Source organism: Stenotrophomonas sp. GW821-FHT02D01 (genome assembly GCF_059421765.1).
Window position 1 is genome coordinate 169938 of record NZ_JBWKVP010000006.1, and the last position, 55720, is coordinate 225657.

A 55720-nucleotide genomic window follows, 5' to 3' on the forward strand; every position below is an offset into this window, starting at 1 on the left:
AGCGGGTCCTGCGCCTCGGCCGCACACAGCTCGGCCAATGCGCGCCATTCCACTTCGAAGTCGGTACCGGCGTGGCCCATCAACCGCGTGGTGCGCAGGTGCAGGAAGGTGGGCCGCCGCATGCGCCGGCAATGCTCGACCGCCGCCTGCACCTGCGCGTGTCCGGCCGCCAGATCCAGGCCATCGGCAAAGAAATAGTCCAGGCCCGGTTGCCGGCTGAAGCGCTCTGCGATCCAACCCTCGGGCGTCCTCACCGAAATGCCGAGGCCATTGTCCTCGCAGACGAACAGGATCGGCACCGGCAGCTTCTGGTAGGCCGACCACATCGCGGTATTGAACGCGGTCTGCGCGGTGGCGTGGTTGGCCGAGGCGTCGCCGAAGGAGCACATCACGATGCTGTCGGCGGGAATCGGCAGCGGCTGGCTCAGTCGCCTGCCACTCTCGATCGCCAGCGCGGTACCCACCGCCTTGGGCAGGTGCGAGGCGATGGTCGAGGTCTGCGGCAGCACCCACAGCGGCTTGCTGCCCCACACTTTGTGACGGCCGCCGCTGGCCGGATCATCGGCACTGGCGGCGAAGGACAGCGCGGCGTCGCGCACCGGATCCATGCCGGGCACCAGCCGCGCACGCTCGGCCATGAACGCGCCGGAACGATAGTGCAGGAAGGCGGGGTCGGTGTGGCGGCAGGCGCGCGCAAGCAGCGCGTTGCCTTCATGGCCGGACGAGCCGATGGTGTAAAAGACCTTGTTCTGCACGCGCAGCACACGCGCCATCAGGTCCAGCTGGCGACTGACCAGCTGCGATTCGAACAGCTCGCCGAAGGCGGCGGCGGTGAGGGTGCTGCCCGGCAGGATCGGCGAATCCGGCGCCGGGCGCGGACGCGGGATGCCGCGCCAGGCGAGTACGGCCTCGAGGAAATTGACGTCACAGACCTCGGCGCGATTGAGACCGCGCATGCGTGCGGGAATGGGATCAGGAACCACAGCGAACATCGAACACCCTCCGTGTCGTTGTTGCAGACCGTAACGCCAAGGCTGCCCGACCCTTCCGCTGGTCGAGCACGCCCGACGCTGCAGGGGAATCAATCCGGTGCGTTGAACCGCGCGCGCACCTCGGCGGTCACCGCAGGCATGGGCACGAAGCGAGGCTGCGCTCGCACCCGCTGCAACCAGGCCCGCACCTGCGGGAATGGATCCAGTGCGATGCCACCGTCGGCGGCGACATCGGAATAGGCAAACAAGGCGATATCGGCGATACCGTAGTCATCGCCGGTGAACCACTGCGCCTGGCGCAGATGTTGCTCCATCACCGCCAGCGCGCTGGCAGCGCGCTCATGCAGGCGCGGCAGTTCAGCACGGCGTGGTGAGTCAGCGGGCGTCCAACCACGGATGAAGCGTGCCACCGCCACGCAGGGCTCATGCGTGTACTGCTCGAAGAACATCCAGCTCAATGCCTGCGCACGCTGCCAACCGTCGGCCGGAAGGTAAGGCGTACCCTCGGCCAGCCAGAACAGGATCGCATTGGACTCGGTCAGCACGCGGCCGTCGTCGCGCACGATCAACGGCACCTTGGCATTGGGATTGAGTGCGAGAAATTCCGCGGTATGGGTCTGGCCGTGGGCACTGTCCACCTCCACCCAGCGGTAGCGGCTGCCGAGCTGTTCGAGCAACAGGCGCACCTTGTGGCAATTGCCCGAGACCGACATGCCATGCACCGTCAACGCAATGCGTTCTTCCACCATTGCCTGCTCCAGGGAGGTCCCGGCCTGCAGCCGGCTGTCCGCAGTCTGGCAAGCAGCTTGGCGATTGCCAAGCGCGGGTGCAGCATGGCGATTCGGTCGTGCCGGCCGCTGGCCGGCAACCTCGATGCAGCTGGATTTGTGCGAATGTCGGCCAGCGGCCGACACTGCCGGGCAGCGCTCAGCGTGCGCGCTGTTGCCACTGCCCGCGCGATTGCCCCCAGATTTCAAGCGGCTTGCCTTCATAGGGCGGTGGCAACTGCCCCATGCGCAGCAGCGTACTGCCGAGCTTGCGTGCAACCACCTTCGAATTTTCGTTGTCTTCGGCGATGGTGTGGATCACCTCGTCCCAACCCAACGTATCGAACGCCCAGTCGATGGCTGCGATCGCCGCCTCCGGTGCGTAGCCCTTGCCCCAGCTGGCCCGTCGGATGCTCCAGCCGACCTCGGTGCCGGGCCAGTCCTGCGGCTGCCACGGCCCCATGCGACCGATCCATTCACCGCTGGATTTCTCGATCACGCTGAACATCGAGAAGCCGAACAGCTGCCATGCGCCGGCCAGGCTGCAGAAGCTGCGCCATGCCACCGAGGGTGCCTGCACACCGCCCAGCGTGCGCATCACCTCCTCATCGGCGCAGAACGCCAGATAGGGGGCGTAGTCCTGCCGCTGCGGCGGGCGCAGGATCAGGCGTTCGGTTTCGATGCGCAGGTCGAAGATGCTCATGGCGTCATGGTAGAGCCACGCCACGCGTGGATGAACCCCACCCATAAAAAAACAGGCCAGCAGAGGCTGGCCTGTTCGTTACCGATGTTGCCGGAGAATTACTGACGGTTCGCGGTCGCGTCGCCGGCTGCAGCCGTCTGGGTGACCAGCTGCCCATCCACCACCGGCAGGCGATCGCTGGCCGGCTTGTTGTCCATACGCACGGTCTTCTCTGCGCCGTCGTAGCGGTAGGTCACGTTGTAGCCCTTGACCACGTCACTGGTGCCCATGGCAATGCGGTTGCCCGGCTTGCTGCCCATGCGCATGGTGCCGGTGGTGCCGTCTTCATTGCGGTAGGTCACGTTGTAGCCGGTGACACGGCTCGACTCGGAGGTCGCCGTTTCGGTGTGGCACTGGCGCTCGGTGCGGTTGACCACGCGGCCACCCACATGGCGCTTGTCGACCTGGTTGCCGATGAAGCCACCGGCCACGGCACCGGCAGCGGTCGCGGCCTTCTTGCCATTGCCGCCGCCCACCTGGTTGCCCAGCAGGCCACCGACCACGGCACCGACCACGGTGCCACCGACGTTGCCGTCACGCTCGGGCAGGCGTTCCTGCACCACCACGTCCTGGCAGACCTCATGCGGGGTCTGGGTGGTGGACGTCTCGCGTACCGGATCGGTGCCGATCACGGTGGCATAGGCCTTCTGCTTCTCGGTGATCGGATCGACCTTCAGCACATCGGCGTATTCCAGGCCACGCGGCGCACTGGCGTCCACTGCGTCGCCACGTGCGCCATCGTCGGTGGCATTGCCATCGACCAGGCGCGATTCACTCGGATTTCCGGCGCTCAGCTGCTCCGGCGACTTGTCGCCGCTCTTCATGAAGGCGGCGGTGGCGATACCACCGACCAGCAGCGCGCCCGCTGCGACCAGGACAGTTGTAGTTGTGCTTTTCATGACCTGCTCCTTGCGGACCGTCCGCAACGTTCTCAGGCCAGATTGCAGCATGCGGTGCCTGAACGGAATCTCCACATTTCCTGCTCACTGCCGTAACCCATTCAGCATCTGGAAATGCTGGGCCCGTGGTAGCGTTTGCACATTCCCCAGGAGGACCTCCGCCATGGCCAACCCGATGCTGCTGCCGGTCCTGCAATGGGCGCGCCGGCTGCGCTACCCCACCCTGTTCAAGCTGACCGCGGGCCTGTTCGCGCTGACCCTGTTCATCCCCGACCCGATTCCGTTCGTCGACGAACTGGTGCTGGGCTTGGGCACCCTGCTGCTGGCCAACTGGAAGAACCGCAGCGCGACCACGCCACCGCCGCTGGAGCAGCGTTGAACCTGCTGGTCGACAGCCACTGCCACCTGGATGCCAGCGAATTTGATGGTGACCGCGCGGCGGTCATCGACCGCGCGCGCGCTGCCGGCGTGCAGTGGCAGGTGGTTCCGGCAGTCACTGCGGCCAGCTGGCCAAAGCTGCGCGAGGTCTGCCAGCAGGCGACGGGGCTCTACCCCGCCTATGGCCTGCACCCGATGTTCCTGGACCAGCACCGGCCCGAACACCTGCCACAGCTGCGTGAATGGATCGAACAGGAGCGGCCCTGCGCGATCGGCGAATGCGGGCTGGACTTCTTCGTCGAGAGCCTGGATGCCGAGGTCCAGCATCAGTATTTCCTCGGCCAGTTGACGCTGGCGCGCGAGTTTGACCTGCCGGTGATCGTGCATGCCCGCCGTGCAGTGGATGCGGTGATCAGCGCGATCCGTCGCATCGGTGGCCTACGCGGGGTGGTGCACAGTTTTTCCGGCAGCCCGGAACAGGCCGCACAATTGCACAAGCTGGGATTCCTGCTTGGCCTGGGCGGACCGTTGACCTACGAGCGTGCACAGCGTCTGCAGCGGCTTGTCCGCACGATGCCGCTGGAGCAGTTGCTGCTGGAGACCGATGCGCCGGACCAGCCCGACGCGGGTATCCGTGGCCAGCGCAACGAGCCGGCGCGGCTGGGGGTCATCGCCCGCCACATCGCCGCACTACGCGGGATGGAACTGGACACCGTGGCGCAGGCCACCACGGACAACGCCCGGCGGTTGTTAAACCTGCCTGCACCGTGAAGGTAGTGCCGGCCGCTGGCCGGCAACCCCGGAACGTTTGAATCAGCGCAGATGCCGGCCAGCGGCCGGCACCACCGGATCACACCCCGGTCTCTGCCTCAACCACTTCGGCCTTCACCTTCTTCGGCTCCAGCAGCATCTCCAGCGCCTTGCCCACGGCCGCGAACGCGAACGCGCCGGTGATGTGGGTGGCCGCACCCAGGCCAGCGCCGCAATCGAGCTTCAGGGCCGCATCCGCGCCCAGGTTCGGCCGCAGGCCACAGACGCTGCCATCGGCCTGCGGATATTTCACGTTCTCCAGCGAATACACCGCCGGCACGCCGAAATAGCGCTTGGCATTCTTCGGGAAGTTGAATTCGCTGCGCAGCTTCTTGCGGATCAGCGCCAGCATCGCGTCATGCTCGGTGCGCGAGACATCACGGATGCGCACCAGGGTGGGATCGGTACGACCGCCGGCCGCGCCGACGGTCAGCAACGGCAGCTTGCGGCGGCGGCACCAGGCGATGGTTTCCACCTTCACCCGGAAGCTGTCGCAGGCATCGATCACCAGGTCGAATCCGCGGTCCAGCAGTTCGGCCATGTTGGCCGGGGTCAGGAACGCCTGCACGGCGTCGACCTCGATCTGCGGATTGATCGCCCGGCAGCGCTCGGCCATGGCCTCGGCCTTGTTGCGGCCGTAGTTGCCTTCCATCGCCGGCAGCTGGCGGTTGGTATTGGATACGCAGATGTCGTCTGCATCGATCAGGGCCAGATGGCCCACCGCCGAGCGCGCCAGCGCCTCCACCACCCACGAGCCGACGCCGCCCATGCCGACCACGGCAACACGGCTGCCCTGCAGGCGCTCGAGCGCGCCGACGCCATACAGCCGTTCAATACCGGCGAAGCGTTGTTTGACCTGTTCGTTCATCGGGCTATTTTAGCGTGCAGGTCCCCTGACTACAGCACGACGACGCCGAACCCACCGTTGCACGCCCGGAGCGCCCGCCATGAGTGCCAGCCCACCCCGCAGCCCGTCCACCGCCTACCGCTATCTGTTCGTGCTCGGCCTGGGCCTGCTGATCGGCCTGATTGCCACGGTGATGGTCGGCCGCGCACTGCAGGCACGCCGCGATCCGTTCCCGGACAGCCTGATGCAGGTAATGCAGCGGCAGGCGGATCTGCTGCAGCAGGCGCAGCAGCAGAACCGCTGCAGCCTGGCCGACAGCGTCCCGCGCCTGCAGGTGCTGCGCCTGCTGTCCAACGATCTGGACCAGGCCTTCCCCGGATTGAAGGACAGCCGGCAGTTCCAGCAGCACGCCAGCGAGTACCGCGCCGACCTCAATACGGCCTTGGCCAGCCCTCCCACCGACTGCGCCGCGATGGCGCAGCAGGTGCAGGCACTGCAGGACGATTGCCGGGCCTGTCATCAGGACTTCCGCTGATTCATCTTCGAGTGGGTGAAGGCCGAGGTGGTTGGCGCCTTGTTCACGTTGGAAAGAGGAGGATTCGCTCACCCTGCTGCATGACGCAGTACCACCCAACGCACCCGCCTTCACGGCCAGGAGATGCCCCATGAAGATCCAGCTCATCGCCGCCAGTGTCATTGCAACCGTCGGCCTGGCCGGCTGTGCCACCTCGCCGGGCTACGGCGGTGGTGGTTACAACAACGGCTACAACAACGGCGGCTACGGCAACAACTCCGGTTACAACCAGGGCCGTTGCGCCGACTGCGGCATCGTCACCCGCATCAATGCCGTGCAGTCTGGCCGTACCGCGCCCTCCGCCACCGGCGCGATCCTCGGCGGCATCGTCGGCGCGGTTGCCGGCCATGAGATCTCCGACCACACCGGCGGCAGCCGCGGCAACAAGAACATCGCCGCCGCCGCCGGCGCCGTGGGTGGCGCGCTGGCGGGCAACCAGATCCAGAAGAACGTCACCAGCGATACGTATGACATCAGCGTGCGCATGGATGACGGCCGCACCATCGTGGTCAACCAGCGCGACCTCGGCGGCATCCGCGAAAACACCTATGTCCGCGTGGTCAACGGCAAGGTCATCCTGCGCTGAGCCGCATCGGGCCCCGGCCGTTCAGAACCGGAGCAACAAAAAAAGGCCCGCTTGCGCGGGCCTTTTTCATGCCGGCAAGCGGCAGGTATTACGCCGGCTGGACCTTGTCAGCCTGCAGGCCCTTCTGGCCCTGCACGACTTCAAAGCTCACAGCTTGGCCTTCCTTGAGGCTCTTGAAGCCCTGGGTCTCGATGGCACGGAAGTGCACGAACACGTCCTCGCCATTCTGCCGGCTGATGAAGCCGAAGCCCTTGGCATCATTGAACCACTTCACGGTACCGTTCTCGCGATCAGCCATCTCACTAACTCCCTTTGACTCTCTACTTGTTGTTGGATACGCCTGTTGGGCGGCTGACAAGCAAGGGGGAAGCGAGGTGCATCGATGCAGCGGATCGGAACGATCTTGCTTCATCAGGCCACGATCCACGGTGACCTTGCCAAGCTCAGCGACTGCAACTTAACCCGACCAAAACGAAAAAGCAACTGGCAAAAACCTTTCACTGTCAACCCCAAAAAGACAACCATACTGGACAGCATGGACCTCTCATTCATCTTGTATCTGCTAGCGGTCATTTTTGTCCTCATCGGCATCGCAGGCATCGTCCTGCCGGCCCTGCCGGGTATCCCGCTGGTCTTCATCGGGCTGGTACTGGCGGCCTGGGCAGACGGCTTCGTCCATGTCGGCTGGCCCACCCTGCTGATCCTCGGCGTGCTGACGGCGCTGTCGCTGCTGGTCGACGTGCTGGCGACCGTGGTCGGCGCCAAGCGCGTGGGCGCCAGCCGCAAAGCGCTCTGGGGCACCTTCATAGGCAGCATCGTCGGCCTGTTCTTCATGCCGATCGGATTGTTCGCAGGGCCGTTGCTGGGCGCGCTGCTGGGCGAGTACTGGCATACCCGCGAGCTCGGCCGCTCGACCAAGGTCGGGCTGGCCACCTGGCTTGGCATCCTGCTGGGCCTGGCACTGAAGCTGGCGCTGGTGATCGCGATGCTGGGCCTGTTCGCCTTCGCCTGGTTCCTGTGAGGCATGCGGCCTTCACGCAGCGCGCACGTACACGCCGGGCATAAACCCGTGGGGCTGGCCGTTACCGGATGCAGCCGCCACACTGTCCCTCTTTCCGCATTCATTCCGAAGGGCCTGCTGCAATGACCCTCTCTCCGCTGTTTCCCCGTCTTGCACCGCTGGCGTTGGCCCTGGCCAGCGCGCCACTGGCAGCTCAGGAATTCGCGCCCAGCGCCGAGGCCTCGCCGGCCGCCTGCGCAGCCATCACTACCGATGCGGCACGTCTGGCCTGCTACGACCGCCAGTTCGGGCGCACGCCGCAGGCCACCGCCGAAGCTGACGCCGCCGCCGAAGCCGCCGCACAGGCGCGCCGTGAGCAGCGCGACACCACGCGGGTAAGCCAGGGCGAGGAAAAACTGCGCGAACGTGTCAGCGATCTTTTCCGTTCCGAAGCGCCGGACAGCGCACTTGCCAACGCCGGCCGTGGTTCGCTGCTGGACAGCCGCTGGGAACTGGCCGAGGACTCCAAGCTGGGCCCGTTCCAGCTGCGTGCGTACAAGCCTGTGTACCTGCTGCCGGCCTTCTGGACCAGTGATCGCAACACCATGCCGCACTCGCCGAACCCGGCCAACAGCGTGACCACCCCGCAGGTGCTGGACAGCGCCGAGCTGAAGTTCCAGATCAGCTTCAAGACCAAGATCGCCGAGAACCTGTTCGGCGACAACGGCGACATCTGGGCTGGCTACACCCAGAGTTCGCGCTGGCAGGCCTACAACGGCGAGGACTCGCGCCCGTTCCGCGAGACCAACTACGAGCCGGAAGTGATGATGGTGTTCCGCAACGGCTACTCGATCGGTGGCTGGCGTGGGCGGATGACCGGCATCAGCCTCAACCACCAGTCCAACGGCCGTGCCGATCCGCTGTCGCGCAGCTGGAACCGGGTGATCCTCAACGTCGGCCTCGACCGCGAGAACTGGGCACTGGTGCTGCGCCCCTGGTACCGCATTCCCGAGACCCGCAGCGACGACAACAACCCGGACATCGAGGACTACATGGGCCGCGGCGACGCGACCCTGACCTGGAACCACAAGGGTCACGAGGTCTCGTTGATGGCGCGCCACTCGTTGCGCACCGGTGACCGCTCGCACGGTGCGCTGCAGCTGGACTACGGCTTCCCGATCAGCAACCTGCTGCGCGGCCATGTGCAGATCTTCGACGGCTATGGCGAGAGCCTGATCGATTACAACCACAAGGCGACCTACGTCGGCGTGGGCGTGTCCCTGCTGGAGTGGTTCTGATGGATGTGACGATCTGGCACAGCCCCGCGTGCAGCAACTCGCGCGGTGCGCTCCAGCTGATCCGCGACGCCGGCTTCGAACCGGTGGTGATCGACTATCTCGGCAGCCCGCCCGACGTGGCCACGCTGCGCCAGGTACTGGCCGAATCCGGCCTGGCCGCGACCGGACTGGTGCGCAGCAAGGAACCCGAGTTTGCCGCCCTGGGCCTGCAGGGAAGCGATGACGACGCCCTGCTGGCCGCGATGGCCACCCACCCACGGCTGATCAACCGCCCGGTGGTACGCACCGCGAAGGGTACCCGCCTGTGCCGGCCCCCGGAAACGGTGCTGGAGATCCTGTAACCCGCCCCGCTTTGGTAGAGCCGAGCATGGCTCGGCTCTACAGAACGGGTTACCGCCAGTCGGTGATGCCTTCGCGGCGATAGACCTCGGCGAACGCCGGGCGCGCCTTCAGGCGATCCGCATACGCCTTCAGCACCGGCCAGTGGTCGCTGGGCGTGGGCATGTTGCGTGACCAGCGCATCAACATCACCAGCATGAAATCGACCACGCCCGGCGCATCGCCGAGCAGGTAGGGACCGCCGTCCTGCAGGTGTGTGGCAACGTGCTGCCAGGCCGCCTCCAGCTGCTGCCGTGCCATCGTACGCACGGCCTCGATGCACTCGCCTCCTGCAGCCTCCTGCGGATAGAACCAGGCGCGGTAGGCCGGCTGCACGGTGTTGGCGCACCAGAACATCCAGCGATAGGCCTCGCCGCGTTCCGGCGTGCCGACGGCAGGCAACAACCCTGCCTGCGGATGACGGTCTGCCAGATACAGCGCGATCGCGGCCGCCTCGGTCAGTACCTGGTCGTCGATCAACAGGGTCGGCACCCTGCCCGCCGGATTGAGCGCCAGGTAGCCAGCTGATTTGTGCTCGCGCGTTTCGAAATCGAGCAGCACCAGTTCGTGCTCGATGCCGAGCTCGATAAGCAGCCAATGCACCACCAGCGCGGCGGTGCTGGTGGAACCATACAAGGTGGTGCGCATAGGACCTGTCCTGGGCGGGGAACGGCTGATCATGCGCGCTGTCCCCGGCGTGGTCAGCCGCAGGTGCTCATGCAGGTATCACGACGCTCGCCGCAGCCCATCATCGGCGCCCGCAGCGCACAGTCGTGCGCCTTCAACTCGCAGGAACGACGCAGTTCAGGATGCTCGATGTCCTTGCAGCGTTTGTCCGGCGTCGGTGCCACCTGTTGCTCGCAACTGGACTGGCGGCTGCCGATTCCCTGGTCTTCGGCCATGCAGCTGCGATAGCTGGCCTGGCACTGCATCTGGCACTGGGCACCGGCGCTGAAGCCGCCGCCACCGCCATACGACGAAGATGACGTACTGCAGCCGGCCATGACCAGCAGGGTGACAAGGGAAAGGCTACGCAACAGGTTCACAGGACGCTCCTTGTTCAATAGACCGGAAGACTGCCAGGCAAGGGCGACTGCGGCGAAAAAAATGCGTATTCCTTGACGCACAAACAGCTTCCCTTGCCTGGCAACGCGCACACCCTAGCAAAGCCGCGCGGTTGCAATCGTTAAACGAAGAACGGCGCCACCCGGGCGCCGTTCTGCAATCGGACAGGCGTGGTCGACGCCGCGCCGATCACTCCACCACGACAGGAATCTTGCCGATGCGGGCCTGCCACTCGCGCGGGCCGGTCTTGTGCACCGACTCGCCGGTGGAATCGACGGCCACGGTCACCGGCATGTCTTCCACGGTGAACTCGTAGATCGCTTCCATGCCCAGGTCCGCAAAGCCGACGACCTTGGCCGCCTTGATCGCCTTTGACACCAGATAAGCCGAACCACCGACGGCCATCAAGTAGGCCGACTTGTGCTTCTTGATGGCCTCGATCGCGGCCGGACCGCGCTCGGCCTTGCCGACCATGCCCAGCAGGCCGGTCTGTGCCAGCACCTGCTCGGTGAACTTGTCCATGCGGGTGGCGGTGGTCGGACCGGCCGGGCCTACCACTTCGTCGCGCACCGGATCGACCGGGCCGACGTAGTAGATGAAGCGCCCCTTCAGATCGACCGGCAGTTCCTCGCCCTTGTTGAGCATGTCGACCATGCGCTTGTGCGCGGCGTCGCGGCCGGTCAGCAGCTTGCCGTTGAGCAGCAGGGTCTGGCCCGGCTTCCAGCTGGCCACGTCTTCCGGGGTGATCGTGTCCAGGTCCACGCGGGTGCCCTTGGACGCGTCGTAGGTCAGCTTCGGCCAGTCTTCCAGCGACGGCGGGTCCAGCATCACCGGGCCGCTGCCATCCAGGGTGAAGTGCGCATGGCGGGTGGCGGCGCAGTTCGGGATCATCGCCACCGGCAGGTTGGCTGCGTGGGTCGGGTAGTCGTTGATCTTGATGTCGAGCACGGTGGTCAGGCCACCCAGGCCCTGCGCACCGATACCCAGTGCGTTGACCTTCTCGTACAGCTCCAGACGCAGCTCCTCGATGCGGTTGGACGCACCACGGGCCTGCAGCTCGGTGATGTCGATCGGCTCCATCAACGCTTCCTTGGCCAGCAGCATCGCCTTCTCGGCAGTGCCGCCGATGCCGATGCCGAGCATGCCCGGCGGGCACCAGCCCGCGCCCATGGTCGGCACGGTCTTCAGCACCCAGTCGACGATCGAGTCGGACGGGTTGAGCATGGCGAACTTGGTCTTGGCTTCCGAGCCACCGCCCTTGGCGGCAACGATCACCTCCACGGTGTTGCCCGGCACCACCTTGACGTTGACCACGCCAGGGGTGTTGTCCTTGGTATTGATGCGCTTGCCGGCCGGATCGGCCAGCACCGAAGCGCGCAGCTTGTTGTCCGGGTACAGGTAGGCGCGGCGGATGCCTTCGTTGGCCATGTCCTCCACGCCCATGGTGGCGTCATCCCAGCGCACGTCCATGCCGATTTCCAGGAAGACGGTGACGATGCCGGTGTCCTGGCAGATCGGCCGATGGCCTTCGGCGCACATCCGCGAGTTGATCAGGATCTGCGCGATCGCCTCCTTCGCTGCCGGCGACTCCTCGCGCTCATAGGCGGCGGCAAGGTTCTTGATGTAGTCGACCGGGTGGTAGTACGAGATGTACTGCAGCGCGTCGGCGACGGACTGGATGAGGTCTTCCTGCTTGATCGATGTCACGGATTGCTCGCTTGCTGAAGGCTGGCGGGGGTAATCCGCCCATTTTACCCCCTCCCTCGACCGTGGGGTGGTGGTGCCGGCCGCTGGCCGGCAAGATCCGACCCTGCCCTCTGTCACGCTGCGCCCCGCTGGCGCGTCCTTGCCCACATGAACGCCGAAACCGCCTTCCAGACCCACCGCCCACGCCTGATGGCGCTGGCCTACCGCCTTCTTGGCAGCCGCAGCGACGCCGAGGACGTGGTCCAGGACGCCTGGCTGCGCTGGGCCGGCAGCGATGCGGCCGCCATCGTCGACCCCGAGGCCTGGCTGGTGACCACCACCACCCGGCTGGGCCTGGACCGGCTGCGGGCGGCCAAGCGCGAGCGCGCGCACTACGTCGGCCCGTGGCTGGCCGAACCGCTGGCGATCACCCTCGAACCCGACCCGGCGCCCGGCCCTGCGCAGCTGCACGCACTGGCCGACGACGTCTCCGTGGCCTTCCTGACCCTGCTCGAACAGCTCGGCCCCGAGGAGCGCGCCGCCTTCCTGCTGAAGGAAGCCTTCGACCACGACTACCGCGAGATTGCCGAGCTGATCGGCCACAGCGAGGCCAATTGCCGCCAGCTGGTGCACCGGGCCCGGCAGCGCCTGCAGTCTGGGCGGCCGCGCTTCAATGCCGATGCCAGCCAGCACCGGCAGCTGCTGGCGCGTTTCATGGACGCTTCCCAGCGTGGCGACAGCGAGGCCATCCAGGCGTTGCTGCATGCCAACGCGCTGCTGGTTTCCGATGGCGGTGGCGTGGTCACCGCAGCGGTGCGGCCACTGCTGGGTGCCGAGCGTATCGGCCGCCTGTACTGGGCCATCGCCCGTCGCGGCGCGGCGCATCCGGCACAGCTCGGCTACGTCAATGGCGAACCGGCGATCCTGCGTTTCGAAGGCGACCACCTGCACTCGATCACCACCATCGAAGTGGTCGATGGCCGCATCGCCAATCTCTACAGCGTGCTCAATCCGAACAAATTGCCGTCGGTTGTCACGCGCGGCGATGCTGCGGCGTCCTGGTAGTGAAAGGCGGCCACCGTGGCCGCCGTGGAGCCGAAAATGTCCGACCACGCCTCTCCCCGCGTTCCCTACACCCGCCTGGCCGCCGAGGCCTTCAAGGGCCTGCTGGCCACAAGCAAGGCAGTGCATGACAGTTCGATCGATCCGACGTTGATGGAACTGGTGTTCCTGCGCGTGTCGCAGCTCAACGGCTGCGGCTACTGCATGGACATGCATGCCACCACGCTGCGCAAGGGCGGCATCGAGCCGCGCAAGCTGGATACGTTGCCGGCCTGGCACGAAAGCCGCTTCTTCGACGACCGCGAACGCGCGGCGCTGGGCTGGGCCGAGGCGCTGACCCGGTTGACCGATGGCGCACCGTCGCAGGCGGCGTTCGATGCGCTGGCACCGCACTTTGATGAGAAAGGCATCAGTGACCTGAGCATGGGCATTGCAGTGATCAATGCCTGGAACCGGCTGGGGGCGGGGCTGCTGCCGCCGCTGCCGTAAAAGGGGGCCAGCCGGGTGGGTCAGGTTCCTGCAGCTGTTGGTAGGTGTCGACCTTGGTCGACACGGTAGATCCACGCCATGCGTGGATGTGGTTGGGTCGGATCCCTTCGCAACGCGAAGGGCTCTGACCCGATCTGGCTGGTGGGGTCAGACCCCTTTGCGCAGCAAAGGGATCCGACCCCGGCCGCCACACGGCTGCCCTGACCCCACCTGCACGTATCAGGCGCGCACAATGGCGGCATGCCCGCCTCTCCCATTGCCGGCGCTGCCGGCGCCAAGAAACCCAGCCTGCGTCAACGCTTCAAGGCGATGCGCAACCTGCCGCCATTCCTGCGACAGGTGTGGCAGACCAGCCGTGTGCTGACCCTGGCCAGCCTTGGCCTGCGCTTGATACGTGCGCTGCTGCCAGTGGCGATGCTCTACGTCGGCAAGCTGATCATCGATACCGCGCTGCACCTCAGCCAGCACGATGCTGGCTTCCCACCGCTGGGCGAGGCACTGTCCAGCGGGCTGCTCAATCCGCTGCTCGGCCTGTTGGCGCTGGAATTGGGCCTGGCGATCGGCTCGGACCTGCTCGGCCGCCTGGTCAGCTACGCCGATGCCCTGTTGTCGGAACTGTTCGCCAACGCCACCAGCGTGCGCCTGATGGAACATGCGGCGACCCTGGATCTTGAGGATTTCGAGGATCCGGAGCTGCAGGACAAGCTGGACCGTGCGCGGCGCCAGACCATGGGCCGGATGAACCTGATGAGCCAGCTGTTCGGCCAGGTGCAGGATGCGATCACCGTCGCCAGCCTGGCTGTCGGCCTGCTGGTCTACGCACCGTGGCTGATCCTGCTGCTGGCGTTGGCGCTGGTGCCGGCGTTCATCGGCGAGTCGCACTTCAATGCGGCCGGATACAGCCTCAACTTCCTGTGGACGCCGGAGCGCCGCCAGCTGGACTACCTGCGCCAGCTCGGCGCCAGCGTGGAGACGGCCAAGGAAGTGAAGATCTTCAACCTGCACCGGTTCCTGGTCGACCGTTACCGCAGCTTGTCGGCGGCGCTGTTCCTGGCCAACCGCGCGCTCGCCCGGCGGCGTGCGTTCTGGGGCACGCTGCTGGCCGCGCTGGGCACGCTGGGCTACTACACCGCGTATGCCTATATCGCCTGGCGCACGGTGCGCGGCGATTTCTCGATCGGCGATCTGACCTTCCTCGCCGGCAGCTTCCTGCGCCTGCGCCAGTTGCTGGAAGGCCTGCTGATCGGGTTCTCGCAGGTCGCCAGCCAGGCGCTATACCTGGACGACCTGTATTCGTTCTTCCAGATCGAACCGGAAATCCATTCGCGAAAGGACGCGGTGCGCGTGCCGCAGCCGATCCGCGAGGGCTTCGTGTTCGAGGACGTGGGCTTCCGCTACCCCGATGCCGAGCAATGGGCCGTGCGCCACCTGGATTTCCACCTGCACGCGGGCGAAGTACTGGCGCTGGTCGGCGAGAACGGCGCGGGCAAGACCACCCTGGTCAAGCTGCTGGCACGCCTGTACGAACCGGACGAAGGCCGCATCCTGCTGGATGGGCGCGACCTGCGCGACTACGACCTGGACGACCTGCGCGCCAATCTGGGCGTGATCTTCCAGGATTTCGTGCGCTACAACCTCAGTGCCGGCGAGAACATCGGTGTCGGCCAGGTCGAAGCGATGGACGACCGCGCGCGGATCTCCGATGCCGCCCGCCGCGGCATGGCCGAGGAAGTGATCGCTGCCCTGCCCGGCGGCTACGACCAGCAGATCGGCCGCCGCTTCAAGCAGGGCGTGGACCTGTCCGGTGGCCAGTGGCAGAAGATCGCCATCGCCCGGGCGTGGATGCGCGACGCACAGGTGATGATCCTGGACGAGCCCACCGCAGCACTGGATGCCCGCGCCGAGTTCGAGGTGTTCCAGCGGTTCAGGGAGTTGGCGGATAATCGCACTGCGGTGCTGATTTCCCACCGCTTCTCATCCGTGCGCATGGCCGACCGCATCCTTGTACTGGCCGATGGCCGGATCGAAGCCAGCGGCACGCATGAGCAGCTGATGGCACAGGGCGGTCGCTATGCCGAGCTGTTCGAACTGCAGGCGGCCGGTTATCGCTGAGAACGCCTCTCGTTCCGCCTAATGAGAACCTGTCTCATTTGAGATAGAATTGTCCCGACGACTTCCGATAGATACGCCCATGTCCTCCGCTTTCGGCGCCGAAACGGTGCTTGAGGTCCGCCACTGGACCGACGCCTACTTCAGCTTCACCCTCACCCGTGACAGCGGTTTCCGCTTCGAGAACGGCCAGTTCGTGATGATCGGCCTGGAGACCGATGCGCGGCCGCTGCTGCGCGCGTACTCCATCGCCAGCGCCAACTGGGAAGAACAGCTGGAATTCTTCAGCATCAAGGTGCAGGACGGTCCGTTGACCTCGCGCCTGCAGCACATCAAGCCAGGCGACAAGGTACTGGTCGGCAAGAAGCCCACCGGCACCCTGCTGATCAGCGATCTGCATCCGGGCAAGCACCTGTACCTGCTGGGCACCGGCACCGGCCTGGCGCCGTGGCTGTCGGTGATCAAGGACCCGGAGACCTACGAGCGCTTCGACAAGGTGATCCTGTGCCACGGTGTGCGCTACGAAAAGGACCTGGCCTATCGCGATTATTTCGAGAAGGAACTGCGCGAGCATGAGTTCCTGGGCGAAATGGTCGGCGACAAGCTGCTGTACTACCCGGCCGTGACCCGCGAGGCGTTCCCGAACCAGGGCCGCCTGACCTCGTTGATGGAAAGCGGCGAGATGCAGCGCACCCTCGGCCTGCCCGAGCTGAGCCCGGAAAACGACCGCGCGATGATCTGCGGCAGCCCGCAGATGCTGGCCGACCTGCGCACCGTGCTGGACAGCCGCGGTTTCCAGACCTCGCCGCGCATCGGTACGCCCGGCCACTACGTGTTCGAGCGCGCGTTCGTCGAGAAATAAGCTGCAACGGTAGTGCCGGCCACTGGCCGGTTCTGCTGCAACCACGGGGTTGCCGGCCAGCGGCCGGCACTACCTTCAGAGCAGCGCTTCGATGCCGCCGCGCAGCTGCTCCGGCTTGGTGGTCGGCGCATAGCGATCCACCACCTGGCCCTGGCGATCGACCAGGAACTTGCTGAAGTTCCACTTGATGCGGGCGATGCCCAGCAGCCCGCGCTTCTGCTGCGACAGCCATGCCCACAGCGGGTCGGCACCCTCGCCGTTGACCTCGATCTTCTGCGACAGCGGGAAGCTGACCGGGTAATCAATCGAACAGAACTGGCGGATCTGCGCAGCATCGCCCGGCTCCTGCGCACCGAACTGGTTGCAGGGAAATCCGATCACCACCAGGCCGCGATCACGATAGTCCTGCCACAGCTGTTCCAACCCGGTGTACTGCGGGGTGAAGCCACAGCGGCTGGCCACGTTCACCAGCAGCAACGGACGGCCCTGGTACTGCGCCAACGCCTGCGGCTGGCCTTCAAGGTCACGGAAGCTGAAATCGTAGGCAGTGGTCATGGCGGTGGGCCGTGGGCGGTGATTGCATGGTACCCGGGCAACCAGCCAGAGGGTGGCCCTGCTGCGGGGCGGCTTTGCCAACATGTCTTTTGACACAAGTGCGGGCGCGCCGGGCCGGGTTACCCTCGGGCCCTTGTTTGCCTTACCGGAGTATCGACCTTGACCACCCGCCTTGCCCTTGCCGTGGCCATGACCCTCGGCCTTGCCCTGCCCGCCTATTCGGCCAGCGCCGCCGCCCCGGCCACCGCTGCCAATGCCCAGCAGGCCAATCCGTTCTTCGCCGACAGCCCGCTGCCGCTGCATTTCCCGCAGTTCGACAAGATCAAGGACAGCGACTTCGCCCCGGCCTTCGACGCCGGCATGGCGCAGCAGCTGAAGGAAGTGGAGGCGATCGCCAACACCAAGGCCAAGCCGACCTTCGACAACACCATCATCGCCCTGGAAAAGAGCGGTGACACCCTGGACCGCGCGACCACCGTGTTCTTCAGCCTGGTCGGCGCCGACACCAACGACACCCGCAAGAAGCTGCAGGCCGACTATTCGGCGAAGTTCGCCGCGCACAGCGATGCGATCGCGCTGAACGGCAAGCTGTTCGCGCGCATCCAGGCGCTGTATGACAGCCGCGCCACCCTGGGCCTGGACGCTGAAGGCGTTCGCCTGGTCGAGAAGTACTACGACAACTACGTGCGCGCCGGCGCCAAGCTGTCCGAGGCCGACAAGACCAAGCTGAAGGAAATGAACGCCGAGCTGGCCAACCTCGGCACCAAGTTCAGCCAGAACGTGCAGTCGGAAGTGAACGCTTCGGCGATCACCGTCAACGACGTCAAGGAACTGGACGGCCTGTCCAAGGAGCAGATCGCCGCTGCCGCCGAAGCCGCCAAGGCCCGTGGCCTGGACGGCAAGTACGTGATCACCCTGCTCAACACCACCGGCCAGCCGCCGCTGACCAACCTGGCCAACCGTGCCCTGCGCCAGAAGATCTACGAAGCGTCCACCACCCGCGGCAGCCGCGGCGGTGAGTTCGACAACACCGCGCTGGTCGCGCGCATCATGCAGCTGCGCGCCGACAAGGCCAAGCTGATGGGCTTTGCCAACTTCGCCGCCTACAACCTGACCAACCAGACCGCCAAGACCCCCGAAGCGGTCAATGCGATGCTCGGCAAGCTGGCACCGGCAGCGGTGGCCAACGCCAAGCGCGAAGCCGCCGACCTGCAGGCAATGATCGACCAGGAACAGAAGGCCGCCGGCAAGCCGACCTTCAAGCTGGAGCCGTGGGACTGGGCCTTCTACAGCGAGAAGGTGCGCCAGGCCAAGTACAACTTCGACGAATCGCAGCTGAAGCCGTACTTCGAGATGAAGAACGTGCTGGAGAACGGCGTGTTCTTCGCCGCCAACCAGGAATTCGGCCTGACCTTCAAGCAGCGCACCGACCTGCCGGTCTACCACGATGACGTCACCGTCTATGACGTGTTCGATGCCGACGGCAGCCAGCTGGCGATCTTCATCTTCGACCCGTACGCACGCGCCTCCAAGCGCGGCGGTGCGTGGATGAACTCGTACGTCTCGCAGTCCAAGCTGACCGGTTTCAAGCCGGTGGTGGCCAATCACCTGAACATTCCCAAGCCGCCGGCCGGCCAGCCGACGCTGCTGACCTGGGATGAAGTGAGCACCACCTTCCACGAGTTCGGCCATGCCCTGCATGGCATGTTCTCGAACGTGAAGTACCCGTACTTCTCGGGCACCGCGGTGCCGCGCGACTTCGTCGAGTTCCCCTCGCAGGTCAACGAGATGTGGGCCGACAATCCGGCCATCCTGAAGAACTACGCCAAGCACTACCAGAATGGCTCGGCAATGCCGCAGGCACTGCTGGACAAGGTGCTGGCCGCGGCCAAGTTCAACCAGGGCTTTGCCACCACCGAATACCTGGGCGCCGCCATGCTCGACCAGCGCTGGCACCAGATCGGCCCGGACCAGGTCCCGGCCGCCAAGGACGTGATGGCCTTCGAGCGCGCCGCGCTGGAGAAGGACGGCATCTACTATGCGCCGGTTCCGCCGCGCTACAGGACCCCGTATTTCAGCCACATCATGGGCGGCTACTCGGCCGGCTACTACGCCTACATCTGGTCGGAAGTGCTCGACGCCAACACCCAGAAGTGGTTCCGCGACAACGGCGGCCTGAGCCGCAAGAACGGCGACCACTTCCGCGCGACCCTGCTGTCCAAGGGTGGCAGCGTGGATGCGATGCAGCTGTTCCGCGATTTCGCCGGCCACGAGCCGCAGATCGAACCGCTGCTGGAAAAGCGTGGCCTGACCGGCACCGGCAACTGATCGCCGACACCGCATAGCGTGAAACGAAAACCGCCCGGGAGACCGGGCGGTTTTTTTGTTGGGTCATCCACGCATGGCGTGGATCTACCGCAGGGTTGCGTGATCCCAGTAGATCCACGCCATGCATGGATATTCCTGGCGATCACCGTGGCGCCACATATCCCCCGGGCACGCCCTCCGGCGACAGCACCAGCTGCCACAGCTGCGCATGCCGGCAGCGGAAGCTGGCCATCGATCCGGCCAGATAGAACCGCCACATGCGCCGGAAATGCTCGTCATAACGTGCGTCCAGCCGCGGCCACGCCGCTTCCACGTTGCGCCGCCAGGCCTGCAGCGTCAGGTCGTAGTCGGTACCGAAGTTGTGCCAGTCCTCCAGCACGAAACGCCCTTCGAACGCCCGGCTGATCTGCACCGCCGACGGCAGCATTGAATTGGGGAAGATGTAGCGGGCGATCCACGGATCGGTGCGGTGGCGCGAAATGTTGCTGCCAATGGTATGCAACAGCAGCAGTCCCCGCGGCGAAAGGCAGCGCCGGGCCACGTCGAAAAAGCGGCGGTAGTTCTTGTCGCCCACGTGTTCGAACATGCCGATCGAGAAGATCGCATCGAAAGGTTCGTCAAGTTCGCGATAGTCCTGCAGCCGGATCTCGATCGGCAGGCCAGCGCACAGCTCGCGGGCGAAGTCGGCCTGCTCCTGCGAGATGGTGATGCCCACGCCACTGACACCGTATCGCTCGGCGGCGAACTTCAGCGCCTCACCCCAACCGCAGCCGATGTCCAGCACGCGTTGCCCGGGACGCAGCCCGAGCTTGCGGCACACCAGATCCAGCTTGGCTTCCTGCGCGCCATCCAGATCATCGGCATTGCGCCAGTAACCACAGCTGTAGACCAGGCGCTGGCCGAGCATCGCCTGGTACAAGTCATTGCCAAGGTCATAGTGGCGGCGCCCCACTTCGTAGCTGCCCGCCCCGGCCTGCAGGTTGAACAGGCGCGCCTTCAGGGCGTCGGCCACCTCGCGCCATCCGTGCACCCGTTCGTCCAGGTGCGCCTGCATCAGGTGGAACAGGAATTCATCGAGGACGTTGGCATCCCACCAGCCGTCCATGTAGCTCTCGCCCAGGCCGAGTGAGCCGTGCGCGATGACCCGCGCGAAGAAGCGCGGGTCATGCACCTGGATATCCTGCGGGCGGGTTCCATCGATCTGGACCCCGGCCTCGTGGAGCAGGCCGGTGACCCGCTCCTGCAACCCTGTATCCACGTCACCTCCTCGTCTACGGTTACCCGCGTGCGAACAGCTCCACGTAGTCCTTGGCCACGTGTGGCAACAACACCGAGGCCGGCACATCGGCGGTCTGGGTGCCGTCCGAGTATGGACCCACCTGGTAAGGAGGGAACACGAAGCGCAGCGCGGTGATCTGCCCCTTGTCATCGGTCAGCGGCTGGAACTGGCTGAAGTTATCGGCCTGCGGACCGGTGCCGTCGGCGATCATCCGCGAGGCATTGCGCAGCGATTCCTGCAGCTGCGACGGGTCCATGTCCTCGCCGCTGAGGCGGGTGGCCACACGCTCACGCAGCTGGTCGGCGACGAAATCGCTGATCGCTTTCCAGCCCTTGGCATCGGCCACCAGCTTGTCGGCGCTCAGCATCTGCTGTTGCGCCGGCAGCCACACGAAACGAGCAACCAGCGGTTCGCCATGGGCGCCGCCGGTGTAGCGGCTGCCGTCGGCACTGACCACCACCAGCTGCGGCGTCTCCAGCAGCTTCTCGAAGCTCAGCGACAGCTCATAGGGCATGGTCGGCTTGTCGTTGCCCAGGCCGTCCAGCGCCTGCTGCAGATCGCTGCGGGCGGAGGTGGCATAGGCCTGCAGCGCGCGTGCCAGGCCCGGATAACGATCAATGCCCGCCGGGTAGCTGATGCCGACCACTTCACGTTCGTTGTTCTCGATCACATCGCGCAGATCCAACGGCGCTTCCGCTGCGGGTGCCTCGGCGGTGCCGGTGGTTTCGGCCGCAGGTGCCGCATCGGTGGCCGGAGCCGCCTCGTTCTCGCGCTGGCAACCGGCCAGCAACAGCACGCCCATAGCGCCGGCCAGCACGCTGGCGTGCAGTGGCCGGTTGTTTCCAATCTTCATCGGGATCCCCTGTTCATGTTCATGCATCATCGCCTGCCCTGGCTGAAGGGTGGCCCGCTGGATTCAGCCCACAAGCAGATCGTGGTACTCCTCGTGCCGCTGCAGGAAGGCCTCGGCATAGGCACATGCCGGCACCACCTTGTACTTCTGCTCACGGGCGAAACGCAGTGCGACCCGGGTCAGCTCACCGGCAATGCCACGTCCGGCGATCGGCTCGGGCACTTCGGTATGGGTGATGACCATCCGCCTGCGTTTGATCTGGTACTCCAACAGTGCCACCTGCCCGCGCACGCGGGCGGTGAAACGGTGGTTGACCTGATCGTGTTCGACCTCGTAAGCCAGACCGGGGGGCGTGACCGAAGCCATGGGACTGTCTCCTGCGGCGACTGCGTGGATGGTGCGCACGCGGGCGCCATGATCGCGTGAAGTCTGAACAGGGACAAGTCTGCGCCCGTTGCGTCAGTTGTTGCCCTCAAGCTTCAGGCCAGCCGGCCGCTAACCCCTCTGCAGGGGTGCGCCAGCCTGGCATGCCCCTTGCGACAGTTGACCAAGCGATCTGCCGTGGAGGCCCGTGATGCACCCCAGCGATTCCCAATCCGATACCGATCACGCCCTGCTGGAGGGCCTGCTGCAACTGGCCGTGGAGGGACAGACCGAAGACCAGGCGTTCCAGAGCATCGGCGAGGAAGTCTTCTCCCGCCTGCTCGATACCTACGGTCAGCAGACCCGGGCCTGACCCGGAGCGGGGCCGCGGCCCCGGGGGTCGGATCCAGTGGATCCGACCCCGGCCACCCTCAGCCGCCGCCGAGGCGGAAGGTCGGGTTGGACAGCTCGCGCAGGAAGTGACTGAAGATGCTCGGCTGCATGGCCAGCATGAAGATCACGCCGAACGCCGCACCGGCCAGGTGCGCGCTGTGGTTGATGCGATCGCCACCGCGCTTGTCCATCCAGATGCTGTAGCCGACGTAGAACGCGGCATAGACGATCGCCGGCGCCGGGATGAAGAACACCAGGATGATCGACCACGGCTTGATCAGGATGAAGGCGAACAGCACCGCCGACACCGCCCCGGACGCACCGAGGCTGAGGTAGTTCGGGTTCTTCTGGTTCTTCAGGTAGCTGGGCAGGATCGAGACCAGCAACGCACCGACATAGAACGCCGGATAGACCAGGTAGCTGCCGGTCAGCTGCACCATCACGCTCTCGATGAACCCCCCGAAGAAGAACAGGGTGATCATGTTGAAGATCAAGTGCGACCAGTCGGCATGGATGAAGCCGTAGGTGATCAGGCGGTCGTACTGGCGATGGCGATCCACCGCCGGCGGCCACAGGATCAGGCGGTCAGCCAGCTTGCGGTTGTTGAACGCCATCCACGACAGGATGGCGGTGATGGCGATCAACAGCAGATTGACGGGGGTCATGTCAGGCTCAGGCGGTGCGGTAGTTGTCGACCATACGATAGCGTTTCGCATACCAACCGAAGGCCAACGCCGCGACGAAGGCGAAACCGGCGAAGAAGAACATCAGGAATGCCGCTTCGCTCAGGCCCGTACTGGCGATCTTGTGGGTGACCGTGTCGTTGCGTACCGCCGCGTTGGACAGCAGCACCCACAGGTTGCCGATGGTGGTGGTCAGGTTCCAGAAGCTCATCACCACGCCCTTCATCGCCTGCGGGGCCTGGCTGTAGGCGAACTCCAGGCCGGTGGCCGAGACCAGCACCTCACCGAAGGTCAGCAGCGCGTACGGCAGCATCTGCCAGAAGATCGACATCGCGTTGCCGCCATCCATCACCACCTGGATGCCACCCACTACGATCCAGGCCAGGCCACTGAAGGCGATGCCGGCGGTCATCCGGCGCAGCGCGGTCGGCTCGAAACCGAAGCGGCGAAGGGCCGGGTACAGCACCAGGTTGTTGAACGGAATCAGGATCATCACCAGCAGCGGGTTCAGCGCCTGCATCTGCGAGGCGGTGAACCAGCTCGGCATCTGCATCTGCTGGCCCTGCAGCACCCAGGTCGAGGCCTTCTGGTCGAACAGCGAGAAGAACGGCGTGGTCAGGGCGAAGATCACCAGCACGCGCAGCACCGAGCGCACGCCTTCCACGGCTTCGGCCGGATGCTGGCCACGCGCGCGGTCCAGCTGCAGCCAGGTGCCACCACCGATGCCCGCCAGGATCGAGACCAGCGCCAGGCACAGGCAGATCACGATGCCGAGCGAGCCGACCAGGCCGAACGAGGCCACCGCCAGCACCAGGCCGAGCACGGCGATCACCAGGCCCGGACGGCCCTGGCCGGCCACCCGCGTGGTCAGCGCGGTGCGCACCACATTGGCGAACGAATGCGGGTCCTTCGGCGGCAACGGCACCAGCACGTAGCGCTTGCGGCCCAGCCAGAACACGAAGGTGGCGATGAACATCAGGATGCCCGGAATACCGAACGCCCACTGCGGGCCCCAGTTCTTCAGCACCAGCGGGATCAGCAGCGAGGCGAACAACGAGCCGAAGTTGATGATCCAGTAGAAGGCGTCGAAGACGATCTTGGCCAGGTGCTTGTTGCTCTGGTCGAACTGGTCGCCCATGAACGAGGCCACCAGCGGCTTGATGCCACCGGCGCCCAGCGCGATCAGGCCCAGGCCGAGGAAGAAGCCGCCACGGCTGCCCTCGAACAGCGCAAGGCACAGATGGCCCATGCAGTAGACCAGGCTGAACCACAGGATGGTGTGGTACTTGCCGAAGAACTTGTCGGCCAGCCAGCCACCGAGCAGCGGGAAGAAATACACGCCGATCATGAAGCTGTGCATGATGTCCTTGGCTTCACCGGCACGGCCTTCGGCCGTGATTTCCTGCAGCAGCAGGGAGGTGATCAGGAACTGCACCAGGATGTTGCGCATCCCGTAGAAACTGAACCGCTCGCAGGCCTCATTGCCGATGATGTACGGGATCTGGCGCGGCATCTTTCCCTGGCCGGCGATGGGGGCGACTGCGTCGTGGCTCATCCTGTAAGGCATTCCTGCAAAACGAAAGGCGCAAGAGTACCGGAACCTGTGCGTGCGAAGCACGCTGCAGGGCTGCATGACAGGCGCGCCAAAGCATGGCAGGCATGTGCGGCCCTGCCGGAAGTCACGGAACCTGCACGGCAAAAGCGTAAACTTATCGTTATGCGCCCCCTCCCCTTTGCCCGCATCCTGTCCAGCAGCCTTGCCCTCATGCTGGCCGTGCCTGCATTGGCACGACCGCAGGCGCCGCCGGCCGCCGGCCTTGCCACGGAGGTCCGGCAATTGACCGTCGCCGCGCTGGAACTGCCCAGCCGTGATGAAGCGCAATGGAAGCAGCGCCGCGAACAGGTGCTGCAGCTGCTGACCGATCTGCAGCCGGATGTGATCTCGGTGCAGCAGGTCCTGCAGCAGCAAGGGCGCAACCCGGCCTGCTGGTTGGCCAGCCGGCTGCGCTACAGCTGCGATTTCGTCACCGCAGACCCGCCGAGCCAGCCGGTCCGGCATGGCAACGCGATGCTCAGCCGGCTGCCGGTCAGCGAGGACGGCGTCACCCTGCTGCATCCGCCGGGCACCTTCAGTGCCGCCGGCATGATGCGCCTGCGGCTGGGCGACAACGACGTCAACGTTTACGTCGCGCGCCTGCGGCCGGAGCCGGATGAGGCCACGGCCCGGCAGCATCAGACCAGCGACCTGATGACCTGGATCGGCGCCACGGCCGAGGGCATGCCGAGCCTGATCGCCGGGGATTTTTCCGCAAGCACCGTCGAGCTGGTGCGCAGCACGCCTGGCTTCCAGCCGGCCCGACGCAATCCCGGCGCACCGGCGGCCAGCGGCGGTGGTGCCAGTGGCCATGGGCTGGATGTCCTGTTCCAGGTCAAGCACTTCGGCGGCATCCGCCAACAGGCGATCGTGCTGCCTGCCGACGGCGACCTGCCCGGCCTGCGCCTGGGCGTGATGGCGACGCTGCGGCTGCAGGACGTGGCTGCCACTACCGAATGACTCCGCCCGCGGGTAGTGCCGGCCGCTGGCCGGCAACTGCAACATTCCTGCCAGGACCGTCGTGAGGTTGCCGGCCAGCGGCCGGCACCACCGATGCGCAAACAAAAAAGGCCAGGGTCTCCCCCGGCCTTCCACTTCACGCAGGCACTGCGATCAGGCGATCGCTTCCTGGTAACGGCGCTCGACTTCGTTCCAGTCGATGACGTTGAAGAACGCGCCGATGTATTCCGGACGACGGTTCTGGTACTTCAGGTAGTACGCGTGTTCCCACACGTCCAGGCCGAGGATGGGGGTGTTGCCTTCCATCAGCGGGCTGTCCTGGTTGCCGGTGCTCTCGACCACGACCTTCTTGTCAGGGGTCACGCTCAGCCATGCCCAGCCGCTGCCGAAACGGGTCAGCGCAGCCTTGGTGAAGGCGTCCTTGAACTTGTCGAAGCCGCCTAGGTCCTTGTCGATCGCCTTGGCCACATCGCCCACCGGGTTGCCACCGGCGTTCGGGGCCATCACGGTCCAGAACAGCGAGTGGTTGGCGTGGCCGCCACCGTTGTTGCGCACCGGACCCTGCAGGTTCTCCGGCAGCGACTTCAGCTTCTTCACCAGTTCTTCGACCGGCAGGTCGGCGTACTCGGTGCCTTCCAGCGCCGCGTTGACGTTGTTGATGTAGGTCTGGTGATGCTTGGTGTGATGGATTTCCATCGTCGCCGCATCGATATGCGGTTCCAGCGCGTCGTAGGCGTAGGACAGCTTGGGCAGGGTATAGGCCATGATGCATCTCCTGATTGCGAGGGCACCCGACGGTGTCGGGCGTTGCGCGGTGAATGATGGGGACAGACCGCCAGATTACCAAGGGGGATGTAAAGGAAATTGCGTCCTGCAGGTGAGCATGCCGGCAATTGTTACGCAGCGGTGACGCGGCGCTCGCCCTCATGCAGGGTGCAGCGCGCAGGCGCTACAGTGGGCGCACCACCCTTGCCTGCTCCTGCCCATGCGCAACCCCCGGCTGTTGATCACTGCCATCGTCCTGCTGCTGCTCGGCCTGGTCGTCAATCATTTCCTGCAGCGGCCGCCGCCGCCGCAGTTCGCGCCCGACCTGCAGGGCACTCCGGCGGCCAACGCACCGGCGCTGCGCAGCAACAGCAACAGCAACAGCAACAGCAACAGCAGCAGCGACAGCGGCCTGCCCGGCTTCCTTCCGGCCGAGGCCCGCCAGACCATCGCGCTGATCCAGCGCGGCGGCCCGTTCCCGCATCGGCAGGATGGCAGCACCTTCGGCAACCGCGAACAACAGCTGCCACAGCGCCCGCGTGGCTACTACCGCGAGTACACCGTCGACACGCCCGGTGCAGGCAACCGCGGCGCGCGGCGCATCGTCACCGGTGGCAACCCGCCCGATGCCTGGTACTACACCGATGATCACTACGAATCGTTCCGCAGCTTCACCGTACCGGCCTCCGGAGAACGCCCATGAGCCACGATGATTTCGGCCTCGGCCTGCATGACATCAACAATGCCGGCGTCTACGCGATCAACAGCTCCGATATCAGCGCACTGTCGGCAGCGATGCGCGATGCCGACCTGAAGGTGATCCGGATCGACCTGGATGGCGTGAGCGACAAGCGCACCCTGCTGGCGCGGCTGGCCGCCCAGCTTGATTTCCCTGCCGGCTTCGGCGGCAACTGGGATGCACTGGCCGACAACCTGCGCGACCTGCAGTGGTTGCCTGCTCATGGCTATGCGCTGTTCCTGGCCGATGTCGATGCCCTGCGCGCCGGTGCAGGCAAGGAGTTCGACACGCTGCTGGACATCTTGGATGAAGCCAGCCGTGACTGGGTAGGTCGCGACGTCCCGTTCTGGGTGTTCCTGTCGCAGAGCGAATGACCTGGTAGAGGCCGACCTTGGTCGGCCTGCACGTGAAGCGCATGGATCATCCACGCATGGCGTGGATCTACCCGGCGCAGCTGGATGCACAGTAGATCCACGCCATGCGTGGATGCGGCACCCTACCGGCTGCCGTTATCTTCCTGCAGCTCTTTCTTGAACGGGATATCCGGCGGCGGACGCGCCACTGCGGGCTGGTCCTGCATGTTCGGATCGGTGAGGCCACAGCCGCCACCGGCCTGCAGGATCGAGATCACGCAGGAAATCTTCGTGCTGGTACCCGGCAACGGAATCTCCATTGCCTTGACGCCCTTGCGCACCCATTCGGCGAGCAGCGATTCCTGCGGCACCCAATACTTGTCGAACGAGGTAGGCGTGTAGTCGTACGGCGGCCGCTTCAACCATTTGCCGGACTCGGCGATGCGCTCCTTGCTCCAGCCGTCGTTGGCCCCACCGGGTGCGCCGCGCTCGGCCTTGCCGGCCCCGTCCTGGCCGGCCACGCGTACGCTGCCGTCAGCGTTGAACAGACCGTCGCCCTTGCCCGCACTGGTTTGCGCGGCGCCCTGGTTGGCGCCGTCGCGATTGCGGCTGGAAGCGCCCCAGTCGTCACCGCGTGCGGGCGTTGCCCAGTTGCCCGGGGTTGGTGCCGGACGGGCGCCCGCCTGTGCCGCGGCGGTGCTGGTCGTCGCAGGGCGCGCCACGCTGGCGCTGTTCTGGGCCGAACTGCCGGCGGGTGCCGGCGTCGGCGTGGTCGCGCTGCCTGCCGCAGTCGACGCGGCAGGTTGCGGCGCGGCAGCAACCTCCCGTTCGCGCACCTGCACCTCGCGCCCGGCAGGCGCACGCACCGTGGGCTCGCGCCCTGCGACGGTGGCCATGCGCACCTGCGGATCGGTCACGGCCTGCACTTCGCGCTCGCGCACCTGTACGTCGCGCTGCGGCACGCGTACCTGGATGTCGGTGGTCCGCATCGGCTGCGGCGCCACCGGCGCTTCGACCGTGCTGATTTCGCGCTCCTGCACCTGCACATCGCGCACGCGGGGAGCCTGCACTGCCACGTCGGGCGTGCGTACCGGCGTTGCTATCGGCGCAGCCTGTACCGGCAGCACGCTGCGCTCGCGCACCGTCGGAATGGTGTCGCGAGGCACGATGCTGACCTCGGTGCGCGGCAGTGCGACCGGCGGCACCACGAATTCGGCGGTCGCCTCTGCAACCTCGGTCGCCTGTACCGGTGAGGGCGGCGGTGCGGCCACCGGCGCCGGCTCCACCTCGGGCGGCGGCGGCACGCTTGCGGTCGGTGCCGTGGCAGCGGCAGTAGAAGACGGCGCAGGTGCAGACGGTTGCGGCCGGGGCGCTGTCGCCGCTCCGGCATCCTGGCCTGCGGCTACAGCACCGGCCTCCGCGGCGGCAGCCGCCTCGGCACCGGGCTGGTCGCCGCCGCCTTCCTGTGCAGCACGGCCGACGAATTCAATCTGCACGCGCTCACCCTCGCTGCCCTGCTCGTCCGGCGAAGACGTGCGGATCACCGCCACCCACAGCAGCAGCAGGAAGAACAACAGATGCAGCAACGCGCTGAGCAGTGCCGAGGTCCAGCGCATCCAGCGCTGGTCACGCGGCGCCGGATCCCAGTCCTGCCAGAACAGGCGCCGCAGGGACGCCCATGGCCCCAGCCCCGGCAAGCGCCCCGGAGGCCCGGGCAGCGGCCGCGGCAGCAGCACTGCAATCACCTCGCGCGCGTGGAACGGACGCGGCAGCGGCGTCAGCGTCCGCAGCCAGATCGCCCAGCCGTACGGCAGGCCAGTGCTCTTCTCGAGGATGGGCGGTCGCTGCTGGCGCGCCAGCAGCAGGTCGATGAGTTGCTCGGCTCTGGGCAGAGGCACGCGTTGGCGATCAGGCGGCGTTGCCGCGCGGAATATACGGGGCGTGGCCGCTGTCGTGATCGGTAGCGTCACGCACCGCAGTCACCCCAGGCACACGGCCCATCAAGGTCTTCTCGATGCCCTGCTTGAGGGTGACGTCGGCCATGCCGCAGCCCTGGCAGCCACCGCCGAAGCGCAGCAGCACCACGCCGTCGGCCGAGACTTCCTGCACGGCGACCTTGCCACCGTGCGAAGCGAGCTGCGGATTGACTTCGTTTTCCACCACCCAGTGCACGCGCTCGACCAGCGAGGCGGCATCGCCGGGCGCTTCGCCCTTGATCCGCGGCGCCTTGATCGTCAGCTGCTGGGTACCAGCGGTACCGGGCACGATGTCGATCTCCGCGCCATCGAGCCAGCCAACGCTGCTTGAGTCGACATAGAGCGTGAAGCCATCACAGTCCACCGCCCACTCGTCGCCGAGCAGATCGGTCGGCTCGGCGAACTCCAGCCGGGCGTCGGCACGCGGGGTGCCAGGATCGACCGCACTCAAGCGCACGCCCATGCCGGGCACGCCCTCGCGTTCGATCAGCTTGCGGAAATGGGTCTGGGCAGTGTCGGAGATCTGGATCATCAGGCTATTCTAGCCAAGTAAGCGTCAGCCGCTCATTCGATTTATACACCGGCCGGCGCATTGTTCAGTCAACACGAGGTGGAGGAACCCATGGCCGACCTGATTCCGCTGGCACAGGCCCGTTGCGTGCCGCGCAAGGGCAGCGACCACAAGCTGGGCGAGGCCCGCCTGGCCGAACTGCTGCCGCAGGTTCCCGGCTGGGAGCTGGCCGAGGCCGGCCAGGCGCTGGTGCGCACGTTCCGCTTCAAGGATTACTACGCCACCATGGCCTTCGTGAACGCGCTGGCCTGGATCGCCCACGGCGAGGACCATCACCCGGACCTCGGCGTCCACTACGACCGTGCCGTCGTCCGCTACTCCACCCACGACGTGGGCGGCCTGAGCGAGAACGACTTCATCTGCGCAGCGAAGACTTCGGCCCTGACGGAGCAACTGAAATGAACGTGCGATTGCTGAGCCTGTCCCTGCTTGCCGTGACCGGCCTGGCCGGCTGCGGCACCTCCGAACCGCCGGCAGCACCGGCTGCGGCACCCACCGAAGTGGCTGCGGTGAAAACCCCGCCGCCGCAATACCCGCTGGAACTGGCCTGCACCGGCGTGGGCGGCACCAGCACCTTCAAGGTGGTGATCGGCACCGACGGCAAACCCAGCGAGGTCACCCTGCTGACCGGCGCGGGCAACCCGCAGCTGGACGATCTGGCAAAGACCGCCGTGCAGGGCTGGCAGTTCAAGGCAGCCACCCGCAATGGCGAGGCCGTACCGGCTACGATCCAGGTGCCGGTCAGCTTCAACCCGCCGCAACCCAAGCCGGACCAGTGCTTCGCCATCGAAGAAAGCCTGCGCCGCGGCGGCTGATCGCCTGCCGGTGACGAGGCCAGCCGACGCCCGCCTCGCCTTTGCCGCACCGGCCCGTGCCGGGGCGATTGCTTGATGACAAGGAACGCGTCGGTACATGCTGCAGATTCCCCCCGAAAACATCTGGATCGCCCTGGCGGTCACCCTCGCTGCGGGCCTTGCCACCGCCATCGGCAGCCTGCTGGTGCTGTTCTCGCGTCGCCCCAATCCACGCCTGCTGGCCTTCGGCCTGGCCTTTGCCGGCGGCGCGATGGTGTACGTCTCGCTGTCGGAGATCCTCAACAAATCCATCGCCTCGTTCGCGCTGGCCTATGGTGAACGCACCGGCTTCACCTACGGCACCCTCGCCTTCCTGCTGGGCGTGGTGGTGATCGTGCTGATCGACCACTTCATTCCCAACCCGCATGACAGCCTGGACAAGCAGGACCCGGCCTTCCGCGAGAACAGCCGCGAATACCTGAAGCGGGTCGCCCTGCTGACGTCGGTGGCGATCACCGCGCACAACTTCCCGGAGGGGCTGGCGACGTTCTTCGCGACGCTGGAGAGCCCGTCGGTGGGCATGCCGCTGGCCTTCGCCATCGCCATCCACAACATTCCCGAGGGCATCGCCATTGCGGTGCCGGTGTACTTCGCCACGCAGAACAAGTTCTATGCGTTCGCCGCCAGCCTGCTGTCAGGCCTGGCCGAGCCTGTGGGCGCGGCAATCGGCTATGTACTGCTTTCCGGCTCGCTGTCCCACGCCACGTTCGGCTGGGTGTTCGGCCTGATTGCCGGTGTGATGGTGTTCCTGGCGCTGGACGAGCTGCTGCCGGCGGCCAAGCGCTACGCCAAGGGCCACGAAACCGTGTATGGCCTGGTGGCCGGCATGGGTACGCTGGCGATCAGCCTGGTGCTGTTCAAGTGGTGAGGGATTTCCGGCCAACGGGCTGAGCCCCCTCGCGGCTGGCACCCGAACCTTTCTGAATGGTCCCGGGCGGGGTCAGTTCGCGGGGGACGCCGTTAATCCGTCCCTGGAGGCTTGGCCGCGGCATCCATGCCGCGGACACCCCCGCGAACTGACCCCGCCCGTGCCCCTCATTTTTCCGTGCGTGCCAGCCGCGCGATGAAAGGATTAAAAGCGAAGCCCGCGCTGCGCGCGTGAGTCGAGCGTTGCTCGACTCTACAAAGGCTGCGTGCAGCCTGGGGTCTACGCTGCGGCTGTCGGGTCCGCCTTGTAGCGAGCCGAGCACCGCAGGTCCGGCGAGGGCGAAGAGGCACGGTGTTTGAGCGCAGCGAGTTCCGCGCCGCCCCTCGGCGGACCGAGGAGCACAGGGCACCGGCGCGCAGCGCTGGCTCGCGGATGGCGGCGTGTTTCTTTGGTTACTTTCTTTGCACGAGCAAAGAAAGTGACAAGCCCACTTATCGCAGGGAAACGACGGCTCCAGCCAAACGCCCGGCGCCGCCGAACCGCCCTTAGCGAAGTCGATCCAGCGCCTCGACCAGCTCATCGGCCAGCGGCGCGTTCAGCACATACGGGCTCTTGCCGTCGTCCAGCGCGAACTCCAGCGACGCCGCATGCAGGAACAGGCGCTTCAGTCCGATCTGCTCACGAAGCCGCTTGTTGACCGCAGGATCGCCGTACTTGTCGTCACCGGCAACCGGATGCCCGAGATGCTGGGCGTGCACGCGGATCTGGTGGGTGCGGCCGGTTTCGATGCGCACCTCGCAATAGGAATGGCCGCCCTTGCGCTCCAGCACCCGGAAATGGCTGATCGATTCCTTGCCGATCGCATTGACCTGCACATGGCGCTCGCCGCCCTGGCGCAGGCCCACATGCAGCGGCGCGTCGACCGTCATCACCCCGTCCGGCATGCGCCCGGCCAACAGGGTCAGGTAGCGCTTGCGGATGCCGGCGCCGTGGTCTTCACGCAGCAGTGCCTGCAGCTCGCTCAGTGCCGAACGCTTCTTGGCCACGATCAACAGGCCCGACGTGTCACGGTCCAGCCGGTGGACCAATTCGAGGGTCTGCCCGGGGCGCAGAGCGCGCAGGGTCTCGATGGCGCCGAAGCTGATGCCGCTGCCACCATGGCTGGCGACGCCCGTCGGCTTGTTCAGCGCCAGCAGCCGGGCATCTTCGAAGACGATGGCCTGCTCCAGCCGACGCATGAACGCCTCGGGCGGCCCCGCCTTGTCTCCCTCTTCGCTGAGACGAACCGGCGGTATCCGCACTTCGTCGCCGGCCTCCAGCTTGCGCTCGGCCTTGGCGCGGCCGCCATTGACGCGCACCTGGCCGCTGCGGACCAGCTTGTAGACCAGGCTGCGCGGGGCACCCTTGAGCTGGCCGAGCAGGAAATTGTCCAGGCGCTGGCCGGCGCGGTCGGCCGGAACGGTGATCATGCGCACGGAAGGCTTGTCGCCGGCCGGCTTGGTGGGGTCTTGTGCAGTCATCAGCCTGTTTATTCTGTTACACTCGGGGGGCGAGATAAGGGATTGATTTCGTTGGAAGTTACTCAGGGCCAGAAGCCCCGCTTCCGACGAATCCGGCACAGTGCGCGACCACCGCCCGCGGGGCGGCCATGTTAGCGGCTCACCGGCGTTCCCGGCCATCGCCGATTGCCTGACACGCAGTCGCGCTGAACATGTCCCGTGCGGCGCTCCAGCCTGGCTGACAGCTGCCTCCGGCCCTGCAACACCCAAAACCAGAAAATTGAAGCGCTCCCGCGGCCTGCCGTGGTGTCGTAGCGCTGGAAACCCAAGCCGCCCTCCCCGCGCTTGCGCGAATGGGCGGCGAGCCGTGTCCAGAGGCGAAACTCCATGGCGTTCCGCGCGGTAGCCGCTTGCGAGGAACGCAACAATGAAGCGAATGCTGATCAACGCCACGCAGGCTGAAGAGCTGCGTGTTGCCATCGTGGATGGCCAGTCGTTGTATGACATCGACATCGAGCAGCCGTCCAAGGAACAGAAGAAGTCCAACATCTACAAGGGCCGGATCTTCCGCATCGAGCCCTCGCTGGAAGCGGCCTTCGTTGAATACGGTGGTGGCCGCCATGGCTTCCTGCCGCTGAAGGAAATCTCCCGCGATTACTTCCAGGCCGGTGTCGACCACAACAAGGCCGGCATCCGCGAGCTGCTGAGGGAAGGCCAGGAAATCGTCGTCCAGGTGGACAAGGAAGAACGTGGCAACAAGGGCGCCGCCCTGACCACGTTCATCTCCCTGGCCGGCCGTTACATGGTGCTGATGCCCAACTCCCCCAGTGCCGGCGGTGTTTCCCGTCGCATCGAGGGTGAAGACCGGGCGGCCCTGAAGGACGCCCTGGACAAGCTGAACATCCCCGACGAGATGGGCGTCATCATCCGTACCGCCGGCGTCGGCCGCGATGCGGAAGAGCTGCAGTGGGATCTGGATTACCTGCTGAACGTCTGGCGCGCCATCGCCGAAGCAGCCCTGAGCAAGCCGGCCCCGTTCCTGATCTACCAGGAATCGCGCCTGATCGTGCGCGCCCTGCGTGACTACCTGCGCGCCGACATCGGCGAGATCCTGGTGGACACCGAGGAAATGTACGAGCACGCCAAGGAGTTCATGCAGCAGGTGATGCCGCAGACCCTGCGCAAGCTCAAGCATTACAAGGACGACATCCCGCTGTTCAACCGCTTCCAGATCGAATCGCAGATCGAAGGCGCCTACGAGCGCAACGTGCGCCTGCCGTCGGGTGGCTCGATCGTGGTCGACCAGACCGAGGCGCTGACTGCCGTCGACGTCAACTCCTCGCGCGCCACCAAGGGCAGCGACATCGAGGACACCGCGTTCCAGACCAACCTGGAAGCAGCCGAGGAAGTGGCCCGCCAGCTGCGCCTGCGTGACCTCGGTGGCCTGGTGGTGATCGACTTCATCGACATGGCCTCCAACAAGCACCAGCGCGAGGTCGAGAACCGCCTGGCCAACGCGCTGAAATACGACCGTGCACGCGTGCAGGTCGGCCGCATCTCGCGCTTCGGCCTGCTGGAAATGAGCCGCCAGCGCCTGCGCCCGAGCCTGGGCGAATCCAGCCAGATCGTCTGCCCGCGTTGCGACGGCCATGGCCGCATGCGCAGCGTCGAGTCGCTGTCGCTGTCGATCATCCGCGTCGCCGAAGAGCATGCGATGAAGGAGAACACCGGGCAGGTGCTGGTACAGGCCCCGGTGGAGATCGCCAACTACCTGCTGAATGAAAAGCGCGGCGCGCTGGGCGAAATCGAGAAGCGCCACGAGGCGCCGATCGTGATCGTTGCCGACGAACAGCTGCACACCCCGCATTACACCGTCACCCGCCTGCGCGACAACGAGCTGGGCGAGGAAAGCGGCAAGCCGAGCTACCAGCGTGGTACCCCGCGCAAGCTGCCGGTGCACGCGCTGACCAAGGGCCAGCTGAACATCCCGCCGCCGATGGTGACCCAGGTCAAGCACAACTCGCCCGCCCCGGTGCGCGAGGAAGTGGAACCGGTCGCCGCCCCGGCACCGGCACCGGTGGCCGCAGCGGCCCCGGCAGCCGCCGCCAGTGGCGGCGTCGTCGGCTGGCTCAAGCGCATCTTTGGCGGCGAGCCCGCTCCCGCTCCTGCGCCGGCACCGGCCGCACGCCAGCCGCAGCAGGATGGCGGTCGCCGTGACCGCAACAAGGATCGCAACAAGGACCGCAAGGACCGTCGCGAGGACAGCCGTGGCAACGGCGGCAATGGCAATGCGCAGCAGCAGAAGGACGGCGGCAACCGCAAGGACCGTGGTGAGCAGCGCAAGGATGGCCGCAACGGCGGCAACGGCAGCAGCCAGGCCAATGGCAGTGGCAATGGCCAGCAGCAGCCGCAGCAGCAGGGCAAGCCGAAGGATGCCCAGCAGCCGCAGCAGCAGAACAAGCCGCGCAACGAACAGGGCCAGGGGCAGCAGCAGCCGAAGCTGAAGCAGCCGAGGCAGCCGCGCCCGCAGGACGGTGACAAGCCGGCCGAGAAGCCGCAGCGTGCCGCTGCCGAAGCCCCGACCGATGTCGTGACCGCTGCTGCTGCCGTGGCTACCACGACTGCGGTTGCGGCCACGGTTGCGGTGCAGGAAGAAAAGGCACTGGCACCGGCCGTCGCCACTGAAAACGTGGTCGACACTGTCGCGGCCGTGGACACCGCCGCAACGACCGATGCCGAGGTCGTGGTTGCGACCGGGGCTGCCGAGGATGCTGCGACCGATGCCGCAGGCGATCAGACCGGCGAAGGCGCAACCCGCCGCCGCCGTGGCCGTCGCGGTGGTCGTCGTCGTCGTCGTGGTGGCGCCGAGAACGCTGCAGGTAGTGACGTACTGGGTGATGACCTGGACGACGGCGATGATGCCGAAGGCGAGGACAACGACGGCGATTCGGTCGAGCGGACCGCCCCGGCTTCGGTCGGCGCGCCGGCAGCCGCCGTGCAGCCGTCGCGTTCGCAGCCGGAATTCGATTTCGATGACGAAGTCGAACCGGCCGCCGCTGATGCCGGCAAGCCGGCACGTGCACCGGTTGCAGTGGCTGCCGCGGTTGCTCCGGTTGCTGCCATAAGTAGTGCCGTGGTCGAGGCAGCCGCTCCAGTGGCCGCCGCAGTGCAGACTCCGGCTCCGGTGGAAGCAGTCGCCAAGGTCGAACCGGCCCCGTCGCCGGTGCAGACCAGCATGCTGGATGCCATCGATGCAGCGACGCCAGTGCAGCCGGCACCTGAAGCGGCTCCGGTGATCGAGGCGAAGCCGCCGGTGGTCGAGACCGCTGCTGCGATCGAAGCCGCTCCGGTCGCTGAACCGACCGCGGTGGTCGAAGCCGCACCGGTGGCCGAGCCGAAGCCGGTGGTGGCCGATGTTGCGCCGGTGGTTGAAGCTGCACCGGCAGTCGAACCGAAGGCCGAGGTTGAAGTCACCCCGGTCGCCGAGCAGCCGGCAGCCCCAGTGGCTGTCGAAGCCGCACCGGTGGACGCCGCTGCGCCGGTCGCCGATGCGATCGTGCCGGCGCAGGTCGACCCGATCGCCGATGGCCATGCCGACGCTGCCGCACAGGCCGCTGACGCGCAGGCGTCGGAAGAAGACGAAGACGCCGGCAAGCGCACGCCACCGGTCGCCTGATCGATCCTTGATCGGCAACAACGAAACGGCGGGGATCGATGATCCCCGCCGTTTCTGTTTGTGACGTATCAGATGCCGTAGCGAACGCCTGCCGCGTCGCCACGCGATGCCGTTATCAGGGCTTCGGCGCGAACTGCAGCCGGGTCCACACCCCGTAGTGATCGGAGGCCCAGCGGCCGCCGTCATCAGGCTGGTCGAACAGGATCTTCGCTTCGCGCGCGACCATCTCGTCCTGCTGGAAGAAGATGTGGTCGATCCGCGACGGCGCCTGGTAGTAATGGCGGTTGAGCGTGCTCACACCTGCCAAGTCGGTGTTGACGTGCACGCTGCCGTAGCTGTCGCCGTAGTGGCTGCGCAGTTCGCTCAGATCGCCGGCATCGACCAGGGCGTTGAAGTCGCCGGCAATCACCACCGGTGCCCCCGCAGAACTGCCGGCGATGAAACGCAGCAGATCCTCGACCTGGCTGCGGCGGATGCGCTGGCCGGCGTCGTCACTGCGTTCGTTGAGATGGGTGGCATAGACATTGACCGGCCTGCCCTCCACGTCGATGCGCAGATGGGCCACGGTGCGGTAGTCATCCAGCGGCAGCAGCAGGTGCTCGCCATGCGCCAGGATCGGGCGCCGGGTCAGCAGCGCATTGCCATAACGCTTGGGTGCACCCACCGGATCGGTGGAAACGAATACGTACCGGTAGCCGAGCTGGCTGGCCAGCCACTGCGCCTGGTTGCGCACGCTGCGCTTCTGGATCACCTCCTGCAGCGCGATGGCATCGGGCTGCAGGCGCTTGAGCTCGGCCACGATCGTGCGACGACGGCTGGGCCAGTCCTCGCGGTCGTGGTGCAGGTTGAATGTAACCATGCTCATGCCGGGTTCGCCGACCGCTGTGGCCGCGCCAGCCGCGCTGGCCGGCTCAGCGGCTGCCGCCAACCCGGGCAGGGCCAGCGCGATCGCCAGCCCCAGCGCGCAGAAACCGCGACCGATTCCGAGCGGACCTCGCATGCTTACTTTTCCTTGCGTTCGGCGCGGCGCACCGCGCTGGGCACATCGATCTCGACCCGTGCCGGCAACTGGTGCACATGCAGCTCGTTGTTGACCCATTCCGCCGCCTCGCCGTTGACCGTGGCCTGGCCCGGCTCGCCTGCATACGGCCATGGCAGCACCACGCCACCGGCCGGCGGCACCAGCCCGGGCTGCACTTCCAGCACCAGCTGCTTGTCGCTGCGCTGCAGGCGATAGTTGAGCTGCCCCTGCGGCGTGCGCAGGCCCTGCACGGCAATGCCCTCGCCCTGCAGCCACGACACCGGGATACCAGCGGCCAGCACCAGTGCCTCATCTGCATCGCGGTTGTAGGCGAACATGTCCAGCGCCGAGCGAACGAAGTCCGAGGCCACCCAGGCGTGCGGCAGGTCACCCACGAAGAACGGCTTGCGCGGCGTGCGCGAGACGACCTCGGCCCACTGGTTCCAGGCCTGCGGTGCGCGATCCTTGAAGAAGAACTCGGTGGCCTCCCAGGCACGATCGCGCCATCCCAGGCGCACGAACGCAGCGACGTTGCGCCATTCATACGGCGTGTAGTCCTTCCATTCGCGCTTGCCATCGCGGCGCGCGATGAATTCGTTCCAGTAACGCTGGAAGGTCGCGTCCAGCGCCTGCTGCGGCAACCGCCCCTGCTCGCCGCCGGGCGCCAACGCGATCGTGGTGGAGGTGGCGTCGAAGTCACCCAGCTCGGCCGAGCCCGGCAGGTAATCAATGCGGTGCTGCTGCATGGCCGCCAGCAGCGAGGCCTGCAGGTCATCACGGAACTGATCGCGCGACTCGCTGATCTGCATCGCTTCGACCTTGCCCAACTGCGCCGCCAGTTGCGCGGCGTCCTTGTAACCACGCAGCGCCCAGAAGTTGTCCCAGTACGAATGCATCGGCTTGGCCGAATAGCCCTCGTGGCTGATCGAGGCCGGCATCATCCCGTAGAAGGCAGGATTGCGCGCGCGGTTCTCCTCGGTGCGCTCGCTGCCCCGCAGTTGCTCCATGTAGCTGTAGGCGCCCAGCACATGCGGCCACATCTGCTCGAGGAAGGCCGTGTCGCCGGTATAGCGGCCGTACTCGGCGATGTTGTAGATCAGTTCGCCGTGGCTGTCGTTCTCCGGCACCGGGTCGCTGCCACGCGCATCGACGCAGCACGGCACCTTGCCGTTTTCAAACTGATAGGGCGCATACCAGGTCACGTAGTCACGCACGGCATCGCTGCGCCCCATCCGCAGCAGGCCTTCGGAGATCATCGCGCCATCGCGGATCCAGCTGCGTGCATAGGAGCGCGTACCGGGCTGCAGGCGCGGGCCGACCCGCGAGATCAGCATGTGCGCCACCGCGGTGCGCAGGGTTTCCACCAGCGGTTGGCCGGCGGCGGGCACCTGCAGGGTCACCACGCCCAGCTTGTCGCGCCACATCGTCGCCACCTGCTGCTGTGCCTTGGCCACGTCCAGCGCCTGCGGCGCCCAGCTGCCGGTCTGCGGCAGCACGATCGCCACCTCGCGGCTCTGCCCGGGTTCGAGCTTGATCGTGTACAACAGTGCGCCGGACGCCATGCCGGTCGGGTCCTTCACCGCAGTAGTGCCGGGCAGCTTGCCGCTGGCCAGGTGCATCGCATCCAGTTTGCCGTCGAAGCTGCTGGCAAAGCGCGCATCCGGTACCTGCAGGGGATACAGCCGCGGTTCGCCATTGATGCGCACCAGCTGCTCGCCCACGTCCAGGCTGTCGATGCGGCTGAAGCCGCCCACGGTGTTGAGGAACTGGGTGGGGGGATTGACCTGCCACGGGCGGATCGCCAGGGCCAGGGTGTATTCGTGCGCGACCTTGTCCGGATTGCTCAAGCGGTAGCGCCCGATCAGCTGCGCGCGTTCGGGCGTGCCCTGCACGAAGCTTGTCACCGAAAGGCCGGCCTTCTCGTGCACCCAGTCGACCGTGGCGATCGGCAGGTAACGATCCTGCAGTGACTGGCTGATGGCAACGTTCGACCAGTCAAGCAGCTTGCCGTCGAGGCGGATGAACGGCTCGATGCTGAAGCTGCCCTTGGCCGGCTCCAGCGCACCGTCCTCGCTGATCAACGCCTGTTCCTGGCCACCGTCCAGGCCAAGCAGCGTCCAGTACGGCTGCTCGCCAACGTAGGCGCGCGGCAACGCGCCACGCGGCAGGTCGGCCGCCACCGAGGACAGGAAGGCATTGGGAGTCGCGGCGAACGCCAGCGGCTTCAGGGTGATGTCACGGATGCCGTAGCGCCAGTTCGGCCCGCCCTGCAGGTCGAAACGCACGTAGCGCGCATCGGTGTCGGGCAGTGCCAGCCAGTCCCGGCCTCCGGCACCTGCGGTCACTTCGCGCACGGTACGCCAGTCACGGCCATCCTCGGAGGTACGCACGGTGTAGCGATTGGCTTCCAGGTCGGGCAGCCAGTCGATTACCGCACCGCCGATCTCGCGGTTCTTGTGCAGGTCCAGGCTGATGGTCTGCTGCTTGACCCCGCCACTGATCCAGAAGGTATCGGACTTGCCGTCGATCATCCGGTCCTGCAGCGCGGTTGCGGTATCGGCGATCACCGAGGGCCGCAGCGCCGAATCATCCTGCGCGGGCAGCCCCTGCAGGGTCAGCTTGTCGAAGCACACGGTACCGCGACCGCCGACCTTGCTGTAGATCGTGAATTCCATCGACGCGCTGCGCGCCATGTCCTTCTCTGGCGATGGCCCCCAGGCCTTGTCGATCTGCCGGCGGCGGTACTCCACCGGCGTCCACGCCTTGGGGAAGGCATAGCCGGGGCGGTTGACCCACCACACGTTGTCGCCGCTGGCGTCGATCAACTTGAACTGCAGGTCATTGGACGGCGAATCACCGCGCAGCTGGAAGCCGAAACGATAGTTGGCCGGGTACTCGATGTTCAGTGGACGACGGATGCCGACGTAACCGGAGACCTCATGGAAGTCGTAATCCAGGCACAGCGCGCGGCCACCGCCAGCGCCACTGACCGGCCGCAGCGAGCCGCTGACTTGGTCGGACAACACCAGCTTCCAGGCGCTGATGTCGTCGAAATCATCCAGCACCTTCGGCGCGGGCAGCGCCGGTGGTGCGGCGATCGCCAGGGAAGACCACAACAGGCCCAGTCCAACGGCGATCGCACGCATCATCCCTTCACACTCCCCAGCAACAATCCTTGGATGTAGTACCGCTGCAGCACCAGGAACAGCGCCAGCACCGGAACCACGGTGACCACTGCGCCGGCCATCATCATTTCCACGTCCATGATGTGTTCGCGCGAGAGGGTGGCCAGGGCCACCGGCAAAGTGTAGTGCTCCTGGTCGGTCAACACGATCAAGGGCCACATGAAATCGTTCCAGGCGCCCATGAAGGTGAAGATCGCCAGCGTCACCAGCACCGGCTTGAGCATGGGCAGCACGATCTGGAAGAAGATCCGCAGTTCCCCTGCCCCGTCGATGCGTGCCGCTTCCAGCAGCTCATCGGGAATCGAGCGGGCGTACTGGCGCACCAGGAAGATGCCGAACACGCTGGCCAGCGCCGGCACGATCACGCCGCCGAAACTGTTGACCAGGCCCAGCTGCTTCATCAACAGGAACAGCGGCAGCATCGCCACCTGTGCCGGGATCACCAGCGCCGCCATCAGCACCTGGAACAGCCGCTCACGGCCGGCGAACTGCAGCTTGGCGAAAGCGTAGCCGGCCATCGTGTTGAGCAGCAGCGAACCGAGGGTGATCGCCAGCGACACCAGCAGGCTGTTGGCGAAGTTGCCGCCCATGCCGGTGCGCGCGAACAGCTCGGTGTAATTGTGCGTGGTGATGCTGGACGGCAGCAGCGGTGGCGGGAAATGGGTGGCCTCGCCCTGCGGCATGAACGACACCGACAGCATCCACAGCAACGGTGCCAGGCTGACCAGGGCCAGCACCAGCAGCGCGCCATTGATCATCCACGGGTGCCAGCGTGACTGGCCGATTTCACGACTCATACCAACTGCCTCTTGCGGCCAAAGCGCAGCATCACGGTGGTCACCGCCAGGATGATCAGGAACAGCAGGAACGCCACAGCCGAGGCGCGTCCCAGGTTCCACCACTTGAAGCCTTCCTCGAACATGAAATACAGCACGCTGACGGTGCTCTGCAGTGGGTCGCCGCGGGTCATCACATAGGGTTCGGCGAACAGCTGGAAGTACCCGGATACGGTGATCACCCCGACCACCAGCAGCACCGGGCCGAGCATCGGCAGGGTGATGTGCAGGAACTGCTTCCAGCGCGAGGCACCGTCGATGCGCGCGGCCTCGTAGAGGTCATGCGGGATCGCCTGCAGGCCGGCCAGGAAGATCACCATGTTGTAGCCGAAGTTCTTCCACACCGCGAACAACATGATGGTCGGCATCGCCCAGTTGGGATCGCCCAGCCAGTCGATCGGGCTGATGCCAAGATGGCCCAGGCCGTAGTTCACCAGGCCATAGCTGGTGTGGAACAGGTAGCGCCAGATCACCGCCACCGCCACCAGCGTGGTCACCACCGGGGCGAACAGCGCGGTGCGGAACAGCGCCTTGAAGCGCGCGGCCGGGGCATTGAGCAGCATCGCCGCGCCCAGCGATACGCCGATCGACAACGGCACGCCGATCACCACGAAATAGGTGGTGTTCCACAGCGACTTCCAGAACATCGGGGTCTGCAGCAGGTCGATGTAGTTGCCAAGACCCACGAAGCGCAGGTTGCTGCTGTCGGCCAGCGCATACAGGTCGAAGTCGGTCACGCTCAGCGCCAGGGCCGAGGCCACCGGCAGGCCGAAGAACACACCAAGCACGATCAGCGAGGGGCCGGCAAAGATCCAGCCGGCAAGCGAAGTACGTTTCATTGCGGGCTCCCGGCCGCGACTGCACTGGTCGAACCCGAGGGGGGTGCGCTGCGCTGCAGGCGTTGTTGTTCATGCATCCAGCGACGCTTGGCCAGCACCTTGTCCACGCGCTGGTCCAGTTCGGCCACGGCCTTGTCCTGCGGCAGGCCGCCACGCACCACCTGTTCGGTGACGATGCGCATTTCCTGCACGATGCGCTCCCATTCGAGCACCTTCGGGGTCGGCTTGACCCGCTCCAGCTGGTCTCGGAAGGCGGCGGCAAGTGGATCGTTGGCCAGCGACGGCGCATTCCAGGTGCTTCGACGCGGCGGCAGGTCGCCGATGATCGCGTGGAAGCGCGCCTGGATTGCCGGCCGCGACAGGAATTCGATCAGCTTCCAGGACGCTTCCTTCTGCTGCGATTTGCGGAAGATCACCAGGCTGGTACCACCGGCGATGCCCGCGCCCGGACCGTCCGGACCCGGCAGCGCGGCCGTGCCCCACTGCCCTTCCAGTTCCTTCGGCTGCAGCTTCTTGAACTCGCGGATGTTCCAGGGGCCGGAAATGTAGAACACGTTGAAGCCGCGGAAGAATTCATCCCAGACGTTGGAGATCTGCGTCTCGGACATCTTCGGCGCCCAGCCCTGCTCGAACATGTTGGCGTAGAACCCCAGCGTGCGGCGGAAGCCGGGGCTGGAGAAATTGCCACGGGTGTCGTCGTCGCGCAGCAGCGGATCGGGCTGCTGCAGGGCCAGCGACAGCTGCTGCTCGAACTCGTTGATCGGCATCAGCACCGCATAGCGGTTCGGGCCCTGCATGCGCTTGATCGCGGCCATCTGCTCGCCCCATTCGGCCCAGGTGCGCGGCGGATGGTCGAAGCCGGCCTTGGCCAGCAGGTCCTTGCGGTAATAGATCAGGCGGGTATCGACGTACCACGGCACCCCGACCAGCTCGTCGTGGATCACGTTGGTATCCCAGATGCCCTGGAAGTAGTCCTTCGGATCGACCACGGTCGAGCGCTGCACGAACGGCTGCAGCGGCGTGAGCGCGTTGAGTTCGGCGAACTCGGGCACCCAGGTGTTGCCCAGCTGGCACACATCGGGCAGGCCGTCGGCGGCAAAGGCGGTCAGCAGCTTTTCGTGCGCGGCGGTCCAGGGGATGTTCTGCACATCGACCTTGATGCCAGGGTTTTCCGCTTCGAATTCGTGGATCAGCTCGCTGACCACTTCGGCCTCGCGGCCCATCGCCCAGAAGCGCACGGTAGTGGTGCCCTGCTCCTGGCGGGCACAGCCGGCCATGACCAGCGCGGCCAGTGCAGGCAATGCCCAGCGTCGCAGGCGGTGTTTCCAGTCGTGCACCTTGTTACTTCCCCTGGCCGGTGTTGCGGTTGGCATTGTTTTTCTGTTCCTGCGCGGCGGCCGCACGTGATTCGGCGATACCGACCGCACGCGCTGCGGCGGCCTTCTCATCCTTCTGCAGCTCCAGCGGCTGGAAGGAGCCTTCCGGCGCCAGCCAGCCTCCACTGAAGCCCGCCCGTTCCAGACCCTTGCGGATGTACGGGTTCTTCTTCATCACGTCCCAGACGAAGTCGTTGCGGTAGTTGGCGATCATGGTCAGGATCGGGCCCTGGTCGATGGCGATGTAGTCGCTGGCGACCCAGCCACGATCGGGTACCACCCGCCCTGTCTTGATCGGGATGTCGTAGCTGAAGCTGGGATTGAACGAATCCAGGAAGCCATAGCTGGAGTAGATGTAGTCGCCGTAGCGCTTGTGCATCTCCAGCGTGGCCGGAATCACTTCCTCGGGCGCGAACACGACCGACGAGATCGCGGCGGTCGGCGCGATCGTACCGTCATCGAAGTTCTCGCGCAGGCCTGCGCCGCGCGATGAGTAATGGCGGAACTGGCGCTGCTCGCCCCGGTATTCCTGGGTGGTGTTCTGCGGACCATCACTGGCGGTCAGGCCCCAGACGTTCTCGCCATATTCCTTCCAGTTCATCGGATTGGCGATGGCGTACTCGCGCTGGGCCAGCGCCGCCGAACGGCTGTTGAGGAAGTAGGTGCTGCCACGCTCGCGCATGTACGCATCCTGGATATCGCGGAAGTCGATCCAGACGTGGCTGTACTGGTGGCCGAACAGCGGACCGAAGGACAGGTATTCCTGGCCCTGGTAGACGCCCCAGTCGTTGTCGTAGGTGCGCGTCCACACCGTCCACGCATCCGGGCTGACCGGGTGGCTGGGCGAGCCCAGGGCGAGGATGTAGACCATCATCGCCTCGTTGTAGCCCATCCAGTCATGGTCGATGAAGCCGTTCTCGGGGAACCAGCCCATCGAGATCAGCGGCGCACGCTGCTGCAGCCACGGCCAGTCGACCTGCTTGTACAGGGTGTCGGCGATCTGCCGGATTTCCTTCTCGCGCGGATCGTCGCCGTCGTAGTACGACTGGGCGAACAGCACGCCCATCATCAACAGCGCGGTATCCACCGAGGACAGTTCCACCCAGCTGTCGTAGCGGCGCCCTTCCTGCATGTCCAGGAAGTGGTAATAGAAGCCCTTGTAGCCGGCCTTGCCGGTGCGCTGCGGGCCCATCGGCACGTCGCGGAAGAACTTCAGGGTGGTCAGGGTGCGGTCGATCGCCTGGTTGCGGCTGACCCAGCCGTTCTCGATGCCGATCGGATAAGCGGTCAAGGCAAACCCGACCGAGGCGATACTGGCGAACGGCCGCGACGGATAGCGGTCCGGGGTCAGGCCGTTGATCTCGTTGGTGGTATCCCAGAAGAACTGGAAGGTGCGGCGCTCGATGTCATCGAAAAGCGGCGGCAGCTCCGGCTTCATTGGCCGCGGCGGTGCGTCGGCCTCGATCAGGATCACCGGCGGGCGCGGCTTGGCAGGCTCCTGCTGGGCCGGTTTGCAGGCGGCGATGGCCAGGGTCATCGCAGCGGCGGTCATCAGGTGGCGTGCCTGCATGGCGCGGTTCCTCCGGTGGGCTGATCGATGAAAGAGCATAACGTCCAATGACCTGAAATCGTTTACAAAGTGCGGTCTTAAAAAACCACGAAAACGTGGTTGATGACACCGCGGTCATTGCCCACGCCATTGCCCCCTGCCCGGCAATGGCGTGGGCAATGGACCGGCCCGGAGGCCGGCCATTGCCGTTGAAACCGGAGCCAACGGCGAACCGATGGCTCCGTACTGCATCAACTTCCCGCGATCAGAAGCGGAAGCCCACTTCGGCCTTGACCTGACGCGGAGTACCGATGATGTCGCCGGTCTCGTTGTAGCTGGCCTGCAGCTTGCCGTTGGTCTTGACGTAGTTGTAGGTGGAGAAGTTGTCGAAGTTGAACACGTTGATGATGTCGATACGCGCGTACAGCTCGGTATCGCCCGCCAGCTTGAACGTCTTCGTCGCCTGCAGATCGACCGAACGGTAGCCGAAGATCTTGCCACCCACCAGGAACTTGCCATTGGCGTTGGGCACAGCCGCCTGCGGCGTCGGCAGGTTGTAGCCACTGGCCTGCGGCACCGGGTACCAGTCATTGACGGCGGTCGGAGTAGCCAGGGTGATCTTGCCACCGAAGGTGATGCCCCAGAAGCCCGCGTACGAACCGGTGACCACCAGGCGGTGGCGCGGCGCGCCGTTGGAACGGATGGTCGGGTAATCCTCGATCAGGCCGCGGTCGAAGGCGTACTTCTCGTTGATGTCGCGGTTGTGGCGCGCGGTCGTCCAGGTGTAGGCGATCGAGGTACCCCAGCCGCTTTCCTGGGTGAACGGCTTCTGCGCCGACAGCAGGATCTGGGTCGCACGGGTCTTGATGCCCTGCTGGCCGATGATCAGGCTGCCAAAGCCCGGCACGTTGCAGCTCCAGGCCTGGCTCAGGCCCGGCTCGGTGCCACCGCACAGGCGCGGGTCATCGAAGAACTGGCCGGTCGGGTAACGGTTGCCCAGGGTGAAGGCGAAGCCGTCGTAGCTCAGGGTACGGGCGATGGTGGCGTCGGTCAGCCAGTCACCGATCTGGTTGCTCATGCCCAGGCTGAACTGATCGGAGTACGGAGCCTTCAGCTTGTTGTTCAGCAGATCCACTTCCAGGCCGGCATTGCTGGTCGCACCGACCAGGCTCTGCAGGTTGCCGATGCCGTTGAGCAGGTTCGGGTTCCAGTCATAGCAGGCGGCCTGGCCGTTGATGCAGGTGCCGGTGGCCGGGTTGCGGAAGTAGATGGTCGGCTGCGGCAGGGCCAGCTTGGTGGTTTCCAACTGCAGGTTGTCGAACAGGTCGCGGTCGTACGAACGGCCGGCACCACCGTGGATCACGTGCTGCTCGTCGGCGTTGATGTCATACGAGAAGCCCAGGCGCGGCTGCCAGGCATCCTTGAATGCCTTGCGGTTGTGGCCGTTGCTGATGTAGTCGCTGATGTCCAGGCCGCCCAGCGCCAGCGAATCGGCGTAGGTCTGGCCGGCGGCAGCACGCGGATCCTGCGAATAGATCGCGTCGACCACGGCCTGCGGGGTGACGAAGTCCAGGTAGGACGGGGTCTTTTCGTAGTCCCAGCGCAGGCCGAGGTTGATCTGCAGGTGGTCGTTGACCTGCCAGTCGTCCTGGATGAACACACCGTACTGCTTGGACTTCGAACGCACTTCACCGGACACGCCATCCACGCCGGTCACCGGCTTGACGAACTGCGCCTTGTACGGAATGGAATCGGGGAAGTCCGGATCGCCCAGGCTGTAGGTGAAGGTCGGGTTGATCTGCGCCGCATCGGAGGCGTACAGGTCGATCGCCTTGTACTTCACGCCCATCTTGATGGTGTGGTCGCCGGCCCACTGGATGCCGTCCAGGGTCAGGTTGTCTTCGATCGACCAGCCCTTCTGGCCCTTCACCTGCGAATCCAGTGCCGATGCGCCACCGATCTTCACCACGGTGCGGTCTTCGGTGCCGTCCGGTGCGGTGTAGGTGATGCCGTTGGCCAGGGTCAGCGGGGTCGGGTTGTTGAACGAATCTTCATGGGTGACCATCATTTCGTTGTAGTAACGCTCGCCGCTGTGGTTCCAGCGCAGGGCGTAACGACGGTCGGTGTTGACCACTTCACGACCGGCTTCCGGCGAGGTCTGGCCACTGAACTGCGACTGGGTTTCGTCGCGGTCCTGGAAGGTCAGCTCGATGCGATCGTTGTCGGTCGGCTCGAAGTCGATCTTGCCGAAGATCAGATCCTGCTGGAACGGCTGGCTGGCCGGGCCCAGGCCGGCGGCGCCTGCGGGCGGCAGCAGGCCGGCAGCACCGGTGACCGCGCCGTCCGGCGCGATGGTGACCGGCAGGTCGAAGCGCTTGGCTTCGTAGGTCACGAAGAAGTGCGCCTTGTCCTGGATGATCGGGCCGCCCAGGGCGAAGCCGTATTCCTTCTCGGCCGAGACCATCTTGTCCTTGCCGCCCTGGCGCTCGGCCGGGGTCTTGGCGCGCATGTCCTCATCGGTGTAGCGGTAGAACGCCTCACCCTTGAATTCATTGGTACCGGACTTGGTGGCAGCGGTCACTGCGGCGCTCGACACCTGGCCGTACTCGGCCTTGTAGTTGCCGCTGATGACCTTGTATTCGCCGATGGCCAGCTGCGGGAACGGGTTGCCGGCGCTGCCGGACTGGCCGGCCACGCCGCCGCCCTTGACGTAGCTCTTCTGGCCCACGCCGTCGATGTAGACGTTGGTACCGTCGGAATTGGTGGCACCGCCGCGCAGCGAGGTATTGCCCTTGGCATCACGGGTGAAGATCAGGCCCGGCACCGCGTCGGCGAACTCCAGGAAGTTGCGCGACACCTGCGGGGTGGTCTGGATCTGCTGCAGGCTGACGGTCTTGCCGACTTCGGAGGTACGCACTTCCTGCAGCAGGGTCGGCGCGACGACGTTGACGGTGTCCAGGTTGGTGGCGGCGGTCGAGCCGGTACCACCGGCAGCCGCCTCGCTGAAGTTCAGCGTCGCGGTCGAGGCGACGGTGACGGTAACCTTCTGGGTCTGGCCGTTGGCGACCACGTTGTAGGTGCCCGGATCCAGGCCCATCAGCGAGTAGCTGCCGTCGGCGCGCACGGTGCCGCGACGGACGGTGCCGGTGGCGACGTTGGTGGCGGTGACTTCGGCACCGGCCTGGGCGCCGGAGACCTGGCCACGCAGGCTGGCGTTGGCCGACTGCGCCATGACGTTCGGGGCGGCGGCCAGCATCAGGCAGCTGACCAGTGCGGTGCTCAGCAGCCGGCGCGCCGGCGTGCGGATAGTGGAATGCATCATCAACTCAATCTCCGGGTGGCGGTGACCGCTTGCGCGGCACCTGCGATCAATCAAAAAAGAAGGAACGCCTCTGGCTTCAATGGCCGGATGGCGGAGTGGTGGAATCGCGAACAATCAGGCGCGGGACCAGGGTCTGCTTGTCCCCTGCCCCTTCCGTGGAGGTGCCGTCCATCAACTGCAACAAACGCGACATCGCCCGATCGCCCAGTTCGGCAATGCTGACCTGCATGGTGGTCAGCGACGGGTGAACGAAACGCGCAAGCGGAATGTCATCGAAGCCGGCCAGGGCGACATCGGTCGGGACATGGACACCTGCCTGCGCGAAGGCATACAGGCAACCCAGGGCCATCATGTCGTTGGCGGCGAATACGGCATCGGGCAGCGTGCCGGCTGCCAGCAACTCCTGACCGGCGCGATGGCCGGAAGCTTCGTCGAAATCACCGGGCAGCTCGATGCCTTCGGCGCCGCTGCCAAACGCCGCCAGCGCGTCACGGAAGCCGCGCAGGCGCTCGCGCGCGTCGAAGTTGAGGTCCGGGCCAGAAATGAATGCAATGCGGCGATGGCCAGCATCGAGCAGGTGGCGGGTCATCGCCATCGCCCCTGCATGGTCATCGATGCTCAACACCGGATGGTCCTGCCCAGGCAGGTAGGTGTTGATGAGTACCGTCGGCAATGCCTGCGGCAGGTTGTCGGTCAGGAACCCGGGGCTCTCCGCATAGGGCGAGAGCACCAGCAGACCGTCGACCCGGCCGCGCATGGCACGCAGGGCTGCGCCCTGCTGCTCCTGGTCGCCGTGATAGCTCGACACCAGCAGGTGCTGGCGCCGGCTGCGGGCGACGTTGTCGATGCCACGCATCAGTTCGGAGAAGAATTCGCCGTACAGGTCCGGAAGCACCACGCCCACCGTATTGGTGCGGCGGCTGCTCAGGCTGCGAGCGGCGGCATGCGGGGTGTAACGCAGCCGTGCGGCCACCTCCAGCACAAGCTGGCGGACCGGTTCGGCGACATTTTCATGCCCGTTGAGCGCGCGCGAAACGGTGGCCACAGAGACCTTGGCTTCACGGGCGACGTCTTTGATTGTTATGGCTGCCTTGTTCACGAAGCCGCCCTCCACGGCTTGGACCTACCAGCATTGGCGCGGAATGTAAGCGTTTCCATCTGCGCTTGTAAACAGTCCGTTAGACGAATGTCCCCAAACGGACACGGAAACCTGTCCCTGGCAGGCCCATCAACGGACCTGCCAGGACAGCGCGGGACAAGGCCTCAGCCCTGTTCTGACGGGGTATGCGCGCGGATGGACAACGCGTGGATGTCGGTTTCCATCAACGTGCCCAAGGCGGCGTAGACCGCGCGATGGCGCGCCAGCGGGGCCATTCCCGCGAAGCGCTCGCTGACCACGTGCACGTTGAAATGGCCGCGACCATCGCGCGCTCCGGCATGGCCTGCATGGCGATGGCTGTCGTCTTCGATCTCAAGCACGCTGGGGGCCAGCGCGTGCTGCAGCGCATCACGAATCTGCTCGATCCGTTCCGCGTTCACGGCAGCACCTTGCGGAACGGACGCACCTGCACCCGCACGTAGACGCCCGCCGCGACGTACGGGTCGGCATCGGCCCAGGCCTGGGCCTGCTGCAACGAGTCGAAGCCGGCAATCACCACCGAGCCACTGAACCCTGCCGGGCCCGGGTCTTCGCTGTCGATCGCCGGACACGGTCCGGCCAGAAGCAGGCGGCCTTCATCGCGCAACGCGGTCAACCGTGCCAGGTGCTCAGGCCGCGCCTGCAGCCGCTGGGCCAGTACATCCTGGCCGTCATATCCTTCAATCACATACCACACCGGCATTTCCTCGCTTGCGTTGCTGGTGAAGCAATTCTAGCCAATCCAGCCCCGCGCCCGGCCTCGGCTGGACACTGGCGCGGCAAAGGCTTACCCTAGGAACCATTGCACGTGGCTGGATGCAGCAGCCCGTCGGTTTTTGCGGCCAACGCAGCCCCCGACGACCGACCCGCTGCTTCGAACCGGTCCACCCGACCGGGCCCCGTAGACGACCTCCCCGTAGTCCTGTCGCTGCCGTGTCCTGCGGAGCGTCCTGTTGTTTGATGTGTGGAACCGCGCCGAGACAGGCGCGCCTGGTGTCCTGGCGGTCCGTGGCAGTTGCCCGGTGTGCCAGCTACCGCGACTGGTCCGTTGCAATCCTGATCTCCATTAGATGACTTCCGAACTCGCGCTCGACGCGAACACGCCAACCCGGCCGCCCGCCCCCCAGCAGCAGGAAATGCCGCTGGCCGTGGTGCATGGGCAACCGGTCCTGCAGATTCCGCAGGACCTGTACATCCCGCCGGATGCGCTGGAAGTCATCCTGGACGCCTTTGAAGGACCGCTGGACCTGCTGCTGTACCTGATCCGCCGGCAGAACCTGGACGTACTGGACATTCCCGTGGCCGAGATCACCCGGCAGTACGTGGAATACATCACCGTGATGCGCGAGCTGCGCTTCGAGCTTGCCGCCGAGTACCTGGTGATGGCGGCGATCCTGGCGGAAGTGAAGTCGCGCATGCTGCTGCCCCGCCCCCCCAGCGTGGAGGGCGAGGAAGCCGATCCGCGTGCGGAGCTGGTGCGACGGCTGCAGGAGTACGAACGCTTCAAGCAGGCCGCCGAGGATATCGACGCCCTGCCCCGGCAGGACCGTGACACCACCGTGGCACATGCCTTCATGCCCGAGCGCGCCGCAGTGAAGCTGCCGCCGCCGGTGGACCTGAAGGAAATGCTGATGGCGCTGCACGACGTGCTCAAGCGCGCCGAGCTGTTCACCGGCCACGCCATCAAGCGCGAGGCGCTGAGTGTCCGGCAGCGCATGGGTGAAGTGCTGGGGCGGCTTGAAGACGGCAGGTTCTATCGTTTTGAAAACCTGTTCACCGCCGAAGAAGGCAAGCTGGGCGTGCTGGTCACGTTCCTGGCAGTGCTGGAACTGGCCAAGGAGCAGCTGCTGGACCTCGTGCAGGAAGAACCGCTGGCGCCGATCTACGTGAAGTCCCTGGCCGCCGGCAATACCAATGCCCCGCTGCAGTTCAGCAGCGAGTTCGACGACAACGACGCCGCCAATGAAAACGAGTGAGCGCTGACTGCCGATGGATCAAACGCTGATCAACCGCATTGTCGAAGGTGCGCTGCTGGCCTCCAGCCAGCCGCTCACCCTGGCCCAGCTGAAGGACCTGTTCCCGGAAGATGAGCCGGCACCACCGGGCAGCATCGAACGTGCGCTGGAACGGCTGCGCGAGGGCTGCCAGGACCGTGGCGTGGAACTGGTGGAGGTGGCTTCGGGCTTCCGCTACCAGGTGACCGCCGAAGTACATGGCTGGATCAGCCGGCTGTGGACCGAACGCAAGACCCGCTATACCCGCGCCACCCTGGAAACACTGGCCCTGATCGCCTACCGGCAGCCGATCACCCGTGGCGAGATCGAGCAGGTGCGCGGCGTGGCGGTCAGCAGTAACATCATCCAGGCACTGGAAGAGCGCGAGTGGATCCGCGTGGTCGGCCACCGCGACGTGCCTGGCAAGCCTGCCCTGTTCGGCACAACCAAGGGCTTCCTGGACTACTTCGGGCTGAAACGCCTGGACGAACTGCCGCCCCTTTCCGAGCTGAAGGACCTGGGCGACCTGGAACCGCAGCTGGCGCTGGATCGCGACGCCCCCCTCGCCGCCAGTGCCGACGGCCCGGACGTGAGCGCCGACCCGGACGCCGCTGCAAATGACGACACCGGCACGACCGCCGGCGACACCCCCGATTCTGCCGACGCACTTCCTGCGGCGGCCGACGATGAGCAAGCACCTTCGCCCTCCAATGATGGGCACCCCGATTCCGCGCCGGGCGAGCGCGCGGTGACAGTGAACGAACGCGAAGACAACGCCGTCGCGAAGACGACCGTGGCTGTTGACCAAGCCGATTCCGAACCAGAGGCCGACCTCGAAACCGTCGGCCGGAGCAAAACTGATGAGTGACACCCCCCGCAAGCCCTCGTTGAACAAGCTTTCGCTCAAGCGCGAAGCCACGTCCGAACAGTTCAAGCTGGAAGAACGCCTGCACAAGGTCCTGGCCCAGGCCGGCCTCGGCTCGCGTCGTGCGCTGGAACAGCGCATTGCCGAAGGCCTGGTCAAGGTCAACGGTGAAGTCGCCCAGACCGGCATGTCGGTCAAGAGCGGCGACAGGATCGAACTCGACGGCCGCGGCTTCGTCGCCACTGCGCTGGCCGAGCCGTCGCGCGTGCTGGTCTACAACAAGCCGGAAGGCGAAGTGACCACGCGTGAAGACCCTGAAGGTCGCCCGACCGTGTTCGAATCCCTGCCGGCGCTGAAGGGTGCCCGCTGGATCGCCGTCGGCCGCCTGGACATCAACACCACCGGCCTGCTGCTGGCGACCACCGACGGTGAGCTGGCCAACGCCATGATGCACCCCTCGTTCGAGGTTGAGCGCGAGTACGTGGTGCGCGTGCGTGCACCGGAAGGCGAGGACAAGGTGCCCGATGCCGTCGTCGACCGCCTCACCCGTGGTGTCGCGCTGGAAGATGGCCCGGCCAAGTTCGATGAGATCGAACGCATCGGCGGCACCGATTCGCACGACTGGTTCCGCGTCGTGGTGAAGGAAGGCCGCAACCGCGAAGTGCGCCGCCTGTGGGAATCGCAGGGCTGCCAGGTCAGCCGACTCAAGCGCACCCGCTACGGCAAGGTCAGCCTGCCGCGCGAACTGGCCCGCGGCCAGTCGGTCGAACTGCCGGGCAGCCAGGTCGAAGCGCTGCGCGCCGAACTGAAGCTGGAAGAAGGCGCGCCCTCGGCCCTGACCCTGCAGCCGGTGATCGGCCAGCGTCGTGCCGCCAAGACCACCGTGCGCGTGCGCGAAGGTGGCCGCGGCAATGCCTACGTCAACGGTCATAACACCGCCGATGAAGGCCGCGAACTGCGCCGCTTCGACAACGTGCGCGAAGATCGCGGCCGTGGTCGCGGTGGCAAGGGCGGTGGCGGTTTCAAGGGCGGCCTGACCGTCAGCGGTGAAGCTGCTGCCAAGCAGTCGCAGCGCCCGTTCAAGCAGCGCGCACCGAAGAACGACCGCTCGCTGCCGGAAGGCAACCCGGCCGCATTCCGTACCTGGTATGTGCCTGATGGCGTCAGCACCGGCCCGAGCGGCCATCGCAACGCGGGTCCGGGCGCACGTGGCCCGGGTGCCCGTGGTCCGGGCGCTGGTGCAGGCGGCCAGGGCCGTCCGTACGGCAAGCCCAAGGGCCCAGGCGCAGGCGCCGGTGGCGGCCAGGGTCGCGGCGGCTACGGCGGTGAAGGTCGTGGTGGCTACGGTGGTGAAGGACGCGGTGGCGCCGGTGGCGCGGGCGGCCAGGGTCGTCCGGCCGGTGCGGGCAACCGCTCGCAGGGCCAGGGCAACAAGCACCCGTACGGCCATCCGGGCAATGCCCCCAGCTTCCCGTCCGACCACGCCAATCCGGGCTTCAGTCCGTACGGCAGCTCGCGTCCGGCCGGCAACGGTCGTCCGGGCGGCAATGCGAATGCACGTCCGGGCGGCAACCGTGGTCCGGGTGGTCCGGGCGGCAATCGCGGCCCGGGTGGCCCCGGCGGCAACCGTGGTCCCGGCGGCCCGGGTGGCAACCGCGGCCCGGGTGGCCCCGGCGGCAACCGTGGTCCGGGTGGCCCGCGTCGCAGCGGCCCGCGCGGCGGCTGATCTCCACCTTCAATGAAGGACACAGCGATGACACGGATGTTGTCCCTCGGCGCCCGCGTCGGCGCCGTGCTGGTGGCTCTGTTGCTGGTCGGCGGCTGCGAACGCGCTGCCGACCGGCTCAAGCAGGAAATCGCCGCCACGCAGAATCCCTGGCCGAAATCTTCGGCCCTGCACGATCCGGCCGACCGCATGCTGCGTCGGCTGATCGTCGATGAGCGCTATCTCACCCGCATCAAGCAGGCCGGCAGCAAGGACAAGGCTGCTGTCGCCGGTGCACAGCTTGCACTGGATGGCATCGGCCGCCTGCCCCGCCCCATGCTGGAGCGGCGTGCGCAGCTGCTGGCCGCAATGCTGCGCGGAATGCCGGTAGAGAAATGCGCACTGATCGCCCGCGCCACCACGGCGTCGGACATTGCGCAGGTAGGCAGGACCTTGTTCAACGAACTGGAGAAGCGACCGTCGCAGGACATCGATTTCTGGTTCGAGATGAGCTACCAGGCCAGCCTCGCCGAGCTCGAACAGCGACCCGCAACCCCTGCCACTGAACAGCAGATTGCCGAGGCGACCGAGGCCCTGCTCGCCTCGATGACTGACGAAAGCACGCGCGCGCGGGCCATGGCGGTACTGCCGCGGATGGACACCGCACCAGCTGCCGACGTCTGCTGGGCATCGCTGATGCTGCTTGATGCCGCGTCCAGCACCGTGCCCGAACCACATCGCGGCACATTGGCCTGGCTGATGGCCCAGCAGTAAACACGGCGACGGAAGCCGGGCCCACGCGCCTGCTTCCCCGCGTTCGGCCGCGACCACTCCACTCTCACCCTGCCGCTCGAGCGCTTTCGGCGCGCTGGAACGCCGCAGGCGTGGTCGCGACCATGCTGCGGAAGAAGGCGATGAACGGACTCTCTGCCGAGAATCCAAGTTCCAGCGCCACGTGCGCAACACGATGGCCGAGCAGCAGCAGTTCCATGGCCCGCATCAACCGCCATTGCTGGCGCCACGCCTGGTAGCACATG

The 55720-nt window shown here is 66.0% G+C and carries 54 protein-coding genes (2 of these 54 only partly in view); 24 read left to right on the top strand and 30 right to left on the bottom strand.

From position 1 onward, the window contains the following. The 4 genes from AC07UW_RS13940 to AC07UW_RS13955 all read right to left on the bottom strand — a co-directional run. Nucleotides 1-992, bottom strand: the start of a protein-coding gene (locus AC07UW_RS13940) for a thiamine pyrophosphate-dependent enzyme (RefSeq protein ID WP_495212259.1). 1288 nt of this gene lie to the left of the window's left edge; only the first 992 of its 2280 coding nucleotides appear in the window; it begins with the start codon at nt 990-992; the stop codon falls past the left edge of the window. Nucleotides 993-1081: 89 nt separating this feature from the next. Further along, entirely contained in the window at nt 1082-1741 is a 660-nt protein-coding gene (locus AC07UW_RS13945) for a glutathione S-transferase family protein (RefSeq protein ID WP_025876778.1), read from the bottom strand. Between the two features lie 178 nt (nt 1742-1919). Then, nucleotides 1920-2462: a GNAT family N-acetyltransferase gene (locus AC07UW_RS13950; protein ID WP_032978851.1), complete on the bottom strand. Its 543-nt coding sequence runs from the start codon at nt 2460-2462 to the stop codon at nt 1920-1922. Between the two features lie 98 nt (nt 2463-2560). Continuing rightward, entirely contained in the window at nt 2561-3400 is an 840-nt protein-coding gene (locus tag AC07UW_RS13955) for a glycine zipper 2TM domain-containing protein (RefSeq protein ID WP_025876774.1), read from the bottom strand. Between the two features lie 163 nt (nt 3401-3563). On the opposite strand from AC07UW_RS13955, the gene AC07UW_RS13960 reads away from it, so the two are divergent. Together AC07UW_RS13960 and AC07UW_RS13965 are read left to right on the top strand one after the other, a co-directional pair. Then, the gene (locus tag AC07UW_RS13960; RefSeq protein ID WP_116864079.1) at nt 3564-3779 is read left to right on the top strand and encodes a DUF6116 family protein; all 216 of its coding nucleotides are present in this window, start codon (nt 3564-3566) and stop codon (nt 3777-3779) included. Then, the gene (locus AC07UW_RS13965; protein ID WP_495212260.1) at nt 3776-4549 is read left to right on the top strand and encodes a TatD family hydrolase; all 774 of its coding nucleotides are present in this window, start codon (nt 3776-3778) and stop codon (nt 4547-4549) included. The genes AC07UW_RS13960 and AC07UW_RS13965 overlap by 4 nt, the downstream gene beginning before the upstream one ends. 79 nt (nt 4550-4628) lie before the next feature. Here the strand turns inward: AC07UW_RS13965 and AC07UW_RS13970 are convergent, their stop codons facing one another. Then, nucleotides 4629-5456, bottom strand: a complete 828-nt coding sequence (locus AC07UW_RS13970; RefSeq protein WP_495212261.1) for a tRNA threonylcarbamoyladenosine dehydratase — start codon at nt 5454-5456, stop codon at nt 4629-4631. 79 nt (nt 5457-5535) lie between these two features. On the opposite strand from AC07UW_RS13970, the gene AC07UW_RS13975 reads away from it, so the two are divergent. Together AC07UW_RS13975 and AC07UW_RS13980 are read left to right on the top strand one after the other, a co-directional pair. After that, a complete protein-coding gene (locus tag AC07UW_RS13975; protein ID WP_312785628.1) occupies nt 5536-5970 on the top strand; it encodes a cytochrome c in 435 nt (144 codons plus the stop codon). Nucleotides 5971-6100: 130 nt separating this feature from the next. Then, nucleotides 6101-6595 carry a glycine zipper 2TM domain-containing protein gene (locus tag AC07UW_RS13980; RefSeq protein ID WP_032978839.1) on the top strand — a complete coding sequence of 165 codons (495 nt, stop codon included), beginning with the start codon at nt 6101-6103 and terminating at the stop codon, nt 6593-6595. 88 nt (nt 6596-6683) lie between these two features. Here the strand turns inward: AC07UW_RS13980 and AC07UW_RS13985 are convergent, their stop codons facing one another. Further along, nucleotides 6684-6893: a cold-shock protein gene (locus tag AC07UW_RS13985; RefSeq protein ID WP_025876765.1), complete on the bottom strand. Its 210-nt coding sequence runs from the start codon at nt 6891-6893 to the stop codon at nt 6684-6686. Nucleotides 6894-7130: 237 nt separating this feature from the next. On the opposite strand from AC07UW_RS13985, the gene AC07UW_RS13990 reads away from it, so the two are divergent. From AC07UW_RS13990 to arsC, 3 genes are all read left to right on the top strand, one after another. Next, nucleotides 7131-7616, top strand: coding sequence for a DUF456 domain-containing protein (locus AC07UW_RS13990; protein WP_033831531.1), 486 nt, complete (start codon nt 7131-7133; stop codon nt 7614-7616). A gap of 122 nt (nt 7617-7738) precedes the next feature. Next, nucleotides 7739-8893 carry a phospholipase A gene (locus AC07UW_RS13995; protein ID WP_032978835.1) on the top strand — a complete coding sequence of 385 codons (1155 nt, stop codon included), beginning with the start codon at nt 7739-7741 and terminating at the stop codon, nt 8891-8893. Then, nucleotides 8893-9234 carry an arsenate reductase (glutaredoxin) gene (gene arsC, locus AC07UW_RS14000; protein WP_223495696.1) on the top strand — a complete coding sequence of 114 codons (342 nt, stop codon included), beginning with the start codon at nt 8893-8895 and terminating at the stop codon, nt 9232-9234. Before AC07UW_RS13995 ends, arsC begins: the two co-directional genes overlap by 1 nt. 49 nt (nt 9235-9283) lie before the next feature. Here the strand turns inward: arsC and AC07UW_RS14005 are convergent, their stop codons facing one another. The 3 genes from AC07UW_RS14005 to AC07UW_RS14015 form a co-directional block, all read right to left on the bottom strand. Beyond that, a complete protein-coding gene (locus tag AC07UW_RS14005; protein WP_223495698.1) occupies nt 9284-9919 on the bottom strand; it encodes a glutathione S-transferase family protein in 636 nt (211 codons plus the stop codon). A gap of 53 nt (nt 9920-9972) precedes the next feature. Then, nucleotides 9973-10275 carry a hypothetical protein gene (locus AC07UW_RS14010; RefSeq protein ID WP_263292067.1) on the bottom strand — a complete coding sequence of 101 codons (303 nt, stop codon included), beginning with the start codon at nt 10273-10275 and terminating at the stop codon, nt 9973-9975. 250 nt (nt 10276-10525) lie between these two features. Beyond that, nucleotides 10526-12043 (bottom strand): fumarate hydratase, encoded by a 1518-nt coding sequence (locus tag AC07UW_RS14015; protein WP_025876754.1) that lies wholly within the window; start codon nt 12041-12043, stop codon nt 10526-10528. A 147-nt stretch (nt 12044-12190) separates the two neighbouring features. On the opposite strand from AC07UW_RS14015, the gene AC07UW_RS14020 reads away from it, so the two are divergent. The 4 genes from AC07UW_RS14020 (at nt 12191) to AC07UW_RS14035 (ending at nt 16544) form a co-directional block, all read left to right on the top strand. Further along, nucleotides 12191-13087, top strand: coding sequence for an RNA polymerase sigma-70 factor (locus tag AC07UW_RS14020; RefSeq protein ID WP_336029835.1), 897 nt, complete (start codon nt 12191-12193; stop codon nt 13085-13087). A 36-nt stretch (nt 13088-13123) separates the two neighbouring features. Next, on the top strand, nt 13124-13573 hold the full coding sequence (locus tag AC07UW_RS14025) for a carboxymuconolactone decarboxylase family protein (RefSeq protein ID WP_099784772.1): 450 nt from the start codon (nt 13124-13126) through the stop codon (nt 13571-13573). A 240-nt stretch (nt 13574-13813) separates the two neighbouring features. Beyond that, nucleotides 13814-15685 carry an ABC transporter ATP-binding protein gene (locus AC07UW_RS14030; protein WP_223495701.1) on the top strand — a complete coding sequence of 624 codons (1872 nt, stop codon included), beginning with the start codon at nt 13814-13816 and terminating at the stop codon, nt 15683-15685. 79 nt (nt 15686-15764) lie between these two features. Continuing rightward, nucleotides 15765-16544: a ferredoxin--NADP reductase gene (locus AC07UW_RS14035; RefSeq protein WP_140225775.1), complete on the top strand. Its 780-nt coding sequence runs from the start codon at nt 15765-15767 to the stop codon at nt 16542-16544. A 75-nt stretch (nt 16545-16619) separates the two neighbouring features. Here AC07UW_RS14035 and AC07UW_RS14040 read toward each other — a convergent pair whose 3' ends face one another. Further along, nucleotides 16620-17099, bottom strand: a complete 480-nt coding sequence (locus tag AC07UW_RS14040) for a glutathione peroxidase (protein WP_032978822.1) — start codon at nt 17097-17099, stop codon at nt 16620-16622. 159 nt (nt 17100-17258) lie between these two features. Here AC07UW_RS14040 and AC07UW_RS14045 point away from each other — a divergent pair, with 159 nt between their 5' ends. Then, nucleotides 17259-19427 carry a M3 family metallopeptidase gene (locus AC07UW_RS14045; protein ID WP_223495704.1) on the top strand — a complete coding sequence of 723 codons (2169 nt, stop codon included), beginning with the start codon at nt 17259-17261 and terminating at the stop codon, nt 19425-19427. Between the two features lie 142 nt (nt 19428-19569). Here AC07UW_RS14045 and cfa read toward each other — a convergent pair whose 3' ends face one another. The 3 genes from cfa to AC07UW_RS14060 are packed head-to-tail and all read right to left on the bottom strand — an operon-like array spanning nt 19570 to nt 21925. Continuing rightward, nucleotides 19570-20685, bottom strand: a complete 1116-nt coding sequence (gene cfa / locus AC07UW_RS14050; protein WP_495212262.1) for a cyclopropane fatty acyl phospholipid synthase — start codon at nt 20683-20685, stop codon at nt 19570-19572. Nucleotides 20686-20704: 19 nt separating this feature from the next. Continuing rightward, a complete protein-coding gene (locus AC07UW_RS14055; RefSeq protein WP_025876745.1) occupies nt 20705-21586 on the bottom strand; it encodes a DUF3298 and DUF4163 domain-containing protein in 882 nt (293 codons plus the stop codon). Nucleotides 21587-21622: 36 nt separating this feature from the next. After that, nucleotides 21623-21925 carry a GNAT family N-acetyltransferase gene (locus AC07UW_RS14060; protein WP_025876743.1) on the bottom strand — a complete coding sequence of 101 codons (303 nt, stop codon included), beginning with the start codon at nt 21923-21925 and terminating at the stop codon, nt 21623-21625. Between the two features lie 208 nt (nt 21926-22133). On the opposite strand from AC07UW_RS14060, the gene AC07UW_RS14065 reads away from it, so the two are divergent. Beyond that, the gene (locus tag AC07UW_RS14065) at nt 22134-22295 is read left to right on the top strand and encodes a hypothetical protein (protein ID WP_162887673.1); all 162 of its coding nucleotides are present in this window, start codon (nt 22134-22136) and stop codon (nt 22293-22295) included. A 58-nt stretch (nt 22296-22353) separates the two neighbouring features. On the opposite strand, the gene AC07UW_RS14070 is transcribed toward AC07UW_RS14065, so the two are convergent. Both AC07UW_RS14070 and AC07UW_RS14075 read right to left on the bottom strand, forming a co-directional pair. Next, a complete protein-coding gene (locus tag AC07UW_RS14070) occupies nt 22354-22980 on the bottom strand; it encodes a rhomboid family intramembrane serine protease (RefSeq protein WP_025876742.1) in 627 nt (208 codons plus the stop codon). Nucleotides 22981-22987: 7 nt separating this feature from the next. Continuing rightward, the gene (locus AC07UW_RS14075; RefSeq protein ID WP_495212263.1) at nt 22988-24553 is read right to left on the bottom strand and encodes a POT-type proton-dependent oligopeptide transporter; all 1566 of its coding nucleotides are present in this window, start codon (nt 24551-24553) and stop codon (nt 22988-22990) included. Nucleotides 24554-24715: 162 nt separating this feature from the next. On the opposite strand from AC07UW_RS14075, the gene AC07UW_RS14080 reads away from it, so the two are divergent. Then, nucleotides 24716-25552 carry an endonuclease/exonuclease/phosphatase family protein gene (locus tag AC07UW_RS14080; protein ID WP_495212264.1) on the top strand — a complete coding sequence of 279 codons (837 nt, stop codon included), beginning with the start codon at nt 24716-24718 and terminating at the stop codon, nt 25550-25552. Between the two features lie 153 nt (nt 25553-25705). Here AC07UW_RS14080 and AC07UW_RS14085 read toward each other — a convergent pair whose 3' ends face one another. Further along, nucleotides 25706-26317 carry a superoxide dismutase gene (locus AC07UW_RS14085; RefSeq protein WP_005410310.1) on the bottom strand — a complete coding sequence of 204 codons (612 nt, stop codon included), beginning with the start codon at nt 26315-26317 and terminating at the stop codon, nt 25706-25708. 220 nt (nt 26318-26537) lie between these two features. On the opposite strand from AC07UW_RS14085, the gene AC07UW_RS14090 reads away from it, so the two are divergent. Next, on the top strand, nt 26538-27020 hold the full coding sequence (locus AC07UW_RS14090; RefSeq protein ID WP_495212265.1) for a guanyl-specific ribonuclease: 483 nt from the start codon (nt 26538-26540) through the stop codon (nt 27018-27020). Continuing rightward, entirely contained in the window at nt 27017-27430 is a 414-nt protein-coding gene (locus tag AC07UW_RS14095) for a barstar family protein (protein ID WP_495212266.1), read from the top strand. The genes AC07UW_RS14090 and AC07UW_RS14095 overlap by 4 nt, the downstream gene beginning before the upstream one ends. A 122-nt stretch (nt 27431-27552) precedes the next feature. Here the strand turns inward: AC07UW_RS14095 and AC07UW_RS14100 are convergent, their stop codons facing one another. After that, the gene (locus AC07UW_RS14100; RefSeq protein ID WP_495212267.1) at nt 27553-29307 is read right to left on the bottom strand and encodes a hypothetical protein; all 1755 of its coding nucleotides are present in this window, start codon (nt 29305-29307) and stop codon (nt 27553-27555) included. A 10-nt stretch (nt 29308-29317) separates the two neighbouring features. Continuing rightward, a complete protein-coding gene (locus AC07UW_RS14105; protein WP_059064642.1) occupies nt 29318-29917 on the bottom strand; it encodes an NfuA family Fe-S biogenesis protein in 600 nt (199 codons plus the stop codon). Between the two features lie 90 nt (nt 29918-30007). On the opposite strand from AC07UW_RS14105, the gene AC07UW_RS14110 reads away from it, so the two are divergent. The 3 genes from AC07UW_RS14110 (at nt 30008) to zupT (ending at nt 31678) form a co-directional block, all read left to right on the top strand. After that, nucleotides 30008-30358 (top strand): 4a-hydroxytetrahydrobiopterin dehydratase, encoded by a 351-nt coding sequence (locus AC07UW_RS14110; protein ID WP_025876725.1) that lies wholly within the window; start codon nt 30008-30010, stop codon nt 30356-30358. Further along, on the top strand, nt 30355-30771 hold the full coding sequence (locus AC07UW_RS14115; protein ID WP_025876723.1) for an energy transducer TonB: 417 nt from the start codon (nt 30355-30357) through the stop codon (nt 30769-30771). Before AC07UW_RS14110 ends, AC07UW_RS14115 begins: the two co-directional genes overlap by 4 nt. Before the next feature lie 97 nt (nt 30772-30868). Further along, nucleotides 30869-31678 carry a zinc transporter ZupT gene (gene zupT, locus AC07UW_RS14120; RefSeq protein WP_025876721.1) on the top strand — a complete coding sequence of 270 codons (810 nt, stop codon included), beginning with the start codon at nt 30869-30871 and terminating at the stop codon, nt 31676-31678. Between the two features lie 545 nt (nt 31679-32223). Here the strand turns inward: zupT and AC07UW_RS14125 are convergent. After that, nucleotides 32224-33198 (bottom strand): RluA family pseudouridine synthase, encoded by a 975-nt coding sequence (locus AC07UW_RS14125; RefSeq protein WP_025876523.1) that lies wholly within the window; start codon nt 33196-33198, stop codon nt 32224-32226. Nucleotides 33199-33604: 406 nt separating this feature from the next. Between AC07UW_RS14125 and AC07UW_RS14130 the strand changes: the two genes are divergently transcribed. Next, entirely contained in the window at nt 33605-36853 is a 3249-nt protein-coding gene (locus tag AC07UW_RS14130) for an Rne/Rng family ribonuclease (protein ID WP_495212268.1), read from the top strand. A 115-nt stretch (nt 36854-36968) separates the two neighbouring features. Here AC07UW_RS14130 and AC07UW_RS14135 read toward each other — a convergent pair whose 3' ends face one another. The 10 genes from AC07UW_RS14135 to AC07UW_RS14180 form a co-directional block, all read right to left on the bottom strand. Continuing rightward, nucleotides 36969-37853, bottom strand: a complete 885-nt coding sequence (locus AC07UW_RS14135; protein WP_495212269.1) for an endonuclease/exonuclease/phosphatase family protein — start codon at nt 37851-37853, stop codon at nt 36969-36971. Between the two features lie 2 nt (nt 37854-37855). Then, complete coding sequence (locus tag AC07UW_RS14140; RefSeq protein ID WP_495212270.1) at nt 37856-41023, bottom strand: discoidin domain-containing protein; 3168 nt, start codon at nt 41021-41023, stop codon at nt 37856-37858. Further along, entirely contained in the window at nt 41020-41856 is an 837-nt protein-coding gene (locus AC07UW_RS14145; protein ID WP_025876515.1) for a carbohydrate ABC transporter permease, read from the bottom strand. Before AC07UW_RS14145 ends, AC07UW_RS14140 begins: the two co-directional genes overlap by 4 nt. Further along, complete coding sequence (locus tag AC07UW_RS14150; RefSeq protein WP_025876513.1) at nt 41853-42734, bottom strand: carbohydrate ABC transporter permease; 882 nt, start codon at nt 42732-42734, stop codon at nt 41853-41855. Before AC07UW_RS14150 ends, AC07UW_RS14145 begins: the two co-directional genes overlap by 4 nt. Further along, nucleotides 42731-44011, bottom strand: coding sequence for a sugar ABC transporter substrate-binding protein (locus tag AC07UW_RS14155; RefSeq protein ID WP_495212303.1), 1281 nt, complete (start codon nt 44009-44011; stop codon nt 42731-42733). The genes AC07UW_RS14150 and AC07UW_RS14155 overlap by 4 nt, the downstream gene beginning before the upstream one ends. A 64-nt stretch (nt 44012-44075) precedes the next feature. Continuing rightward, entirely contained in the window at nt 44076-45680 is a 1605-nt protein-coding gene (locus AC07UW_RS14160) for a glucoamylase family protein (RefSeq protein ID WP_025876509.1), read from the bottom strand. Nucleotides 45681-45924: 244 nt separating this feature from the next. Then, nucleotides 45925-48981 (bottom strand): TonB-dependent receptor, encoded by a 3057-nt coding sequence (locus AC07UW_RS14165; RefSeq protein WP_059064656.1) that lies wholly within the window; start codon nt 48979-48981, stop codon nt 45925-45927. 76 nt (nt 48982-49057) lie between these two features. Next, complete coding sequence (locus tag AC07UW_RS14170; protein ID WP_025876505.1) at nt 49058-50080, bottom strand: LacI family DNA-binding transcriptional regulator; 1023 nt, start codon at nt 50078-50080, stop codon at nt 49058-49060. A gap of 164 nt (nt 50081-50244) precedes the next feature. Further along, nucleotides 50245-50520: a BolA family protein gene (locus AC07UW_RS14175; RefSeq protein ID WP_025876502.1), complete on the bottom strand. Its 276-nt coding sequence runs from the start codon at nt 50518-50520 to the stop codon at nt 50245-50247. Next, entirely contained in the window at nt 50517-50816 is a 300-nt protein-coding gene (locus AC07UW_RS14180; protein ID WP_025876500.1) for a YciI family protein, read from the bottom strand. Before AC07UW_RS14180 ends, AC07UW_RS14175 begins: the two co-directional genes overlap by 4 nt. Before the next feature lie 373 nt (nt 50817-51189). Between AC07UW_RS14180 and AC07UW_RS14185 the strand changes: the two genes are divergently transcribed. From AC07UW_RS14185 to AC07UW_RS14200, 4 genes are read left to right on the top strand one after another with little or no spacing between them, the layout of a single operon-like run. Continuing rightward, nucleotides 51190-52095, top strand: coding sequence for a segregation and condensation protein A (locus AC07UW_RS14185; protein ID WP_025876498.1), 906 nt, complete (start codon nt 51190-51192; stop codon nt 52093-52095). Nucleotides 52096-52108: 13 nt separating this feature from the next. Further along, a complete protein-coding gene (gene scpB / locus AC07UW_RS14190) occupies nt 52109-52981 on the top strand; it encodes an SMC-Scp complex subunit ScpB (RefSeq protein WP_088101719.1) in 873 nt (290 codons plus the stop codon). Continuing rightward, nucleotides 52974-54704, top strand: a complete 1731-nt coding sequence (locus AC07UW_RS14195) for a pseudouridine synthase (RefSeq protein WP_099784798.1) — start codon at nt 52974-52976, stop codon at nt 54702-54704. Before scpB ends, AC07UW_RS14195 begins: the two co-directional genes overlap by 8 nt. 27 nt (nt 54705-54731) lie before the next feature. Continuing rightward, entirely contained in the window at nt 54732-55457 is a 726-nt protein-coding gene (locus AC07UW_RS14200; RefSeq protein ID WP_495212271.1) for a hypothetical protein, read from the top strand. 64 nt (nt 55458-55521) lie between these two features. Here the strand turns inward: AC07UW_RS14200 and AC07UW_RS14205 are convergent, their stop codons facing one another. Next, nucleotides 55522-55720: the 3' end of an AraC family transcriptional regulator gene (locus AC07UW_RS14205; protein ID WP_495212272.1), read on the bottom strand. The gene runs 590 nt beyond the window's last position; 199 of the gene's 789 nt are visible here — the last part of the coding sequence; its start codon lies off the right edge, out of view; its stop codon occupies nt 55522-55524.

Excerpts from the sequence above, each read along its gene's own strand:
- AC07UW_RS13945 (WP_025876778.1), bottom strand. The coding sequence starts at position 1,741 with ATGGTGGAAGAACGCATTGCGTTGACGGTGCATGGCATGTCGGTCTCG.
- AC07UW_RS13950 (WP_032978851.1), bottom strand. The coding sequence starts at position 2,462 with ATGAGCATCTTCGACCTGCGCATCGAAACCGAACGCCTGATCCTGCGC.
- AC07UW_RS13955 (WP_025876774.1), bottom strand. The coding sequence starts at position 3,400 with ATGAAAAGCACAACTACAACTGTCCTGGTCGCAGCGGGCGCGCTGCTG.
- AC07UW_RS13960 (WP_116864079.1), top strand. The coding sequence starts at position 3,564 with ATGGCCAACCCGATGCTGCTGCCGGTCCTGCAATGGGCGCGCCGGCTG.
- AC07UW_RS13970 (WP_495212261.1), bottom strand. The coding sequence starts at position 5,456 with ATGAACGAACAGGTCAAACAACGCTTCGCCGGTATTGAACGGCTGTAT.
- AC07UW_RS13975 (WP_312785628.1), top strand. The coding sequence starts at position 5,536 with ATGAGTGCCAGCCCACCCCGCAGCCCGTCCACCGCCTACCGCTATCTG.
- AC07UW_RS13980 (WP_032978839.1), top strand. The coding sequence starts at position 6,101 with ATGAAGATCCAGCTCATCGCCGCCAGTGTCATTGCAACCGTCGGCCTG.
- AC07UW_RS13985 (WP_025876765.1), bottom strand. The coding sequence starts at position 6,893 with ATGGCTGATCGCGAGAACGGTACCGTGAAGTGGTTCAATGATGCCAAG.
- AC07UW_RS13990 (WP_033831531.1), top strand. The coding sequence starts at position 7,131 with ATGGACCTCTCATTCATCTTGTATCTGCTAGCGGTCATTTTTGTCCTC.
- AC07UW_RS13995 (WP_032978835.1), top strand. The coding sequence starts at position 7,739 with ATGACCCTCTCTCCGCTGTTTCCCCGTCTTGCACCGCTGGCGTTGGCC.
- arsC (WP_223495696.1), top strand. The coding sequence starts at position 8,893 with ATGGATGTGACGATCTGGCACAGCCCCGCGTGCAGCAACTCGCGCGGT.
- AC07UW_RS14005 (WP_223495698.1), bottom strand. The coding sequence starts at position 9,919 with ATGCGCACCACCTTGTATGGTTCCACCAGCACCGCCGCGCTGGTGGTG.
- AC07UW_RS14010 (WP_263292067.1), bottom strand. The coding sequence starts at position 10,275 with ATGGCCGGCTGCAGTACGTCATCTTCGTCGTATGGCGGTGGCGGCGGC.
- AC07UW_RS14020 (WP_336029835.1), top strand. The coding sequence starts at position 12,191 with ATGAACGCCGAAACCGCCTTCCAGACCCACCGCCCACGCCTGATGGCG.
- AC07UW_RS14025 (WP_099784772.1), top strand. The coding sequence starts at position 13,124 with ATGTCCGACCACGCCTCTCCCCGCGTTCCCTACACCCGCCTGGCCGCC.
- AC07UW_RS14030 (WP_223495701.1), top strand. The coding sequence starts at position 13,814 with ATGCCCGCCTCTCCCATTGCCGGCGCTGCCGGCGCCAAGAAACCCAGC.
- AC07UW_RS14035 (WP_140225775.1), top strand. The coding sequence starts at position 15,765 with ATGTCCTCCGCTTTCGGCGCCGAAACGGTGCTTGAGGTCCGCCACTGG.
- AC07UW_RS14040 (WP_032978822.1), bottom strand. The coding sequence starts at position 17,099 with ATGACCACTGCCTACGATTTCAGCTTCCGTGACCTTGAAGGCCAGCCG.
- AC07UW_RS14055 (WP_025876745.1), bottom strand. The coding sequence starts at position 21,586 with ATGCATGAACATGAACAGGGGATCCCGATGAAGATTGGAAACAACCGG.
- AC07UW_RS14060 (WP_025876743.1), bottom strand. The coding sequence starts at position 21,925 with ATGGCTTCGGTCACGCCCCCCGGTCTGGCTTACGAGGTCGAACACGAT.
- AC07UW_RS14065 (WP_162887673.1), top strand. The coding sequence starts at position 22,134 with ATGCACCCCAGCGATTCCCAATCCGATACCGATCACGCCCTGCTGGAG.
- AC07UW_RS14070 (WP_025876742.1), bottom strand. The coding sequence starts at position 22,980 with ATGACCCCCGTCAATCTGCTGTTGATCGCCATCACCGCCATCCTGTCG.
- AC07UW_RS14075 (WP_495212263.1), bottom strand. The coding sequence starts at position 24,553 with ATGAGCCACGACGCAGTCGCCCCCATCGCCGGCCAGGGAAAGATGCCG.
- AC07UW_RS14080 (WP_495212264.1), top strand. The coding sequence starts at position 24,716 with ATGCGCCCCCTCCCCTTTGCCCGCATCCTGTCCAGCAGCCTTGCCCTC.
- AC07UW_RS14085 (WP_005410310.1), bottom strand. The coding sequence starts at position 26,317 with ATGGCCTATACCCTGCCCAAGCTGTCCTACGCCTACGACGCGCTGGAA.
- AC07UW_RS14090 (WP_495212265.1), top strand. The coding sequence starts at position 26,538 with ATGCGCAACCCCCGGCTGTTGATCACTGCCATCGTCCTGCTGCTGCTC.
- AC07UW_RS14095 (WP_495212266.1), top strand. The coding sequence starts at position 27,017 with ATGAGCCACGATGATTTCGGCCTCGGCCTGCATGACATCAACAATGCC.
- AC07UW_RS14105 (WP_059064642.1), bottom strand. The coding sequence starts at position 29,917 with ATGATCCAGATCTCCGACACTGCCCAGACCCATTTCCGCAAGCTGATC.
- AC07UW_RS14110 (WP_025876725.1), top strand. The coding sequence starts at position 30,008 with ATGGCCGACCTGATTCCGCTGGCACAGGCCCGTTGCGTGCCGCGCAAG.
- AC07UW_RS14115 (WP_025876723.1), top strand. The coding sequence starts at position 30,355 with ATGAACGTGCGATTGCTGAGCCTGTCCCTGCTTGCCGTGACCGGCCTG.
- zupT (WP_025876721.1), top strand. The coding sequence starts at position 30,869 with ATGCTGCAGATTCCCCCCGAAAACATCTGGATCGCCCTGGCGGTCACC.
- AC07UW_RS14125 (WP_025876523.1), bottom strand. The coding sequence starts at position 33,198 with ATGACTGCACAAGACCCCACCAAGCCGGCCGGCGACAAGCCTTCCGTG.
- AC07UW_RS14130 (WP_495212268.1), top strand. The coding sequence starts at position 33,605 with ATGAAGCGAATGCTGATCAACGCCACGCAGGCTGAAGAGCTGCGTGTT.
- AC07UW_RS14135 (WP_495212269.1), bottom strand. The coding sequence starts at position 37,853 with ATGCGAGGTCCGCTCGGAATCGGTCGCGGTTTCTGCGCGCTGGGGCTG.
- AC07UW_RS14140 (WP_495212270.1), bottom strand. The coding sequence starts at position 41,023 with ATGATGCGTGCGATCGCCGTTGGACTGGGCCTGTTGTGGTCTTCCCTG.
- AC07UW_RS14145 (WP_025876515.1), bottom strand. The coding sequence starts at position 41,856 with ATGAGTCGTGAAATCGGCCAGTCACGCTGGCACCCGTGGATGATCAAT.
- AC07UW_RS14150 (WP_025876513.1), bottom strand. The coding sequence starts at position 42,734 with ATGAAACGTACTTCGCTTGCCGGCTGGATCTTTGCCGGCCCCTCGCTG.
- AC07UW_RS14155 (WP_495212303.1), bottom strand. The coding sequence starts at position 44,011 with ATGGCCGGCTGTGCCCGCCAGGAGCAGGGCACCACTACCGTGCGCTTC.
- AC07UW_RS14160 (WP_025876509.1), bottom strand. The coding sequence starts at position 45,680 with ATGCAGGCACGCCACCTGATGACCGCCGCTGCGATGACCCTGGCCATC.
- AC07UW_RS14165 (WP_059064656.1), bottom strand. The coding sequence starts at position 48,981 with ATGATGCATTCCACTATCCGCACGCCGGCGCGCCGGCTGCTGAGCACC.
- AC07UW_RS14185 (WP_025876498.1), top strand. The coding sequence starts at position 51,190 with ATGACTTCCGAACTCGCGCTCGACGCGAACACGCCAACCCGGCCGCCC.
- scpB (WP_088101719.1), top strand. The coding sequence starts at position 52,109 with ATGGATCAAACGCTGATCAACCGCATTGTCGAAGGTGCGCTGCTGGCC.
- AC07UW_RS14195 (WP_099784798.1), top strand. The coding sequence starts at position 52,974 with ATGAGTGACACCCCCCGCAAGCCCTCGTTGAACAAGCTTTCGCTCAAG.
- AC07UW_RS14200 (WP_495212271.1), top strand. The coding sequence starts at position 54,732 with ATGACACGGATGTTGTCCCTCGGCGCCCGCGTCGGCGCCGTGCTGGTG.